This is a genomic window from Humibacter antri (assembly GCF_054777235.1).
Window position 1 is genome coordinate 1 of sequence record NZ_BAAHAW010000040.1, and the last position, 56,468, is coordinate 56,468.

Here is a 56,468-nt window from a genome sequence, read left to right on the forward strand (position 1 = left end):
CCTGATCAGATAGGCATTCTCCGTTTAACTCGCCGACCTCAACTCACCACCCATCGGTGGATCCGGGCTGAGGCACCCGCCGGTCCGGCAGGCATTCCGCATCGGTTATACGCCGCGACGTAGTGTCGAGAGTATGACCACACTGTTGCGGCCGGAGCCCATCATCGTTCCGAACGCGGCCGCGACAGGGTTCTCCGTCCAGTCCAGTACCCGCCCTGCCGTGACGAACGCCCGCCCGCCACGCGCGGGCGCGGTGTACGCATTCGGTCGATTCGTGATCGGACCGCTCGCCCGGCTGCTGTATCGCCCGCGCGTGATCGGCAGGCGCAACGTGCCCAAGACGGGCGCCGTCATCCTCGCCAGCAACCACCTTTCGTTCATCGACAGCGTCGTGATCCCGGTCGTGGCGCCCCGGCGCATTCAATTCCTGGCGAAGTCGCACTACTTCGAGGGCCATGGCCTGCGGGGCTGGGTCAATCGCACCTTCTTCACGGCGATCGGCGCCGTGGGAGTACGGCGCGGAGCCGGGCGAGACGCGCAGGACGCGCTGGAGATCAGCAAAGGCATCCTGGAATCGGGCAACGCGTTCGCCCTCTACCCCGAGGGCACTCGTTCTCGGGATGGACGCCTCTACCGCGGTCGCACCGGCGTCGCCTGGCTGGCGCTGACGACCGGCGCTCCCGTCGTTCCGGTCGGGCTCGTCGGCACCGAGCGCCTGCAGCCGGTCGGCTCGAAGATGCCGGCATTCGCGAGGGTCACCGTCGCGTTCGGCACACCGATCGACGTCTCGACATTCGGTCCGGCATCCAGCGGAAAGGCCAGGCGCCAGGCGACGGATGCCATCATGGCCGAGATCCAGCGCCTCAGCGGCCAGACCGAGGCCGGTGTCTACAACGAGGCACCGGCTGAGGAAGCGATCACTGCCGGTTGAGCTCGGGGAGGCTCTGATCTCGCTTCGGAGCTGGTCTACTTCGGCTGGTTAGCTTCGAAGCTGGTCCCCTTCGGAACTGGTTTGCTTCGGATGTACCGCTGGCCGCTGGATGATGGCGCTCCTCGTCATCGTTCGGCCGCGCGGTGGTCCACCCCGTTCGACTCGCTCGACCGGCGGCGAGAACTCATCCAGCCGTCGTGCTCGGTTCGTGATGGACCGGAAAGTTGACGGATGCCGCGATGAAGCACAACCTGGACGCCTCCGCATGGAGGCTCTGCGCCAGTTCGACCTGCTCGGCGTCGGTGACGGTCACCGACGGTCGAAGGGTCATAGAGGTGAAGTGTCCGGCGCCGTCCGGGGTCGTCGTCATAGCGCCGGTGGGCGAATCGGTGTATGCGGTCACCACCACACCGTTGCGCTGGGCGACGTGCAGGAAGCTGAGCATGTGGCACTGCGCCAGAGCTGCCACCAGCAGCTCCTCCGGGTTCCATCGCTCCGCATCGCCGAAGAAGGTGCGGTCGCTGGAGCCCTCGATCGGCGGATTGCCTTCGGCGAGCACAATGTGGTCGCGGCCATAGTCTCGGTAGCCGCTCGTGCCGCTGCCGCGATTGCCGGTCCATTCCAGGGTCAGCGCATAGTGGTGGTCGACGTTCATGTGCTGTCCTTACTCACGTCCGTGCTTTCGGGGGGGTGCGTGCTGCCGGGCCCTTTCGACACCACTCTGCCGCATTCGCGCCGGATGCGATCGCGATCGCGCACGCTTCGGTCGCACAGTCCGCCGTCGGGCGGGCGAGGATCGCACGGATCGACCGCCGCACCGCAAACATCCGTCGTCGGGGCCTCGTTAGACTCGAAACACCATGAGCGATTCGTTGCGTGCCCCGCGTGTACTCGGTGGCACCTTCGAAGCGTCGGCGGCCGTCGAACTCGCCGTGACCGACCGCAGCGGGTTCCTGGAGAACCGCCATGTCGGCTCGGCCGTAGTGCTCTCCCCCGACGGAGAGCGGATGATCGCACTCGGCTCCCCCGACTCCCTGATCCTTCCGCGCTCCACCATGAAGCCGTTCCAGGCGGTGGCCTCCATCGGTGCGGGCGCTCGCCTCGACGGCGTGCAGACCGCACTGGCCACGGCGAGCCACGCAGGAACGGCTGATCATCTCGAGGTGGTGCTGGGCATCCTCGCCGGGGCGGGGCTCGACGAGGCGGCTCTGCGCTGCCCGCCCGCGCTGCCCGCCGACCGGGTTTCGCGCGAAGAGGTGCTGCGCGGCGGCGGAGCTCCCGCTCCCCTGTACATGGAGTGCTCCGGCAAGCACGCCGCCATGCTCGCCGCGTGTGCCGCCAGCGGCTGGACCACCGCCGACTACACAGACCAACGGCATCCGTTGCAGCAGCACGTGAAAGACGTCGTCGAGCGGCTCACCGGCGAGAAGATCGCCCACACCGCTGTCGACGGATGCGGTGCACCGGTCTTCGCCGTGACACTCGCCGGACTCGCCCGCGGGGTTCAGCGTCTGGCGACCGCGTCGGAGCGGTCGCCGTTCGCGCTGTTCCGGAACGCCGCGTGGGTGCACAGGAGCGCTCGCGAGCATCCGTGGGCGATCTCCGGACACGGCAGGCCGGACACCGTGCTGATGGAGACGCTCGGTTGCTATGCCAAGGCCGGCGCCGACGGGGTGATGACGATCGCTGCATCTGACGGCACCACTGTCGCGGTGAAGGTGCTCGACGGCAGCGTTCCGGCGGCGCGCGCGGCCGCCGTGGGACTCCTCGTGAAAGCGGCGGCCGTCGATGCATCGGCGGCGAGCGCGGCTCTCGACGGGCCGGACACCACCATCTTCGGGGGCGGCGCCCCGGTCGGGCGGCTTTCTCCGGTGGTCTGAATCGTGCGGACGGCACGGTCGCGAACGGCTTCGGCCTGTGGCGGGCGAGCGCAAAGACTTCGCGGTCGAGGGAGACCGCGAGCGGACCGATGCGGTCTGTGAAGCAAGAGACAAGGAAGACGATGAGAATCTCCATTCCCCGCGAGATCAAGAACAACGAGTACCGGGTGGCCATCACTCCGGCCGGCGTGCACGACCTCGTCGCGAACGGACACGAGGTGCACGTGGAGTCGGGGGCGGGTGACGGTTCGTCGATTCCCGACTCGGCGTACTCCGACGCCGGCGCGATCATGGAGCCGGATGCCGCAAGCACATGGGCGAGCGCCGAATTGCTCCTGAAGGTGAAGGAGCCCATCGAGAGCGAGTTCGGCTACTTCCGCAAGGGGCTCGTGCTGTTCGCCTATCTCCACCTGGCCGCCGAGCCCGAGCTCACGCAGGCACTCACGGATTCGGGCGTGATCGCGATCGCCTACGAGACAGTGCAGCGCCCCGATCGTTCGCTTCCGCTGCTCGCCCCGATGAGTGAGGTCGCGGGCAGGCTGGCGCCCATCGTCGGCGCGAACGCACTGCTGAAGCCGCACGGCGGGTCGGGGCTCCTCGTTCCAGGAGTGCCCGGCACGTACCCGGCCAAGGTCGTCGTCATCGGCGGCGGTGTCGCGGGCACGAACGCGGCTTCCGTCGCCGTCGGCCTCGGCGCTGACGTGACCGTGCTGGACACCAACGTGGGCAGACTGCGCGAGCTCGACGCGCACTACGCAGGCCGCATCAAGACGATCGCCTCCACCGCTTTCGAGGTGGAGCGTGCGGTGCTGGAGGCGGACCTCGTCATCGGCTCCGTGCTGGTGCCCGGCGCGAAGGCGCCCAAGCTGGTGCGCAACGACGTGGTGGCGAGGATGCGGGCCGGCAGTGTGCTCGTGGACATCGCGGTGGATCAGGGCGGCTGCTTCGAAGACTCGCATCCCACCACGCACGACGCCCCGACGTTCCGCGTGCACGACACCGTGTTCTACTGCGTCGCCAACATGCCGGGAGCCGTGCCGCACACCTCGACGCACGCGCTCACCAATGCGACGCTGCCGTACCTGCGGGCGATCGCGAACAACGGCTGGCAGGCGGCGCTGAAGGCAGACCACTCGCTCGCACTCGGACTGAACGTGGCAGCCGGGGCGGTCACCAACGCCGGCGTCGCCCAGGCGAACGGTGTGCCTGCGGTCACGATGCAGGAGGTGCTCGGCTGAGGTCGCCGCGAGCGGACCTCACGACGGCATCCTCGCCCTGGTGAAGTCGGTCGCCGAGTCGCACACCAGCAAGCGGCCGGGCAGCGCGGCCGGAGGAAGAACGCGGGTGTGCAGGACCGCGCGCATCTGGGCGAGGGTGCAGCCCTCGAACACGACGGATGCCGTCGGTCGCAGGCGGCCCAGCAGCGACCAACCGGATTGCCAGGCATCCGGATCGCCGACGATCGCGGTCGGCCGAGCACCCACCGTCACCCTCAGATCACCCGTCGGCGTGCTCTGCACATCATGGCCGGGAAACGACACGCTTCCCACACGAGCCGCGCCGCCAGGATCGGTGAGGTCGATGACGTCGAGTCCGGGGACGGCATGCTGCAGCCTGCGTGCCGTCGAACCCGGTGCGCGTGTCACGACCACGGTGATGGACCCGGCCGGGAAGTCCAGCACGGGCGGAGCCGTCTGCGCAGCGGTGCCTTCCAGGTCGTCGAGGTCGTGCTCGTGCACAAGCGCCACCTGAACGGCCTTGTCCCGCCAGACACCACGCCCGGGCGGAGCCGAGGGGTCGAAGAGCTCGGCCGGCGCACCGGCGAGCACGTGCTCCTGCCTGTCAGCCTGGCGAAGCAGCAGTCGTTCTCCGAACCGGCTGTGCACGCTGCGCAGACCGCTCGGAAGCCCGGCAGCCGTGCAGACGACACCGATGCCGGCGCGCGGCCCGTCGATCAGAAGCGAGCGGATGCACTCGGTCGCCGCGTCGCGGTGCTCGTCGTCGAACCGCTCGAGCAGAGCATCCACGTCATCCAGCAGCACCAGCGAGACACCGGGCGCAGGTGGTTCGTTCCCTCTTCCGGCGTGCAGGAGGGCCTCGGCACGCCCGAGAGCATCCCATGCCCGCTCGACGTCCTGCGGGACGACGATGACCGAGCCCGTCCACTGCGCGCGAACGGCGTGCAGCGTCGTGGACTTTCCGCATCCGCGGACGCCGAGCACGAGCAGATGAGCGTTCTCGGGCCGATAGATGATGCCTTCCTGGAGCTGCCGGTCCGGGTCGTCTCCTGCCCCGATCACCACAGAGCCCAGCGGCGGTGCCCCGAACGCGCTCAGCGGGATGCGGGGTGGCAGCGCCGGCAGCCACGGTGCGATCGGCCTGGTGGCGCCGGAATGCGACCGCGCTATGGCCTCCACGTCACCGGGCTCGGTCGTGGCCGCTTGTGCCGTGAGGAGCTCGCCGTCGCGGGAGACCACGAGACGGCCGGGCTGCCCGTGCGGAAGCTGGGCGGCCGCATCCGTTCCGAGCAGTGCCGCACTGTCGGCGCCGGAGGCGAGTCGTAACGAGACGCGGAGTGCGCAGTTGGCGATGAGCGCATCGCTGAGCACGCCGGTCGCCCGCTGAGTGCCGAGGATGAGATGCACCCCGAGAGCTCTGCCACGCGCAGCCAGGTCGGAGAAGAGTCCGCCGAGCTCGGGGAATGCGGTGAGCATCGCGGCGGCCTCGTCCACGACGATGACGAGGCGGGACAGCCCCTCGCCGGCGTCGGCGATGTCGGACACGCCCAGTCGCGCCAGCTCGGACTCCCTTCTGCGCAGCTCGGCGCGCAGGCTCTTCAACGCTCTCTCCGCTTCCCCGTGCGCGAGATCCGTGACGACTCCGACGGTGTGGGGCAGCGCGGTGAGCCGCTGGAACGCCGTGCCACCCTTGAAGTCGACGAGTAAGAACCCCACCCGTTGCGGCGGCGTGAGACTCGCCATCGCCAGCACCCAGGTGATCAGCAGCTCACTCTTGCCGCTTCCCGTGGTTCCCGTGACGATGGCGTGCGGACCGGAGGCCACCAGGTCGAGCACGAGCGGGCCGGAGGGCGAGATCCCCACCACTGCAGCCAACTCGGTGAGCTCGGTACCCGTCGGCGCGGTACCCGTCGATGCGAGGCTCGTGGCCTCCTCGCGGGCGGGGCGGGCGTGAGCGAGGTCGGCGAAACGCACCGCGGCCGGCAACGGCGTGCCGAGATCGACGCCGCGGGTCAGCGCCGACAGCGCAAGGTCTCGTCCGAATCCCGCCGCTTCTTGAGCCGTTACGAACTCACCCCGCAGCCCTCCGACCGTGTCCGGCGGAGAGAGCACGGTGAGAGTGCCGTCCGCTTCGACGGCGAGGACCATTCGGCATCCTGCCGGGAGTTCGTCCACGCGCTCGGCGACCGAGAGCACAGTGGTCGGCGGGGTGCTCACCCCTGGCTGCACGAGCCCGCGTGCCGCACCCGCCGGCGTTCTCGTTCCTGGGGGTCGTCGTGGCTGCGAGCCGACCTGCACTGTGTGCTCACCCTCGTCTGCGGCATCGTCGACGATGCGCAGGCGCAACGGTTCGCCGTGCGGATGAGCGCCGTGCGGGTAGTCGTCCAGCCAGTCGTACGCCTCCCCCGGCGGGGCCGTCATCGCGAGTGCGCCGGGAGGATGCGCATGCGCCAGTTGTACGACGAGCCCCCGCAAGACCGCCCGCGCGACGGTTCGTACGCCGATCACTCCGATTCCGCCTGCCGGATCGGCGACGACCGGCGCCCCTTCGACGAACCGGGCTCCGGCGAGCAGCTCACGGTCGTCACGGGAGCTCGTCGCACCTGAGAGGGGAACCGTGCTCGGCACTGCGCCAGTACCGATTCGCACCGGCGCGAACCGCTCGCCAGACTCGGCCCAGCGACGCGGCCGCAGTGCGGCGTCCGTGAGCAGCGCGGCCGCGCTAGGGTGCCTGGCCTGCAGTGCTCTTCTCTCCCTATCGTGCGCGGCCGCGACCTCGGCGACGAACCGGTCGACATCGGCGGCGTAGGCACGGGCATCCGCTCGTCGTCGTCTGCGCGCGGAGAGACGGCCATCGATCGCGCTCGCCACCGCGATGACCGGGCTGAGCGCAGCGAATGCGAGCATGTACGGCGAACGCACGATCGCGAACAGCACGGCGGCGCCGGCGAGCGGGGCGAGCACCGCAAGGAGTGGGAACGATGCTTTCGGGGGAGCGGCAGGATGGCTGGGCAGCGTGAGTTGTTCGCCGATGGTCGGGTCGGGGACTGGCATGTGTCCAGTGCAGCCGATCGAGCGGACCCGGGAACGGCCCGACCGGGCATCCGTGCACGGATGCCTTCGGGCACCCCCTGGGGACGGACGGAGCGAACCGACGCTCAGCGCACGTCGAACCAATGGTCACCGAGCTCCACCCGTCCACCGCGCGGAACGCGATAGCGGCGCCCCGGCTCGCAGCGATGCGGACCACCGGCGGGCGGGATGATGACGGTGCCGTTGGCGGAGTACCGGTCGCAGACCCAGAGATCGCCGCTTTCCACGCCGAATTCCAGGTGCGTCTTCGACACCGAACGCTCATGGTCGGCTATCGACACGAGTTGGTCGAACCGCTCCCCTGGCTGCGCGAACGGGCGGCGACCGAGCAGACCGGCGCCCACGACCACGACCCGCTCGCCCGTCGAGAACGAGAGCACGTACGGTACGGGCGGGATCGGCCTTGTCGGGATGTCGGACTCGGGTGCCGCCGGAGGCTCGGGCGCTCGCGGAGACTCGGGAACCGGCGGAGACTCGGGAACCGGTGGAGACTCGGGAACCGGTGGAAGCCCGACACTCGGCGGGGACTCGGGAGCCGCAGCACGATCCGTGGTCTCGGCCGGCGTCGCCGAGCGCATCGACGCTCGGTATTCCGGCGGAAGAATCGTGGTGTCGCCGGGCCGGGGATCGACCATGCGGTTGCGCGGAACGATGGCGGTGGCCACTGCCCGCCCGCAGTTGCCACAGAACATCGCCCCTTCCGGCAGCGCAGCACCGCATGACCCACAGTTCACGGCCCCCTCCTCCCCGACGCGTCCTCACCGACATGCCCCCGGCAGGACACCCTCAGCGTTGCTTGCTTCTCTCGATCCCGCTCGAAGACTTGATGGGGCCGGCCGCGCAAGCAAGCTTGCGCGTCCAACCCTCAATCGCCTCAATCGCTGCCGCTCAAAGACTCAATCGGGCCAGCCACGCAAGCAAGCTTGCGCGTCCAACCCTCAATCGCCTCAATCGCTGCCGCTCAAAGACTCAATCGGGCCAGCCACGCAAGCAAGCTTGCGCGTCCAACCCTCAATCGCCTCTATCGCACCGCATTCTTTGCGCGGTTGTTTACACGGTAGCCGCCCAGTGAGCGAAGTGAGATCCGGGCGCGCAGCCTGCCCCATCTGGTGGTGCGCCCGTCCAGGTCGCGACGCAGCTCGTCGACCGCCCTCCAGACCTGATCGGCATCGTCGTCCGTCGGCTCGGCGCGACCGAACGCCGACCGGTCGGCGACCGCCGCGAGCAGCACGGGTCGCGGACCGCCGACGGCCCGCGCGACTTCCGTGCGGGTCGCCGCGCCGGGAGTCAGATAACCGTGGTCGACCGCATTGTCGGCGAACTCCCGCCACGCACCCGAGATGCGTCCGCGCGGAAGCACGCGTGCGGACCGCCGCATCCGGTTGCGACGCCACTTCGCGGCGATCACCGCGAGGAACGGGGACGCGACCAGTGCGGCGATCAGTGCGATCCACCCGAGCACACTGAGAACGGCGAGCAGGATGCTCAGCCAGGCGGGCATCCGATTGTCGTGCTCCTGGGCGACGTGCGATTGCGGTGGAGGGCTCTGCTCGTGGGCGACATTGTCCTTGGGCGGCTCCACGATCGACTGCGGGCGTGAGATCTGCTTCGGCTCGTCGGGCTTCTTCTGCGGAATCGGCCGCACCTGCGGGTTGGGGTCGACGTCGACCCAGCCGTCCTGTGCGGTCTGCACCTGGATCCAGGCCGTCACGTCCGCCCCCGTGATCGTCACGCTGTCGCCGTTCGCCTTCTGCGGCACCGAGAACCCGAGCGCGACCCGGGCGGGGAACCCGATCCGCCTCGCCATCAGCGCGGCCGTGACGGCGTACTGCTCCTGGTCGCCCACCATCGGCTGTGCCGTGAGCAGCGCGTCGATGCGATCGGCACCGTGGCCCGAGAGGCTCTTCACCTCGTTGCCGATGCCATGGCTGATGTATCCGGTATCGGCGAGCTGTTTCAACGCGGCCGCCAGCTTCGCGCCCGGGCTGGCCGCGTCGCCCTCGTACCGGTGCAGCGTGTCATCCAGCCGGCCGGGCACGACGTCGAGTGCCGGCAGCACTGCAGCGCCCGGACGGGCCTTGGTCAGTTGCGCGATCGTCTTCGTGGGCGTGACGTCGGCCGTGATGCGATACGAGTCACCACCGGTCAGCTTCGCGACCTCTGCCATGGTCGCGGTCGTGGCGTTGTAATAGAAGCCATCGCGAAGTGCGTCGGGGCTGTTCCCGCCGAACGAGATGTTCTGCAGATCGCCGAAGGTGGGCAGCCACGGGCCGGCGAGGCCGTCGATCGTGACGTCGACCTCCTGACGGTGCCGGTCCGTGCGAGCGGATGTCGCAGGCAGCGTCAGCGTGTCGGGAATCCTCGCGAACGCACCCGAGTCCCCCGGCTGCGTGCCCACCGCGTAGACGATGCCGTCATAGGTGTCCATGGTGGCGATGCGCAGCCTGTGCAGATCCCCGATGCCATCGACCGTGAACAGCGCTTTGCCGGATTCGTCAGGCTCCAGGTACGAACGAAAACCAGACAACGGACTCGGATAGTCTCGCGGATCGAACGGCGGGGTCGTCGCGGTGCGGGCAACCGTTCGGGCCGCCACGGGAGGAATGCCCGACGAGACGCCGGCAGCAGCCATCAGGGCGAGCACGACGGCGAGCAGTGCGATGCCGGCGGACCGTGCGCCGGCGAGCGAACGCTCGCTTCGGCGCACGCCGTCGGCGTGCTCGCTGGCCAAAGAGACCAGGCGGGAGATGCGGCGGCGGCGGCGCATCCAGATCAACCAGCCGACGCTCAACGCCGCCACCCCGATGGTCGGCGGAAGCGGGATCGCCGTCGTGTCGGAACCGAGCACGATCGCCAGGGTGAAGACGACGAGCGGCGGAACGAGCGCGAGCTCGGGCATCCGAGAGCGGAAGGCGACAGTGACCGACACGACCGCACCGGCGAATGCGAGAACGTAGGCGGGCACGAGCAGTGCGAGGTACGAACCGACCGGCACCGGGATCGTCACGAGCTGCTTCCAGCTGAACGCCAGCGCCGTGACCAGGTCGAGGAGACCCTGCGGGGTGGGGATCACACGCCAGAGCGTCTCCCCCGGCACTGCTAGCGGCACGCCCAGCACGAGGAACGCCCCCAACGCCACGAGCGTGGTCACCACGGTGGACCAGCGCAGGATCGCTCCGCACGTCGCCACGGCCGTTGCCGCGACGATCGCACAGAGCGCCATCACCACGAAGTCCGTGTTCTGGTACACCGGCCAGAACGCGGCGACGCATGCGCCCATCAGCACCAGCAGGTACGCCGTGCCGATCGCACGCTGGATCAGGTCTCTGCGCCTCATGCGGCCCTCGAACGCGCCAGGCTGGAGCGCAGGTCGTCGAGGTAGCCGATGGTGAGGATGCTGAGTTCGCCCACCCGGCGCAGCCCAGGCGCCTCCTCGGGAAGGCACCGAACGGCGACGACCTCGGTGCCGGCCCGGAACATCGTGCCTGCGTGCCGCAACTGGGCAGTCGTGACGGCGGATCCGCAGACCAGGAATGCGATCGAGACGTCGGGTGTGGTGTCCGCCGCGACGCGCGCGACGTCGGTGATGCGCAGCGCCGAGGTGAACCGCTCGACGCGGCACAGGGCATCGAGAAGACGGGTCGGCGTGACGCTGTCGAGCTTGCGCACGTCATAGACCGGCGTCTTGGCGAAGTCCGGTGTTCGCTCGCTCACCACGAACGACACCGACCGGTCGTCGCGCACGGCACGAACGCCGAGCGATGCAGCGGCGCTCACGGCGAGCTCGAACTCCTCGGCGTTCGCGAAGTCGCCCTCCGCCAACGACAGCGCCAGGAGCAGGTTGCTGCGCCGGGTCTGCTCGTACTGTCGCACCATGAAGTCGCCGGTCTTCGCCGTGCTTCGCCAGTGGATGTGGCGTCGCTCATCGCCCTGCGTGTACTCGCGCAGCGCGTGAAACGACATGTCGCTGGTCGTGAGGTCGCGCGTGGAGTTCCCCTCGAGGTCGCGCACGAGTCCCGTGCTCATGCTCGGGACGGCGACGGTAAGCGGATGCACGAACAGCTCGGCGGTCTGCTGCCAGTCCGTCTCGCGTCTCAGCAGCCCGACCGGGTCGGCGCGCACGGAGCGCACGGGACCGATCGTCACCACACCACGACGCGGTGTCGGAACCAGGAAGAGGTCGCGGAATTCCGCGCCGGGACGAAGGCCGGGCACGGCGAACTCGGCGACGCCCTCCCCGACAGGAACCTCGATGCGGGCGGCCAGAAGACCACGTCTTGTCGTGTTCGAGACCACCACGTCGACGGGCGCAGGCGTGCCGACGACCACCCGGGGCGCCGGCAGCTGCAGTTCGGCACGATAGGCGACCGAGCCGAGCAGGTACAGCACTGCGACGAGGAACAGCGCGACGCCGATCCAGGCGAAGAGTACGGCCTCCGACCATCCGGCGACGTAGCCGGCGATGAACGCGGCGATCGTCACGATGCCCACGCACACTCCACTGAAGGTCGTCACCTCGCTCATCCGAACCCACGCGCGTGCGCAACCGCTCGCAAACGTGCGCCAGAGCCGAACGGCCGTGACGATGGCATCCGCGAGCCTGCCTTCGCGCGCGCCGACGAGCCGGGTTCGCGCATTGTCGAGCCCGGTGTCGCCGCCGGAGTGGTCGAAGCTCACACGGCCGTCCCGTCAAGAGGGGGCGGAGTCTCGAGAACGACGCCCGCCACGATGCTCTGCGGCGTGACCCCGTCGAACTCGGCCTCCGGGTCGAGCACGATCCGATGCGAGAGCACGGGCTCGGCCAGAGTCTTCACGTCGTCGGGCACGACGTAGGAGCGACCCATCGCTGCGGCGTACGTCTTCGCGGTGCGGATGAGCGCGAGCCCGCCGCGCACGCTGACGCCGAGACGCACCTGGGCGGCGTTGCGCGTGGCATCCACGAGCTTCGACACGTAGTCGTTGATGGCCGGATCGACGTGAACGGCTCGCGCGAGCTTCGACATGGTCGTCACCATCTCGCCCATCACCACGGTGGGAAGAACCGTGTCGTGGGCCGGGTGGTCCGCCCCCTCCAGAATGCGCACCATCGACGCGTGATCGGGATAGCCGATGGATGCCTTCATGATGAAACGATCGAGCTGTGCCTCAGGCAGACGGTACGTCCCGGCCTGCTCGACGGGGTTCTGGGTGGCGATGACCATGAACGGAGGGGCGAGGCGGTGCGTGACGCCGTCGACGCTGACCTGCCGCTCCTCCATCACCTCCAGAAGAGCGGACTGGGTCTTCGGGCTCGCCCGGTTGATCTCATCGGCGAGCACGACGCTCGCGAACACCGGTCCGGGGTGGAACTCGAAATCGCCGGCCCGCTGGTCGTATACCCCGACACCGGTGATGTCGCCGGGCAGCAGGTCGGGCGTGAACTGGATGCGACTGCTCGTTCCCGAGATCGTCTCGGCGAGCGCCCGCGCCAGCGACGTCTTGCCGGTGCCCGGCACGTCTTCCAGCAGCAGGTGCCCCCTCGCTGAGCAGCGCAGTCACGGCCAGCCGGATGACGTGGGTCTTTCCCAGCAGCACCCGTTCGATATTGGAGACGATGGCGTCGACGGTGCTCTGGAACCAGGCCGCCTGGTCGTCGGTGAGCGGATTGAGCGGCTTGGTCGCGGTCGTCGGCGCGTCCGTCATGATGCGGGTGCTCTCCTCGTTGTCGTGGATGGTCATTGTGCTGGGTAATCCTGCTCGTACGGAACAAGCTTTCCGTTGGCGTAGACGCGCACGGACAGTGTCGGGTTGGCGGCGACGGACGTGCAGGAGTTCGCCGACGGCGGTACAGGGATGCCGTCGCAAAGGATGGCGACGGAGCCGTACGGCGGTGCCGTCGGCGCACCGGTCCAGCTGAACGTGCGCGTGGCGGACGCGTACGCGTAGCCGGCCAGAGTGGCGTCGACCGCCATGCCTGCACCGACGGCGGACGACCATCCGCTGGTCAGCACCGCCCCGTTCGGGTACGACACCACGACCTGAACTGTCACGTTCATGGCCACCCCGTACTGGGCGGGCTGGATGAGGCTGCCGGGGCTCAGCACCTGATAGCTGCTGCCGCCGTCGAGGCGCACCCGGTACGACACGGTTGCACCGCCGGATGCCTGGGGCGTCGGCGAGGCGCCATTGAAGGTGGGCCAGAAGTGGCCGGACTGGCCCTTTGCGGGGTCGGCGGCCGACACCGAGACACTCGTCGGGGTCTGCGGCGGTGCCGGCGGTGTGGCGGAGACGGCCGGCGACGTCGTGGACCCGACACCGTTCGTCGCGGTCACCGTCACAGTGCTGGTCTGGCCGGTGGGCAGCCTGCAGTCGACCGAGGTCGGGCCGACCGGCGTGACGGTCGGGCACGATACCGAGTACCCCGTGATCGACGAGCCGTTGGCATCGACGATCCCCTGCCAGCTGACCGTGACCGTGCCGTTGGCGTCGTTCTGGGCGGTGACACCCGGAGATCCGGTCCAGATCGGCGCTCCGGCCGGCACCACGGTGACCGGACCGGCCGTGTTCCAGATCGGCTGCGCCCCGTAGAAGTCGTTCATCGACGACACCGTGACCTGCACCTGCTGACCGTTCGTCAGCCCGCTGACCCGCAATGAGGTCGTTCCCGCCGGGACGGTTCGCACGATGGTCCCGACGCTCACGCGGTACGCAGTGACCGCACTCGCTCCCCCGCCGGGCGGCGGCGCGTTCCACGAGACGAGCGCAGAGCCGTCACCGGGCGTCGCCGTCAGCCCGGTCGGCGCAGCGGGCACCACGTTCGACCAGACGAGGTCGGGGTAGGCGACGGCATCCGACGTGCCCATCGCGTTCGTCGCGGTCACCTGCACCTGTACGGCGTTCTGCGGCCCGTTCCCGGGAGTCTGCACCGTGCAGGTGGTGGCATTGCAGTTGGTCGACCCGACGACGCCACCGCCTTCGACGAGCGCGACCGTGTAGCCGGTGATGGGCGCGTTGTTGGCGGCGCCGGCGTCCCACGCGACGGTGATCTGCTGGTCGCCGACTCCGATGATGCGCATGTTCGACACCGGATCCGGGCGGTCCTGAACCGAGATCGTGACCGTGCCCCAGGTGTATCTGGCGGGGTCTCGCGTGGCATCAGCGACCTCGTACTGCAGTGTGGTGTCCACCGGCTGGGCGTTGGAGGCGACCGACACCGTGAGCCGAGCCCTGTCCGCGCTCGGAGTCACCTGAACACCCTGTGGCAGGGTGCCGTCGGATGCCCCGCGCACGGCGACGACGGTCAGCGGCGTGGAGGGGAACGGGTTGGTCGCCTGGTCGTTGGCGAGCACGTCGACGCTCGTCGTCGTGCCACGTCTGACGGTCACCTGGTCGGGCTGCGGAACGGCGAGCGGCCTCGTCGACGGCACCACGGTGATGTCGATCCGCCCGGCCCGGCCGTCGTTCACCGCGTCGCGCACGCCGACGATGATGCTCAGCTGCGTGCCCTTCGGCGTCGTATCGGAGACCCGCACGGTCAGCTGCTGACCCTGCAACGAGACGGATGCCCCGTCTGGCTTGGGATCCACGACGCGATACTGCAGCTCCGCCTGGTCCTTCGCGTACGGGTACCTGGTGAGCTTGGTCAGATCGAGCGTCTTCTGCTGGCCGGGCTCGAACTCCACCTGCGCCCCGGTGAACGTCGGCGGCTGGTTGTTGCGTGCCGTGACCGTGATCGGCAGCGTGAGCGTGGCGATGTGACCCTTCGGATCGCTCGCCGACGACCCGTCGGTCACCTCGAACGAGATGGAGGCAGGCCCGAAGTACCTGGCGGCACTGGTGAAGACCAGTGTGTGGTTGTCGCGCACCAGGTTGTCTGAATCAGCGTGCGTCGCGTGCACGTGCGAGGCATCCGTGATCCTGATGTGCTTGCCGCCTGCGGCGACCACATAGTCGTTCAGATCGATGACGAGCGCCTTCTCGCTCGGCACCGTCAGTTTGGGCGCTCCCGACTTCAGCTGCGGAAGCGCGTCCTCGTACCCGGGTACCCGGATGAAACCGTACGACGCCACTCTCGCATCGTCGGGATGCGCGACCTTGAACGGAATGATCTGCGACTTCGCCTGGATGCGCACCCGCACGTGACCACCCGGGGTCACCTGCGCGGAGTCGCCGAAGCCGGGCACGATGGACAGCTTCAGGCTGGAGACCGGCCCGTCGGCGAAGAACACGTTCGCGAGCGGGTTCACGGTGATCTGCGAGCGTCCGAGGATGTCGCTGAGCCCGACCACGGTGTCCTGTACGACGGGACGCGCCAGAGGAGCGTCTTTGCTCACGACGACCGTGAGGAAGTTGGAACTGGATCCGCCGGTGTCGTTCTGCACCATGTAGATGAATCCGTATCGCCCTTCCTTCTGCGGGGCGCGAACCTTCACGATCTTGCCGGAGATCTCGGCCTTGGCGATCCCGCTCGACGTGCGCTGCACGGAGACGATGTGCAGCGGGCTGCCGTCAGGATCGGAGTCGTTCGCGAGCACCTGCACCGAGACGGTGCGCCCCGGCCGAACGGTCACCTGATCCTCTACGGCGACCGGATTCCTGGCCGCGCCGTCCTGCGGGGCGATGCCCACCCGCACCGTGCCGTCGGCGTGCGCGCCCAGGGCATCCACGAGCGTGTAGTCGAACGTGTCGGTGCCGGCCGCATAGTCGCCTGCCTGGTAGTCGATCCAGTCAGGGCCGACCGCCGTCACCGATCCCTTCTGAGGATTCGTCGAGGCTCCGACGAGCTTGACCGAGTCGCCGTCGGGGTCCACGCCGTTCAACGGGATCGGGATGCGCACCGTGTTGCCCGCCAACACGCGGGCCGTCACGGTCTGCGGGATCGGCGGACGATTCGACTGCAGGTCGATCTCGCGCACGGCGATGCTGACCTGGGCCGTCGCCCATTGGCCGTCCGCGTCGTCGACACGGTACACGGCGGTGTAATTGCCCGGCTTGTCCGGAGCCAGGTACCGCAACTCGTTGCCCGAGGCGAAGAGCAGCCCGGCTCCCTTCGGCAGCGGTGTGGGCAGCACGGGGTCGAGCGTGAGGTCGTCGCCGTCGGCCTGCGAGTCGTTGTCGAGCACCGGGATGTCGATGGCGTCGCCCACTCGCACCGCCACGGTGTCGGGGTTGGCCACCGGTGGCTGCCGCACGGCGGGCCGCGGTATCTCGATGACGCGCACCGTGCCCTGAGCCTGCGCCGTTCCGTTGCTCACCGTGTAGTCGAACGCGACAGGGCCCTCCAGCGGGCGGGTCAGCGTGACCCGGAGGATGCGCTGCTCGAGCACTTCGACGCGAACTCCCTGCGCGGTGGCCGGCGACTGGGCACCCGTGATCAGGAGAACGCCGCCTGCCGGGTCGAAGTCGGTTGCGAGCACATCCACCTCCTGCGAGCTCTGCTGCTCGATGAAGGCGGTGTGCGGAACGGTGACCGGGGTGTCGCCCGCGTCTTGCGGCATGGTGACCACCACACGCACCTCGCCCGTGGCGGTCGTGGAGCCATCGGTCACCGTGTACTCGACGTAGTGGCTGCCTGCTGAGTCGGAGGTGAACCCGAACGTGCCCGCATCGAAGTTCGGGCTCAGCGTCACATCGGGCTTGTCGGGTACGGATGCCAGCCGCACCGGCCCCACACCGCCGCGAACGTGGGCGAGCGGCGAGATCGTGATCTCGTCTCCGGCCACGGCGGTCGCGATGAACGGCTCCGCGATGATCGGAACATCGGTCGGCGGTCGCACCGTCACCGTGAGAGAGCCGTGCGCTTCGGCTCGGCCGTCCGACATGGTGAGCGCGACGGATTGCACGCTGCCGCCCTTTCCCGCATCAGTGAACGTGACGGTGCCCTGTGGCGTGAATGTCACGGTGTTCGGCGAGGCGGTGGAGGCGGATGTGAGGTAGAACGGGTCGCCGTCCGGGTCGTACCAGTCGCCGAGCACCTGGGTCGAGACCCTTCCCCCGGCGGCGACTGTCGCTTTCGTGGCGCGCACCTGCACGGGCGGCGAGTTCTCGTTCGGCAGCCGCACCGTCACGGTCACATGGGCGTTCGCCTGGCCACCGCGGCCGTCGCTGATGGTGTAGTCGAAGTCGACCTGCCCGTGAGCGTCGGCGGGGAGTGTGATCTGCAGTTCCTGGTCGTTGCTCGTACGCTGCACCACCGCTGTCGTCCTGGGAAGCGGACTGACGGAGTCGATGGCGAGCACGGCGCAATTCGGGTCGTAGTCGTTGAGGAGCACCGGCAGGATGGTCGTCGTACCGGGCCGTGCGCCGAAATGGTCGTCCACCGCGACCGGCGGAGCCTGCACCTTGTCGCAGGTCGGCGGCTTGTCTTCCGTGTTCTCTTCGGTCTGGTGCGTCTGATCGTTCTGCTTGGCGAAGTCCGCCCAATTGTCGATGACGCTGTTGCCGTGCTGAACCGACCACGAGGTTCCGTGCACCGTGTCGTTGAGCACGACGGTGTCGCCGTTCACCCTGAAGGCGAGTTCGGCGCCAGGGCGCACCTGGGCGAGGCTGCCGGAGCGTCCGGCTTCGCCGCCGGTGCAGGAGCGCCACGTCTGGCCGGTGTCCCAGGCAGCGTAGAGGCATCCGTTCACCCACACGGGCGCGGCGGCCGTGCCGAATCCGCCCTGTGCAGCACGACGCACTTCGCCGCTGCCGGGCACCAGATAGACGCCGGAGTCCGAGGCGATCGTGACGTCGACATCCGCATCCGATGCCTGCGCAAGCACCCCCTGGTCGCCCACCACTGCCGGCAGTGTTCTCGAGCCGTCCGCCGTGCGCAGAACACGCGCCGAATCGTCGTACAGCGCCCAGCCCCCTCCCACCGACGTGAGCTGTACGTCGGCTGCGGACTGGTGCTTCGTGAGCGGGCCGATACGCCACGTCTGGACGACGCTGTCGCCGGTCGCCGCGTCGATCCGGTAGACGGTTCCGGCCTGTTGCGAGTAGGCGAAAAGCGTGCCATCGGGTGTGAGCGACGTGATGACCCGGCTGCCGAGGTCGAGCGTCGGAGTGGATGCCGACGTGTAGGACTGCAGATCGGTCAAAGGCACCAGCCAGATGCGCCCCGTCGCCAGCGACTGGATGACGGCGCGCGAGCCAGCGATGCCGACCTGGGCATCCTTGGGGGGAAGCGCGACGGCCTTGCCCGCCGTGACGGTCGCCGGGTCCACCTTCGAGACCGTGTTCGTGCTGCGGTCGACGAGCAGCACCGACGTGCCGCGCTGCGCGACGTCGACCGACTCGTCGCTCGCCGTGACCGCCGAGTTCAACGCGTTCACCTGCGTGTTCGCGCGCCCGAGCAGCTGCTTGGAGGTGTTCGTGACCCATACGGCAGCGTCGCCGAGCACCATCCGCTGCTGCACGAACCCGCCGGAGACGATGGCGATGGTCGCCACGAGGGAGATCACGACGACGCCGACGGCGACCGTCAGCGCGGTCGCCCGGCGACGCGCGGCGAAAGCGAGAAGTCGGCGGCCCAAGAGGTGCGCCGTGGTGCGGTGCTCGCCTGCGAGCCTGCCGGTCATGGGGAGCCCAACGGGTCGACGCACTTGGCCGCACTGGTGTCACCCGTTCGGCCCGAGCGGTTCACGGTCACGGTGAGGCACACCCGCCGGCCGGTGGAGTCGACGGTGAAGGTGGTGCTGCGCTGCAGGCTCGAAGACGCCCCATCAACGCTCACCTGATATTCGTCTCCGGGCGCGAGACCCGGATCCTGCCAGCTGAACTCGACGGACCCGCCCACCACTTTGCCGTCGATGTTGCGCACGACGGGGATGTCACTGGGCGTCGCGGTGCGCACGAGAACGAACGAGAGCGTGCCGATGAAGGCGCCGCCGAGCACGATGCACGCGACGATCAACCACCTCGCTCCCGCGCCCATGCGCGTCGGGCGCGCGGTCGAAGCGCTGGTCTCACGCGCCCCGCTGCGCTCGCCGGTGTGCGGATCGCCCTCACGACGTCGCCTGCGACGTTGCTCCGGCGACACCGATGCAACGCCCTTCACCCTGGTTCGGTCGTCATCGTCCATGACCGCGGCTGCGACCCATTCGTCTGTGGCGACGTCGGCGGGCGTCGGCGAATACCCGAGCTCCGCCTCGACGGACTGCAGATCGCGGATGAACTCGAGAACGCTGTGCTGACGCGACGCGGGCCGTTTCGACATCGAACGGCGCAGCACCGCCTCCAGCCGTTCCGGAACGTCTCTGCGCCCGATCGGCTCCGGCTTGGCTCGCTGGATGCGCGAGACCAGCTGAGCCGATGAGTTGTCGGTTCCAGGCACCTCGAACGGCGACCGTCCGGCGATGAGCGAGTAGACCGTGGCGCCCAGCGCCCAGACCTCGCTGGCGACCGTGCCCGTGGTCTCGTCGGTCAGCACCTCGGGAGCGGACCAGGGCACGGAGAGTCCGACGGCATCCGTCAGCTCGGCGTCCCCGATCGTCGCCGCGATGCCGAAGTCGGACAGCACCGGATGCCCGTACGCCGTCGTGAGGATGTTCGACGGCTTCACGTCACGGTGCAGCACACCGGCACGATGCGCGGTCTCGACCGCACCGGCGATCTTGATGCCGATGGCGAGCGCCTCCGGCACGCCGAGGGGGTCGGCTCGGTAGCGCCGGCCCAGCACGGGAGAGCACAGCTCCATGACGAGGTAAGGACGACCGTCGGATGCCACGCTCGCCTGATACACGGTCAGCACCGCCGGGTGCGCGCTCAGCTGGGCCATGAGGTTGGCCTCCGCCTGGAACATGGCACGCACGCTGGGCGTGACCACCTCGGCAAGCAGCACCTTCACTGCCACCTGCCTGCGCGGCATGTTCTGCTCGTAGAGGAAGACGTCGGCGAAGCCGCCGGATCCGAGCGCACGAACGTACGAGAAACCCGGCAGGTTGGGCGGGGCGGAGGGCAGCCTGGTGGCCATGCGCGCCTCCCGTCGTCTCGGTCGTCATCGTCCCCGGCCGGGGAAACGTGCACCATTGTAGGCGGCCCACGACGGCCTCGGCCGAGCACTCGACGGACGTCTCGTTCTTACTTCGTATCGCCCCGCTCAGCGTCGTCTTGCGCTGCGTCTGGGGGACGGGAGTGGCGCGTCGGGTGTGCCGAGCACGTCGACCACGACGACGGTGACGTTGTCGCGACCGCCGTTGCCGAGGGCGGCGTCCATCAGCTGCCCTGCCGCGTCGAGGGGGCTGGTGCCCACCGTGAGGAAGTGCCGGATGCCGTGCTCGGTCAGTTCTTTGGTAAGGCCGTCGGAGCAGGCGAGCAGCCTCGTTCCGGCCGCCACCGGAACAAGGCTGAAGTCGGGAACCGGGTCCTCGTTGAACCCGACCGCCCGGGTGATCACGTTCGAGTGCGGGTGCACCTCCGCTTCCGACGGCGTGATCGCGCCTGCGTCGAGCAATTCCTGCACGATCGAGTGGTCGACGGTGAGCTGCCGGAGCTCGCCGTCCTCCAGCTCGTACACCCGGGAGTCGCCGATGTTGAAGACGAGCCAGCTGGGTTCGCCCTCGGCCAGGGTGAGTGCGAAGCCGGTGACCGTCGTTCCCGTGCCGAGTTCGGTCTGGCCCGCGCCCTTCTCCATGTCGGCGACCGCGGCCCGCAACGAGGAGTCGATGGCGCGCTCGTCTACATACGGCGCGGAGACCCGCTCAGACAGCCTGTTCACAACCGCCGCACTGGCCACGTCGCCCGCGCTGTGGCCGCCCATCCCGTCGGCCACGGCGAAGATCGGTGATTTGGCGATGAGGCTGTCCTCGTTCACCGCCCGTCGGTAGCCCTTGTCTGTCAGGGCCGCCCAGGTCAGCGTGATCCGCGCATCCTTGCCGGGAACGGAGATGTGGTGTCGCCTACTGCTGCGCCCGATCTGGGTCACGCGAGCATCCTCTCGGGTGGGTGTGCATGGCGATCGGGTCCGGGTCGCCGTTTCGGGCCATGCCCCACCTCGAACGCATCCCAGCGTTCGCGCGTCGACGAATCACGAGATCAAGCCTACGGGGGTGATGTCGATGATAGCCCCGTCGCCGATCTCGACCGCGGCGTGGCCGGGCACCGCGAACGATTCACCCGGACGCAGCCTACGGGCTCGTCGGCCGTCGACGCTCACGCGGGTGCCGTTCCTGGATTTCAGATCCGTCACGACCACGACGCTTCCGGCTCGTTCGATCCGCACATGCGAAGCAGAGATCTCCTGCCCTGGTGACAGCACGGTCACCAGCAGCGGATCGATGCCGGAACGACGGGTCGAAGCCGGCCGGCGGCCGAACACGATGGGGCGCTCGAGTGGAATCCCCTCCTGCCCGCGGATTCCCACCAGCACCTGCCCGCCCTCGCGGCCGCTCTCCGTCGGCGGCAGTCCCGTCGGCGGCGACACCGTCGACGGCAACCCTGTCAGCGGCAACCCTGTCGGCGGCAACCCCGTCGACGGGAGTGGTGTCGGAGGGGACCGGAAGAGGGAGGCGCGCTCCACGGTGCGCTCGTCCGGTTCGTTCCGCGCGTCGGGTGCGCCCAGCGAATCCGACCGGGTCCACCCCTCGGGCGCCTGCTCTCCCAGCGGCGAGGCACGATGAATCACGTCGCGCCGAGCAACGGTCTCCTCATCGAACCCGGGTGGCGCGGAGACCGGCGGTCGACGCACGGTGTCCTCGTCGAGCGCAGCAGGCGGCCTCGTGTAGCGCGCACAGTCACCCCCGCCATCCTCGTGCCCTTCGTCGACCGGCTGCTCCGGCGGAGCGGCCGACCACAGCACGGATCCCGCGTTGGCGGTTCCGAGCCCGATCGGCAACGCGCCTCGCGCCAGTCGCGCCACGCTGTCGAATCGTCGGGCCGGGCCGCCGAGCTCCACGGCGACGACGTCGCGAAACGTCGCGATGAGCCACGGCTGCATGCCCGACGACGAGAATCGCCGCGCACCGCCGATGGAATACACGTCGACCACCGCCCGGCCTCGGCCGACGGCGGTGACCTGCCAGCCGTCGACGCCGTCGCCGTCGAAATGCACGAGCGCGAACGAGTCGACACCGTTCTCGCCGACCGGGATGGCCGAGACCACTTGTTCCAACTCCGTCTCGACGGATCCAGCCAGTGCCGCGAGCGACGGGATGCCACGCTCGCCGGGCGCGGCCTCGATGAGAGCCACGAACGACTCGCCGACGACCACGATCCAGTCATCCTCTGGCGCACGAGGAGCCGTCGCGTGCACGAATCCACGATGCCGTCCGAACGACTGCCCCTGCGCCACGTGTGCCCTCCCCTGCCCGGTACGCTGCTTCGTCTCATTCTGGCGTCTCCGTGTCGGCGAATGCCCACTCCGGAAGCGCGCCGGAGTCGAGCATCTTCTCCACGAGGCGGGCGAACGGGTACCCCGGATCCGCTTCGAGGGCCGCGTGCACGTACTCGCCGGCGACCGACCCCCTGCCGAGCGCCCAGTTCAGCCAGGCGAGCGATGCGAGGCAAGCACCGCGCTCGGTCACCGGCAACCGAGCGGCGACCTGGCGGAGGAGTTCGATGCCGCCACGTGCTCCCGGCACACTCGGCCGCGGCATGTCGCCGAGTCCGACGAGCGCCCCCGCGATCTCCTCGTCCGCCGTGACGGCGCCGCTGCGGAAGCGCTCTTGGAAACGCAACGCGCGTCGACCGGTCGCCCGCCCCCACAACCAGGTGAAGAGCACGACATCCCTGCTCCAGGGTTCGCCGAGCACCCTGGCAGCGAGCGCGGCCGAGGCAGGGCCGATGGCGGACGCCGTCCACCCTGCGCTGAACTCGGCGAACCAGACCGGGTCGGGCATCCGCTTCTCGACCCGAAGCGCAGCGAGAGCGGACTCGGTGCGCTGCATCTCCCCGGGATCCACCACCGGCAGCGTCGCCTCGCGCGCAGGCGGATCGTGCACGGGCAGACAGTCCGGGTCGAGACGCCGCAGACGCCATACGGCGTCGAGTTCCTCCCTGTGACGTGCGGTCTCTCCGTCGTGACCCCAGCCGTCGGCCGCGACGAACAGAGCGTCGCGCACCGTCAGCCCGGCACAGAGGGCTGCGGAGCGTAGCTGCGCGAACAGTTCAGGGTGCGGTGTTCCCGCGGAGCACGAGTCGTCGGTGAAGACGATCGGCACGACGGCGTCCGCCCCGCGCACGCGGCTCGCCATTGCGACCACCGTGGTCGCGTACTCGACGAGCGCCCTCCGCTCCGGCGCATGCCCGCGTGCGGCAGACGCCGCCCCGGCAGGCAGATCCACCCGCAACGTTCCGCTGGTCGTCGAGCCGCGCATCGTGATCAGCACGAGGCTGCGTTCGGGTTCGAAGCCGACGAGCTCGGGAACATGGGAGAGAAGGCCAAGAGAATCGGCGACGACGATGCGTTCGGGCATGTCGACCAGCGTCGCGTGCGCTGGATGCCCGTGGCGGCGACCACGGGCATCCGTTCACTCGGGCGCTTTCCGGCTCCTTGTGGAGGGAAAGTGCGAACTCAGACCTCGTCGGTGACGGCTCCGGCGAACTGCGCGTTGTACAGCGAGTAGTAGGCGCCGCCGGATGCCAGCAATTGCGCATGCGTGCCCTGCTCGACGATCCGGCCGGCCTCCATCACGAGGATGAGGTCGGCATCGCGGATCGTGGAGAGCCGGTGCGCGATGACGAAACTCGTGCGGCCCTGCCGAAGTGCGCTCATGGCCTTCTGCACGAGAAGCTCGGTGCGCGTATCGACGGAGCTCGTCGCCTCGTCGAGTATGAGCACGCTCGGCCGTGCCAGGAACGCCCGCGCGATGGTCAGCAGCTGTTTCTCGCCGGCTGAGATGTTGTCGGCATCGTCGTTGAGGACGGTGTCGTAGCCGTCAGGCAGGGAGCGCACGAAACGGTCGACGTAACTGGCTCGCGCAGCCTCCACGATCTCTTCCTCGGTCGCATCCGGCCGACCATAGGCGATATTGTCGCGGATCGTCCCGGCGAACAGCCACGTGTCCTGCAAGACCATTCCGATGCGGCTGCGCAGCTGACGACGGGTGAGCGACGTGACATCCGTGCCGTCCAGCGTGATCCGTCCCGAGTCCACTTCGTAGAACCGCATGATGAGGTTCACCAGAGTGGTCTTGCCTGCACCGGTGGGGCCGACGATGGCAACGGTCTGCCCAGGCTCCGCCTCGAGGGACAGGTCGTCGATGAGGGGCTTGTCGTGGACGTACCGGAACGACACACCCTCGAATTCGAGGCGCCCCTTCGTCTCGTCCACGGCGGCGGGGGCATCCGGGTCCGGCGACTGTTCGTCGGCGTCGAGCAGCTCGAACACCCGCTCGGAGGAGGCAACGCCCGACTGCAGCAGATTGGCCATCGACCCGAGCTGCGCCAGCGGCTGCGTGAACTGGCGCGAGTACTGGATGAACGCCTGCACGTCGCCGATCTGAATGACGCCAGCCGCCACCTGCAGACCGCCGACCACGGCGATCCCCACGTACACGAGGTTTCCCACGAACTGCATCGACGGCATGATGATGCCCGACACGAACTGAGCCCCGAAGCTCGCCAGGTACAGCTCCTCGTTCTTCGCCTCGAACCGCTTGTTCACCTCGCGCTGGCGACCGAACACCTTCACGATGGCGTGACCGGTGTACGTCTCCTCGACCTGTGCGTTCAGCTCACCGGTGTGGCGCCACTGCGCGACGAACATCTTCTGCGAGCGCTTCGCGATCACCATCGTGATGAGCAGTGTGAGCGGGATCGAGACCAGTGCGATCGCGGCCAGCAGCGGCGAGATCACGAACATGATCACGAGCACGCCGACGACCGTGAGCACCGAGGTGACGACCTGGCTCATCGTCTGCTGCAGGCCCTGCTGCACGTTGTCGATGTCGTTGGTGACGCGGCTGAGCAGCTCACCGCGAGGCATCGAGTCGAAGTACTTCAGCGGCAACCGGTGGATCTTCTCCTCCACGTCCCTGCGCAGCCGATACACCGTGCGCATCGTGACGCCGTTCAGGATGTACGCCTGCAGCCAGCTGAACACTGACGCGAACACGTAGAGCGCGAGCACGATCATCAACACGTGCGACAGCGCGGTGAAGTCGATCCCCTGCCCCGGAGTCAGGTGCATGCCGCTAAGCATGTCCGCCAGCTGCCCCTGCCCGTTCCTGCGCATGCCCTCCAGCACCTGTGCCTGGCTCACGCCGGCCGGCAGGCTCTTGGAGACGAATCCGGCGACGATGATGTTCGTGCCCTCGCCGAGCAGCTTCGGGCCGAGCACGCTGAACGTCACGCTGGCCACCGCCAAGAGCACGACGACCACGATCCAGATCATCTCCGGCCGCAACCGTCCGAGCAGTCGCTTCGCGCTCGGGCCGAAGTTCAGCGCCTTCTCGGCGGGCATGCTCGCTCCGCCGAACGGCCCGCCGCCGCCCGGCCCCCTGCGCCTGGTGGGCCGGGGTGCGCGTTCGGAAGTCTTCGTCTCGCTCATGCCGCTTCCTCCGCCGTCAGCTGCGACGACACGATCTCCGAATACGTCTCGGATGTCTGCAGCAGTTGTTCGTGCGTTCCGGCTCCCACGATCCTTCCGTTCTCGAGCACCAGGATCTGGTCCGCATCGGTGATCGTCGAGACACGCTGGGCGACGATCACGAACGTGGCGCCTCTCTCCTTGTCGCGCAGGGCTCGCCTCAGACGGGCATCCGTTGCCAGGTCGAGTGCCGAGAACGAGTCGTCGAACACGTAGACCTCGGCTCGCTTGACGAGCGCCCTGGCGATAGCGAGCCGCTGCCGCTGCCCGCCGGAGACGTTCGTGCCGCCCTGCGCGATCTCGGCCTCGAGGCCGCCTTCCATCTCCTGCACGAAATCCTTCGCCTGGGCTATTTCCAGCGCGCGCCAGAGCTCGTCGTCGCCGGCATCAGGCTTTCCGTAGCGGAGGTTGGACGCGACGGTGCCCGAGAACAGGTACGGCTTCTGCGGCACGAGGCCGATGCGCGCCCACAGCACGTCGGGGTCGAGTTCGGCGACGTCGGCGCCGTCGATCAGCACGGAGCCGCTCGTGGCGTCGAAGAGCCGCGGCAGCAGGTTGATCAGCGTCGTCTTGCCGGAACCGGTCGAGCCGATGATGGCCACGGTCTGCCCGCGCTCGATGCGCACGTTGATGTCACTGAGCACCGGGTCCTCCGCGCCCGGGTAGGCGAAGCCCACCTCGAACAACTCGACAGTGCCCTGCTCGCGCAGCTGCGTGATCGGATGCTCCGATGCCTTCACGCTCGACTCGGTGTCCAGCACCTCGCCGATGCGCTCGGCGCACACGGCGGCACGGGGCACCATCACGAACATGAACGTCGCCATCATGACGCCCATCAGAATCTGCATCAGGTAGCTCAGGAACGCGGTCAGCGTGCCCACCTGAAGCGAACCGTCGTCGATGCGGAACGCGCCGAACCAGATCACGGCGACGCTGGAGAGGTTCAGCACGAGCATCACGGTCGGAAACATCAATGCCATCAGGCGGCCGGCCCTCAGCGCCGTCTCGGTGACCTCGTCGTTCGCGGTCTTGAAACGGTCGCGCTCGATGTCTTCGCGCACGAACGCCCGCACGACACGGATGCCCGACAGCTGTTCGCGCAGCACCCGGTTCACCTGATCGATGCGCTTCTGCATCCTGCGGAACTGCGGCACCATGCGCGAGATGATCAGCACAACGCAGACCAGCAGGATGGGCACGCTGACCGCGATGAGCCAGGACATCCCGAAGTCCTGCTGGATCGCCAGGACGATGCCTCCGATACAGAGGATCGGCGCCGAGACGAGCAGTGTGCACGTCATGAGCACGAGCATCTGCACCTGCTGCACGTCGTTCGTGTTGCGAGTGATCAGCGATGGTGCACCGAACTTCGTGACCTCGCGCTCCGAGAAGTCGCCGACGTGGGAGAAGAGTGCCCCGCGCAGATCCCGTCCGAGTCGCATGGACGCCTTGGCGGCGAAGTACACCGCCACGATGTTGCAGATCACCTGTCCCAGGGTGACGAGCAGCATGAACGCGCCGTTGGCCATGATGTAGCCGGTGTCACCCTTGAGGACACCTTTGTCGATGAGGTCGGCGTTGAGCGTCGGCAGGTAGAGCGACGCGAACGACGCCAGCAGCTGGAACACCACGACGGCAGCGAGGAGGGACCAATGCGGCCGCAGGTACCGCACGAGCAATCGCATCAACATGACGGGGTCCTTTCCAGTGTTTGTGCGGCTTCGATGCTCGCGGCGCGGTCGCCCCGAGCATCTTCGTGCGCCAGCGCACCTGCCTCCGCCAGTACGTGTGTCGCGCGCTTGCGAGCGGCATCCTCATCGCCGGCCGCCATGTCGCCGGCGATGCCGTAGACGACGAGCCGGGTCAGCGTGTCGTCGTCGAACGACGTCTCGACCGTGAATCCGGGGATCGACATCGCGAACGCGACGAGACGCAGGAACGGAGCGACATGCTCGGCGGGAACGTTCAGGCGATCGAGTTCGGGCTCGACGAGCCGTGCGACGATCGGCGCGTATTCCCACCTCTGACCGGGCTTCGGATGTTTGACGTGCGGCGGCTCCGATCCCGTGTAGCCGATCGCCGACATGATGCTGATCACTCCGTGGAATCGCTGCCGCAGCACGCCGAGGATGCGGGAGATCTTGACCTCCAGCGGCAGGTTCGGATCGATCTCGGCGAGACTCTCCCGCACCGGTGCGGGGTCGAGGTAGGCATCGGCCGCTTCACGAAGAAGCGTCTCCTTGTCGCCGAACACACGGAAGATGGTGCCCTCGGCGACACCCGCGGCCTCGGCGATCTGGCGCGAGGTCAGCGCCGCGCCGTGCTCGATCATGGCGGGGATCACCGCTGCGATGATCGCCGCCTTGCGCTCCTCCGGCGGCAGCGGACTGGCTCGGTTCGGGATCTTCGGCACTCGGCGATGCTAACTGAGTGCGCGCTCACTCCGCAACAGTTCGCAGGTCGCGGATCACTCCGGTGTCACTACCGAATACGCGCCATTCCGTCGGCGCCGGGCGACACCCGCCATTCCGTCGGCGCTGCACCCATCGGCACGGGCCACTGTCTGGCGGCGAATGCCGATCCCGTGCAGCACGAGCGGGCCGGCTCAGGATGCCGTCAGCACCGTGAACTCGCGGGAGTACGCGGGCGATCCCGCGCTCTCGCGCCAGGTGACGCGGATACGCGGCGGCGGCCCTCCGCGGGCCGCCAAGACGCGGAACTGCAGCACGTCGTCACGGTCGACCTCTCGCGGGATCACCTCGTCGGGCCGCACGAACTTCGGCGGAACCGTCACGTCGGACAACAGTGCGTCGCGTGCCTTCGCCAGGCCCGTGTTGCGCAGGGCCCAAGTCGAATTGCGTACGCGCTCCAGGCGCCACGACACCTGCACCACCCGCTCCGTCGATCCCCCGCCACCCGCAAGGTCGTGGTCTTCCGCACGCTGCACGGTCGCGCGGCCCGGTGCCTGTTCGTGAGAAGACGCGGCGGCGGGCTGAGCACCATCGACCCCGGTACCCGAATGGATGGTCGATTGGATGCGCGCCGCCTCCGCCTCGGCATGCTCCGCCTTGTCCGACGCCGCTTCCGCCTCCCGGCGGCTGGCCGCTGCGGCCGCCTGTGCCGAGGCCGCGGCCTGCGCGGCGCGACCCGCCTGTTGCGCCGCATTCGCCGCATCCTGCCGGCCCTGAGCCACTCTCGTCTCGAGCTGCTCGAGCCCGGCAACGGCGGCCTGGGCATTCGTCTCTGCGCGAGCGGCACCGGATGCGGCGGCCGCCGCTCGCTCCTCCGCCGTTCGCGCCCGCACCAGGGCGACCACCGCGAATGCGATCGCTACGAGCGCGACGACGAGAGAGATGACATCCAGGAGTACCACGGAGGAATTCTAGGTCTCCCCCTCCCCAGGCATCCGAATCGGCGATGCACCCACCTCGAGCCGTCACACTCACCGCTTGTCGGATGCCGTGCGTACCGTCGAGTCATGGACGCATACCTGCTTCGCATACCAAGCCCGATCGGCAGGCTCGAGCTCCTCTCGGACGGTTCCGCCATCACGTCGCTGACGATCGAATGCGACGGCATCCTGCCGCGTGACCATCTTCCCGACCGGGCGAACGACGTGCTCGAAACGGCGCGCGACCAGCTCGAGGAATACTTCGCCGACCGGCGCCGAGTCTTCGACATCCCACTGGCGCCGGAGGGCACGTCGTTCCAACGAGCCGTGTGGGCTCGGCTGCGCGATATCGGCTGGGGCGAGCACTCCACCTATGGCGAACTCGGCATGGCGGTGGGCAAGCCGACGGCCGGCCGCGCCGTCGGCGGGGCAATAGGCTCGAACCCCATACCTCTCTTCATCGGATGCCACCGCGTGCTCGGTGCAGACGGACGTGTCACCGGATACAGCGGTGGCCAGGGCATCCCGACGAAGCTCTGGCTCCTCGAACACGAAGGGATCATCCTCGCCGCATGAGCGACATGGAAGAAGCCGCGATCGGCGGTGCAGCGTCGGAACCGACCGAGACGACGAGGGGAACGGCACGGGTGCGGCGCGGAGACCTGCTCGTGGGCGACGACGACGTCACGCGGTGCGCGTGGGTGGGCGACGACCTCGAATATCAGCGCTACCACGACGAGGAGTGGGGCACGCCGTTACGCGACGACCGCGCCCTGTTCGAGAAGATCTGCCTGGAGGGATTCCAAGCCGGGCTCTCCTGGCGCACCATCCTGTTGCGCAGGCCCGCCTTCCGGGAGGCATTCCACGGGTTCGACGTGCAGCGGGTCGCCGCCATGACAGCGGGCGACGTCGAACGGCTGCTGCAGAACGCAGCGATAATCCGCCACCGCGGCAAGATCGAGGCGACCATCGAGAACGCCCGTGCGACAGCTGCTCTTCAGCAGCCGTTGAGCGAACTCATCTGGTCTTTCGCGCCGACGGGGTCTCGAGATCGGGTCCCCGAATCGATGAGCGCCGTCCCTGCGGTCACGCCGGAGTCCACTGAGCTGAGCCGGCGGCTGCGCGAGCTCGGGTTCCGGTTCGTCGGACCGACCACGATGTACGCGCTCATGCAGTCGGCCGGTCTCGTCGACGACCACTTGGCCGGATGCTGGCGAGCAGCCACCGCGGGGGCGGTGACGACGTAGCCGCACAGGGGTACAGGGCGCAGGAGTTGGCGTGCACAGGCGACGCCGTCGCGGCAGAGAGGCGAAGAGGTTGGCGACACGAGTCGCAGACAGCCGGCACGAGATGACCTGCATAGGCCGGGCCGGCGGAGATCCGATGGTCCTTACGGTGTGCCTCGTGGTGACCGGTATCGCACTTGCCCGACCGCAGGCGATCAGAAACCCGGTCATCGCACCGTGAACGACCACTCTGGCGCACGGAGGGGACGCGCGCCGACCTCATTCGCCGACCCGACGGTATTGCGTTCGCCCGCGTAATCAAGAGGCGGTGAGGCCGCTGCGAGCGCCCTGATTGTCACCTTGTCGTCCCAATGGGCGTCGCCGCAAGTGAACGTGCCGACCCCCGCTGGCACCTAGTCGATCCTAACTCAGTCGGCGACCAGCAGGACCTCACGATTGGCTGCGGATTCCATGCGGAACCCGGCCGAACGGGCCCACCCGACAAATCCGTGCACGGAGCGCACGCGCGGCCGATCGAGCGCGAAGGCGCGCACGAGCATCCCTTTCGCATGCTTGTTGAAGTGGTTCAACGCTCGACGCGCACCATCGGGTCCTTCTGTGACGATCCGCACGAAGGCCGTGTCGTCGCGGTCCCCCACCGGGCCGAGCGCTACGTATCCCTCCGAGCGCAGGTCGATGATCGGACCTCCGACTCGGGCGAGCGTTGCCGTGACCGAGGGCGCCCACAGGGCGCGAAGACGCATGCCCGGCAGTCGCGACGTAGCGGACATCCGATAGTCGGGGATGCGGTCGAGCGCTCCGATGGGGCCGAACACGGCAGAGTGAATGGCCACGGTGCGGCCGAGGTGACGGCGCGCCTCCTGCGGCATCTCAGCAGCATTCAGCGCGTCGTAGAGCACGCCGGTGTAGCGGTCGATCGCCGACAGTACGGGCGTCTCGAAAAGAGCCGCGTTCGTGTCGAGCTCGTCGACCAGCGTGCGAGGTATGCCGAGCGCCTTGGCAGCGTGCCCCCGATCGCCGCTCGAGGCGAGGTGCACGAGCGCCCTCGCGGTCTGCTCCCGTTCGCGGAGCAGCTCAGGGAACCGCAAGCCCGCCAGCTCGAGCCGAGACCTGCCTCGACCGCCGGCTCGCTTGGATTCGGACGGCGGCAGCAGGATCAGCACGAGGTGCGCGGCTGTATTGCAGGCACACGGAGTCCGTTCTCGGCACGAGAGCCATCGCCGCTTGCTGCGCGGAGGAGTCCCTCGCTCACGGCGCGAGGAAGCGGATGGCGGCCTCGACGTTCTGCCCGAGGGAGTTCACCGTGTCAAGCGTGATGCGCGGCAATTCGGCGCACTCGCCCTTCCACGGCTGATAGTCCTCGAGGCTCTGCTCGACGGCCCGCCACGACGGTTCCTCGAAGTGCGGCAGATTGCGCACCCGCTTCTCCAACCGTGTCCGGTGCAGGTCGGGATCGGAGCACTCCACCTCGATCACTCGCAGCCGCACATCGGCCCGCAGGGCGAGATCGCGCCACTGCAGTCGCGCCGGTTCAACGGCGTTCACGGCATCGACGATAACGCTGTGCCCCGACATCAGCACCTGCTCGGCAAGGGTCTCGGCAACGAGGTACGCGGCGAGCCCGGTCGGCTGGTCCGCGTCGATGCCGGCATGCAAGATGGCGGACTCGATCGGATCGACGGAGACGATGGTCGCGCTCAAGCGCGCACTGACCACCTCGGCGATCGTCGACTTGCCCGCGCCGGGCAGGCCGGCCATCACCACCAGCGCCGGAACCCGGATGTCCCCGAACTGTCGGTCGACCGTATCCGATGCCACTTCGGCCCCTCCCCGCCTTGCGTGTTACCCGATCCGGGTCACCGCATCCGTACTACCGGTCTGCGCCGTCCATCCGTGTCGCCTGATCCCCGACGCTCACCCCGGAACAGAACGCGCTGCCGCGATCTCCAGCTCAGACCAGTTCTGCCTTGCCTGCGAGCACCGTCAGCTCATTGTTCTCGAACGACACGAAGCCATCCGCCGCACTGGCGACGAGGCGCTCCCCACCGGGAAGTGTAATGCGAACCTCGCCCTCGGCGAGCGTTCCGAGCAGCGGCGTGTGGCCGGGGAGGATTCCCACCTCCCCGACCGTGGTTCGCGCGACGACCATCGATGCATCGCCCGACCAGATCTCCCGATCAGCCGAGACGACGCTGACCTTGATGATCGCCATGGTCAGCCGTTCTCCTTCTGGATCTTCGCCCACTTCTCCTCGACGTCGGAAATCGGTCCGACGTTGAAGAACGCCTGCTCGGCGACGTGGTCGAAGTCGCCGCGGCAGATCGCGTCGAACGACTCGATGGTCTCCTTCAGCGGTACCGTGGAACCCTCGACGCCGGTGAACTTCTTCGCCATGTAGGTATTCTGCGACAGGAACTGCTGGATGCGACGGGCACGCGAGACCGTGACCTTGTCTTCCTCGCTGAGCTCGTCGACACCGAGGATCGCGATGATCTCCTGCAGTTCCTTGTTCTTCTGCAGGATCTGCTTCACCGTCGTGGCGACACGGTAGTGGTCCTCGCCCAGGTAGCGCGGGTCGAGGATGCGACTCGTCGAGGTGAGCGGGTCGACCGCGGGGTACAGGCCCTGTGACGCGATCTCGCGGGAGAGCTCCGTGGTGGCATCCAAGTGCGCGAACGTGGTGGCCGGGGCCGGGTCGGTGTAGTCGTCGGCCGGCACGTAGATCGCCTGCAACGAGGTGATGGAGTGGCCGCGCGTGGAGGTGATGCGCTCCTGCAGAACGCCCATCTCGTCGGCCAGGTTCGGCTGGTAGCCCACCGCGGACGGCATGCGCCCGAGCAGCGTCGACACCTCTGAGCCGGCCTGCGTGAAGCGGAAGATGTTGTCGATGAAGAGAAGCACGTCCTGCCTCTGCACATCACGGAAGTACTCCGCCATCGTCAGCGCGGAGAGCGCGACACGAAGACGCGTCCCCGGCGGCTCGTCCATCTGCCCGAAGACCAGCGCGGTCTTGTCGAAGACGCCGGCCTCCTCCATCTCGTGAATGAGGTCGTTGCCCTCACGAGTGCGCTCGCCGACACCGGCGAACACGGAGACACCACCGTGGTCCTGTGCCACGCGCTGGATCATCTCCTGGATGAGCACCGTCTTGCCGACACCGGCGCCGCCGAACAGGCCGATCTTGCCGCCCTGCACGTAGGGCGTGAGCAGGTCGATGACCTTGATGCCGGTCTCGAACATGCTGGTCTTCGACTCGAGCTGATCGAACGCCGGCGCCTTGCGGTGGATCCCCCAGCGCTCGGTGATCTCGATCTTCTCGCCCGGCTCCAGGTCAAGCACTTCGCCGGTCACGTTGAAGACATGTCCGAGGGTGACCTCGCCGACCGGCACCGAGATGGCGGCGCCCGTGTCGCGAACCTCCTGGCCGCGTACCAGCCCGTCCGTCGGCTTGAGCGCGATGGCCCGGATGAGGTCGTCACCGAGGTGCTGGGCGACCTCGAGTGTGATCTCGTGCGCCTCTTCCTCGTCGCCGGTGAAGTTGATCGTCGTCTTGAGCGCGTTGTAGATCTCGGGAATCGAGTCGTGCGGGAACTCGATGTCGACGACGGGGCCCGTGACCCGCGCGATGCGGCCGACGCCCGGCGTCGTCTCCGCTACCGCGGCCTCGTTCTCGGCGGTGGCTGTCGGTGTCATTTCTTTCTCTCTCTGTTTCGTCGTCAGACGTCTACTGGAGGCCAGTGCTACTGGGAAGCCAGTGCGTCGGCGCCACCGACGATCTCGGAGATCTGCTGAGTGATCTCCGACTGTCGTGCGTTGTTCGCCAGGCGCGTGTAGTTGGTGATGAGTTTGTCGGCGTTGTCGCTCGCCGCCTTCATGGCCTTCTGGGTGGCGGCGTGCTTCGCCGCCGCCGACTCCAGCAGCGCGTTGTAGAGCCGGCTGTGGATGTATGCGGGGAGCAGTGCGTCGAGCACGGTGTCGGCATCCGGCTCGAAGTCGTAGAGCGGGAGCATCGACTTGTCTTCGACCTCTTCGATGCCCTCGACGAGCTCGAGCGGGAGCAGGCGAACGACGCGGGGCGTCTGCACCAGCATGCTCACGAAGCGGTTGTAGACGATGTGGATCTCATCGACACCGCCCTCGTCGGTGTCGTTCGTGAACGCCTCGACCAGTTCATTGCCGATCTCAAGGGCGTTGTCGAAGGTCGGTGCGTCGGTGATGCCGACCCAGTCGCGCACGCTCGTGCGCTTGCGGAACGCGAAGAATCCGACCGCCTTGCGCCCGACGAGGTAGAACACGACCTCCTTGCCCTGCTCGGTGAGCAGAGATTCGAGTTCGAGCGCCTCTCGGATGACCTGTGAGTTGAACGCGCCGGCGAGGCCGCGGTCGGAGGAGAAGATCACGATCGCCGCGCGGCGCACGTTCTCGGCCTCGGTCGTGAGCAGGTGCTTCACGTTGGAGTGAGCGGCGACCGCCGCAACGGCGCGGGTGACCGCTCGCGTGTACGGCGTGGACTCGTGCACGCGAGCCTGCGCCTTGTAGATGCGGCTCGCCGAGATCAGCTCCATCGCGCGGGTGATCTTCTTCGTCGTCTGAGCAGAGCGGATGCGCTGCCGGTAGACCCGGAGTTGCGCTGCCATGGGACTCCTGTCTGGGTGTCAGCTCGTCGAAAGCGTCGCTCAGCGACGGCCCGTGACGATCTTCTCCTGGTCGATTTCCTCTTCTTCGATCGCCTCATAGCGCTCGCTGCCCGGCTCGATCAGCGAATGCCCGGCGCTCGTCTGGAACTCGAGCTTGAAGATGTCGATCTCGCGCTCTAGCGTGGCGACGGTCTCGTCGTCGAGCACGTTCGTGTCGCGAAGCGTGCCGAGAACGGTAGTGGTTCTGCGAAGGAAGTCGAGGAACTCGGACTCGAAGCGGAGGATGTCTTCCACCGGCACCTCGTCGAGCTTGCCGTTGGTGCCCGCCCAGATGGAGACCACCTGCTCTTCGACCGGGAACGGCGAGTACTGCGGCTGCTTGAGCAGCTCGGTCAAGCGGGCGCCGCGGTCGAGCTGCCGCCTGGATGCGGCGTCGAGGTCGGAGGCGAACATCGAGAACGCTTCGAGTGCGCGATATTGCGCGAGCTCGAGCTTCAGCGTTCCTGAGACCTTCTTGATCGACTTCACCTGGGCGTCACCGCCGACGCGGGACACGGAGATGCCGACGTCGACCGCGGGACGCTGGTTCGCGTTGAAGAGGTCGGACTGCAGGAAGATCTGCCCGTCGGTGATGGAGATCACGTTGGTCGGGATGTAGGCCGAGACGTCGTTCGCCTTCGTCTCGATGATCGGGAGTCCGGTCATCGAGCCGGCGCCGAGTTCGTCGGAGAGCTTCGCACAACGCTCGAGCAGACGCGAGTGCAGGTAGAAGACGTCGCCCGGGTAGGCCTCACGCCCCGGCGGGCGACGCAGCAGCAGCGACACGGCGCGGTACGCCTCTGCCTGCTTCGACAGGTCGTCGAAGATGATCAGCACGTGCTTGCCGTCGTACATCCAGTGCTGGCCGATGGCCGAGCCCGTGTACGGCGCGAGGTACTTGAAGCCGGCCGGGTCCGACGCGGGCGCCGCGACGATGGTCGTGTACTCCATGGCGCCGGCGTCTTCGAGCGCACCCTTCACACCGGCGATCGTCGAGCCCTTCTGGCCGATGGCGACGTAGATGCAGCGAACCTGCTTGGTGGGGTCGCCGGTCTCCCAGTTGGCCTTCTGGTTGATGATCGTGTCGATCGCGATCGCGGTCTTGCCGGTCTGGCGGTCGCCGATGATCAGCTGGCGCTGCCCGCGCCCGATCGGGATCATGGCGTCGATGGCCTTGATGCCGGTCTGCAGCGGCTCGTGCACGCTCTTGCGCTGCATGACACCCGGTGCCTGCAGCTCGAGCGCGCGGCGGCCCTCGGTCTGCACGGTTCCGAGCCCGTCGATCGGATTTCCCAGCGGATCGACGACGCGGCCGAGATAGCCGTCGCCGACCGCAACCGAGAGAACCTCTCCGGTGCGGGTGACCTCCTGGCCCTCCTCGATGCCGGCGAACTCGCCGAGCACGACCACGCCGATCTCGTTCTCGTCCAGGTTCAGTGCGAGGCCCAGCGTGCCGTCGCCGAAACGGAGCAACTCGTTCGCCATGGCGCCCGGAAGGCCCTCGACGTGCGCGATGCCGTCTGCGGCGTCGACCACGACGCCGACCTCGGTGATGGCCGTGGTGTCGGGCTGGTACCCGGTCACGAAGTCTTTGAGAGCGGCTCGGATCTCATCCGGGCTGATGCTGATTTCTGCCATTTCGTTTTCCTTGATGTGTGCGTCGTGCCGGGTCAGCCGGCCAATTTCAGTCGCAGGTCGGCGAGACGGTTCGCTACGCTGCCGTCGATCACCTCGTCGCCGATCTGCACCCGGAGGCCGCCGATGAGCCGGGGGTCGATCGTGATCGCGAAACGCGGAGTGCGTCCGTACCGCTCGGTCAGGGAGGAGCGCAGCCGGTCGAGCTGGGATTCGGTGGGCGGGGCTGCAGCGGTGATGGAGACGACCATGGCGCCCGCATCTTGCGCGACGATCCCCGCGATGTGCCCGATGACCTCGACGAGACGACGGCCGCGCTGAGTCTGAACCGCGTAGCTCACCAGCACCAGAGTGGCATCACTCGCCTTGCCGGACAGGAGTCGGTGAACGATCTCGACTCGCTGCGCGGCATCGCCGAGCTTGCTTCCCAGCGCGAGCTCCAGTTCGTCGTCGCTGTCGACAGCACGCGCGAACGCGAAGAGCTCGTCCTCGATGGTCCCGTCATCGCCGGATGCACGTGCAACGGCGCGGATGCCGACCTCTTCGATGCCGTCGACCAGTTGCACAGGGCTCGACCAGCGCGACTGTGCCATGCCGCTCAGAATGCGCAGTGCCGTGGCGTCGAAGGAACCGAAGATGCGGGTGACGAGCGCACCCTTATCGGCTGACTCGACAGACGGGTCCGCGAGCATCGCCTTCAGCTGCGCCGTGCCGTCGATCGTGCGGCCTCCGGCAAGCAATTGCTCACCCGTGCGCAGCGTCACCTCGGGCGCCTCGGCCAGTTCGGCCTTGGCGCGATCGAGGGCCTCGCGGGTCGCTGATCCCACTTACTCGCCTGCCTTCGACAGCTGATCCTGCTCCAGATCGGCGAGGAACCGATCGACGAGATCTTCGGAGCGCTTGTCGTCGGAGAGCACCTCGCCGACGATGCGGGATGCGAGGTCTACGGCGAGTGTGCCGACATCGGCGCGCAGCGACGCAAGTGCGCCAGCGCGCTCCGACTCGATCTGGGCCTGGGCGTTCGCCGTGATGCGCGCCGCCTCGGCAGAGGCGTTCTCCTTGAGCTCGGCCAGGATCGCGGCGCCCTCGACACGAGCCTGCTCGCGGATGCGCCCGGCCTCGGCACGGGCCTCGGCGAGTTGGGCGGTGTAGCGCTCGAGCACGGCGTTGGCCTCAGCCTGCATCTTCTCGGCTCGCTGGATGCCGCCGTCGATCGCGTCGCGTCGCTCATCGAGCAGCTTGTTGATCGCCGGCAGGCCCTTCACGATGAAGAAGACCAGGATGATGACGAAGACGATCGAGCCCCACAGGAGGTCGGGGATCGTCGGGATGAGCAGGCTCTGCTGACCCTCGGCGACGACGGCTGCGGAGAGCATGAGGACTCCTTACGAAAGTAGCGGTGTTCGAGTGCGCGTTACGGCTTGCTAGTGCGTCGGCGCCGGGAACGGGATGAACGCGACAGCGATCGCGATGAAGCAGAGCGCCTCCGTCAGGGCGACGCCGAGGAACATGAGGGCCTGCAGACGACCCTGCAGCTCGGGCTGCCGGGCGACGGACTCGATGGTCTTGCCGATGACGTAACCCACGCCGATACCGGAGCCGATGACGGCCAGACCGAAGGCGAGCGGAGCGAGTTGTCCGACGATATTCACGTGATTGTTCCTTTCAAGGGGTGGATGATGCGGTGCCGCGAGCGGATCAGTGCTCTTCTGCCACCGCGAGCTGGATGTAGATGGCGGACAGGATCGTGAAGACGTAGGCCTGCAGGATCGCGACGAACAGGTCGAGCAACGTGAACGCGATTCCGAAGGCGAACGAGCCGATCCCGAGCAGGCCGACGAGGTTGCCGTCGGCCAGCACGGTGAAGAAGAAGAACTGAGTGGCCGCGAAACACAGCACGACCAGCATGTGCCCGGCCATCATGTTCATCGTGAGTCGGAGCGTGAGCGTGACCGGACGCACGATGAAGGTGGAGAGGAACTCGAGCGGTGTGAGCAGGAAGTAGAGCGGCCACGGCACACCGGGCAGGAAGAGCGAGTCCTTCCAGAACCGCCAGCCCTTCTCCTGCATGCCGGCGACCACGAACATGAACCAGGCGATGACGGCCATCACCAGCGGAAGGCCGATGATCGATGTCGGCGCGATCTGGAACCCCGGTATCGAACTCATCAGATTCATACCGAGGATCAGGAAGAAGAACGTCATCAGAAGCGGTTCGTAACGCTTGCCGACACGCTCGCCGAGGTTCTGATAGATGACCCCGTTGCGCACGAAGCCGACCATGTACTCGAACGCGACCTGTGTGCGCGAGGGCCGCAGCTTCATGTTCCTGGTACCCAGCCAGAAGACGAGGAGCACCAGCAGCGTCACCAGGATGCGGATCAGCATCACCCGGTTCAGCGCGAACGGCGTTCCGGCGAAGAGCACGTCCGGTGGGAAGAAGTCGTTGATCGAGGGGCCCTCGAAGCCACCGGAATTATCGCCTTTGACAGACAGCACTGTGGAAAGAAGCATGGGCGTTATCAGGGCATTCTCCGGCATCGGTGTTCAACGAGGAACGGGGTCGGGGTCAGGATCACTCTACCAAACGTAGAAGGCGTTTCTGCACGCCCGTCTCGGATGGCCCTCGGGCAGCCACGGCCAGTCGGCGACTGGTTACGGACGAGCATCGCGATCGTCGTCTACATTCGTGGACGAGCCGCTCGGAGCATCGGCCGAGGGCAGCTCCACGTCGACGTACGGCACCCTTGCACGCATGTAGGCGACGCAGTCCAGAATGAGCGAACCGAGCACGGCGACGATGATCGTGAAGAACATCACACGTCCATCGACCCACTTCTGCGAGCCGACGAGAAGCACGACGACGACGAACACGATCACTTTGAGCAGCCACGCACCCATCACGGTGCCGAAGTAGATGGGCGAGGTCAGATCGCCGTTCGCGAGCCGATAGGCCACGAGCATCGTTATTGCAGTCAGACCCAGGTATACGGCGGCGACGAGCGCGCCGAGCAGGCCACCGAGCAGGCCCGGCACGCCGGAGACGGCCAGGCCGATCAGTCCGGCGACCACCGCAACGGCGAGGGCGAAGATCGCGCCGTACTTCAGTGCGAGCATCAGCATCGGCCGAGCTCCCATCGGCCGCGGGCTCTGCCGTGCAGCGCTCGCAGGTCGGTGCGGTTCGGTCATGATGCGGATTCCTTCCTTGGTTGGTGATGCGACGGTTCGTGGCGTGAGGTCTCGGATGCGGCGTCGAGCGGATCGAGACGGGCGGCGGCATCCGCGCCGCTGGCATCCGGTGGTGTCAGCTCGGCCACGACCTCGGAGCTCTTGCGGCGGCTGAGCGGTGCGAGCGTGAGCGCCGTGCAGACCACGAGTCCCACGCAGAGGAACACGACAGCGGGCCACAGCGGCTGGAAGTAGAACAACAGGCAGCCGATCGAGACCACGGCCGTCCAGGCGTAGAAGATGAGTACCGCGTGCAGGTGGGTGTGACCCATGTCGAGCAGACGGTGGTGCAGGTGCTTGCGATCGGCGCTGAACGGTGATTTGCCGACGCGCACGCGCCGGAACACGGCCAGGCCGAAATCGAGCAATGGCACCACCAGCACCGCGAACGGCAGGATGATCGGAATGAACGCGGGGAACAGCGCCCGCGGCCCGCCCTGCTGGATGGATGCCGGATCGAGCTGTCCGGTGACGGCGATGGCCGAGGACGCCATCAGCAGACCGACCAGCAGCGCACCCGTATCACCCATGAACATGCGGGCCGGATGCCAGTTCAGCGGCAGGAATCCAGCGCAGGCTCCGACCAGGATGATCGCGATCACCGAGGCCAGGCTGAAGTAGTTGGACGGGCTCGTCTTCACGGTGATCAGGTAGCTGTACAGGAAGAAGGCGCCGTTGGCGATGAGGGCGACGCCTGCGACGAGACCGTCGAGCCCGTCGATGAAGTTGATCGCGTTCATCACCAGGACGATCGCGATGACCGTCATCGCCACGCTCATCCATGGCGATCCGACAGTCACTCCCCCGCCCAGCGGGAGCGAGTAGATCTGCACACCGAGCCAGGCCACGAGGCCGGCGGCCACGAACTGCCCGGCGAGCTTGGTCATCCAGTCCAGATCCCAGAGGTCGTCGGCGACGCCGATCACGACGATGAGAAGCGCGGCACCGAGAATCGCGAACACCGGGGTCGGGTCTGAGAAGACCACGCCGAGCAAGGGGCCGCCGAAGCCGGGGAATGTCAGCGAGAACAGGTACGCGAGCCCGAAGGCGATCACGATCCCGAGGAACATCGCGACACCGCCGAGACGCGGGGTGGGCCTCGTGTGCACATCGCGGTCGCGGATGCGCGGGTACAGCTTGAATCTCAGCGCCACCCGCCACACGACGATCGACAGCACGAACGTGACGATCGCAGTGATCAGCCCGATGACGACGAGAAGGGTCATGTGGGCTGCTGGTCTCCTGCTGCGTCGGTCTCCAGCGCATCGCCGACGACCTCGCGGATCTGCTCGTCGGAGATCACGCCGTGGCGCAGGATACGGATCTTGCCGGTTCCGGAGGCGAGGGCCGTGGCATCCACGATGGTCGAAGACGTCTCGGTGACATCGGTCTCTGCATAGTCGCCGCCCACCTGTCCACCGTCGAGGTAGACGTGAACGCTGTCTCCGAGCATGCCCTCGGCCTCCTGAGCGGTGGTGGCTGCAGGCATGCCGGTCTTGTTCGCCGAGGAGACGGCGAGGGGCCCGGTGCTGCGCAGGAGCGCCAGCGCGACCGGGTTGTTCGGCATGCGAAGCGCGACGGTGCCCTGGGTCTCGCCGAGATCCCAGGAGAGCGAGGGCTGCGACGGCAGCACGATGGTGAGGCCCCCCGGCCAGAACGCGCCGGCGAGGTCGCGTGCCTCCTGGGGAACCGTCTCGGCCAGCGCATCGAGCGTTGCGAGCGCGGGAATGAGCACGGGCGGCGGCGACTGGCGGCCCCGGCCCTTCGCCGCCAGAAGGCTCGCTACGGCGGAGGCGCTGAACGCGTCGGCTCCGATGCCGTAGACGGTGTCGGTGGGAAGGACGATGAGGTCGCCGTTCTCGATGGCAGTGCGCGCTTGGCTGGTGCCCTCGGCGAGACCGTCGTCGTCGGAGCAGTCGAAGAAGGTGGTCATGACCGCTCGATTCTATGGTCTGTCTCTGCAGGGCGGCTGCGTCATCCGGCCCTCGATTGATTCTTGCCAATCTTCTGCTTATGTTGCACACTGTTTATGCTCTACACTCCGAGTATGCACTACACAGAAGCAGTGCAAGGAGAAGGGACAGGTACATGACGACAACACTTCAACAGCCGGCCATCGAGGTGGCCGGCCTGCGCAAGACATACGGAAAGCACACCGTGCTCGACGGCGTGGACTTCAGCGTCGCGCGCGGCGAGATCTACTCACTGCTCGGCCCGAATGGGGCGGGCAAGACGACGACTGTGAACATCCTCTCCACGCTCATCAAGCCCGACGCGGGCGCCGTGCACGTCGCCGGCGTCGATGTGCTGCGCCGCCCAGCCACTGCACGCGGCAAGTTCGCTCTGACCGGGCAGTTTGCGTCGGTGGACGCGTTCCAGACCGGCAGGGAGAACCTGGCGATGATGGCATCGCTGAACCACCTCGACCGCGCCACGACGCGCTCACGAGTCGACGAGCTGCTGGACGCGTTCGACTTGGAAGAGGCGGCGAATCGCAAGGTCGCAGCGTACTCCGGCGGCATGCGGCGCCGACTCGACCTGGCCATCAGCCTGGTTGCGGCGCCCGACGTGCTGTTCCTCGACGAACCGACGACCGGACTCGACCCGCGCAGCAGGTCGCAGCTCTGGTCGCTCGTCGCAGGCCTCGCGGCCAACGGGACGACCATTCTGCTGACCACGCAGTACCTGGACGAGGCGGAGCGCCTGGCCGATCGCGTCGGCGTGATCGACGACGGAGGCATCGTGGCAACCGGCACACCGGATCAGCTCAAGTCCGAAGTGAGCGGAGATCACATCGTGTTCTCGTTCGGCACGTCGGGTGATGTCAACCGGGCGGCCGCATTGGGCCGCGACCGGAACGGCCTGGAGGTGGATGAGGATGCGCTGACGGTGCGGATGCCGACGACCGACGCGGTCGCGGACATCCGTTCGTTCCTCGCCGAGACGGCGGCGCACGACATCCAGGTGACCGACATCGCGATCGTCGGGCCGACGCTCGACGACGTGTTCCTCACATTGACCGGCACGAGTCCGGCACAGCGCGGAGCAGCCGAGAAGAGCAGCACCGACAACAAGGAGAAGGCGGCATGACCACGATCGACTGGGCTCCCGGGATCACCCGGACGAAGCAGAAGGGACTGGGCACCGGCCTGGCCGACATCGTCACGATGTCGGGCCGGGAACTTCGGCGCACCGTGCGCAGCGTCGACTCGCTGGTCACCGCGTTCGCCATTCCGGTGAGCATCATGCTCGTGTTCGTCGTGATCTTCGGCGGCGCGATCGAATCCGACGGCGACTACGTGAACTACGTCGTGCCGGGAACCCTCGTGCTCTGCCTCGGTTTCGGCTCCGCCTCGACTGCGGTGGGAGTCGCACAAGACGTCACGAGCGGCACCGTCAACCGATTGAAGACCCTCCCCATACTCGGCTCATCGGTGCTGCACGGGCACGTTGTGGCCAGCGTGCTGCGAAACCTTGCGGCGTGCGTGCCCGTGGTCGGCATCGCCCTGCTGCTCGGCTACCGGCCGGAAGCGCAGTTCGGAGGCTGGGTGGCGACGCTGCTGTTCGTCGTGCTGATGATCCTCGCGTTCACCTGGCTGAGCACGCTCGCCGGCCTGTTCCTCAGCGTGGATGCCGCGGCATCCATCAACTTCGTGTTCCTCTTCTTGCCCTACATCTCCAGCGGTTTCGTGCCGGTGGCGACCATGCCGGCATGGCTGCGTGGATTCGCCGAGCACCAGCCGTACACGCCGATCATCGAGACGCTTCGCGACCTGCTGTCGGGCAAGGCACCCGGCAGCACGCTGTGGGTGGCGCTGGCGTGGCTCGCCGGCATCCTCGTCGTCGGAGTCGTGGGATCGGCGCTCGCGTTCGGGCGGCGCGTGAAGGAGTAGCGTGAAGCACCATGTCCGAGGAGCCCGTCAACCCCGACCTCGCCCTGCCGCACGCGGTGGCGTTGTCGTGGGGAGTCGCTGAGCGACCCCAGCGCGGGCCGAAGCGGGAGCTCAGCATCGAGCGCATTGTGGACGCCGCCATCGAGATCGCGGATGCCGAGGGCCTCGGCGCGGTCTCGATGGCGCGCGTCGCCTCGGCGCTGGGCTTCACGACCATGTCGCTGTACCGGTACGTGACGAGCAAGGACGACCTGCTCCTGCTCATGCAGGACGCCGTCGCCGACATCGAACTGCCCGAGCCGCCCGAAGACGACTGGCGCGCCGGGCTGAGGCAATGGACCCTGGCGAACCTCGACGCGTTCACGCGACATCCCTGGTACAGCCGCATCCCGATCAGCGGCACCCCGATGACGCCGAACGTGATGCGGCTCATCGACACCGCCCTTCGGGCGCTCCGCTCTGCTCCCCTGCGCGATGCGGAGAAGATGGCGTGCGTACTGCTCCTCGCCTCATACGTGCGCGGCGTCGGCGACGTGCAGTCCGATATCGCCACGTCGGGCGCCACAGCCGAAGAGGTCAGCGGCGCACCCTTCGCGGCGGCGCTTGCACAGCTCGTAACACCCGACCGCTTCCCCGACCTGGCACCGCTGATCGCGGGCGGCGCCTATACCGACACCGAGTTCGACGACTTCGCGTTCGGAATCGAGCGGATGCTCGACGGCATACAGCGCCACATCGAGCAGGGCGGATCGGGTGCCGACGATGCCGCAGCGCACTCCACGGATGACGCCCACGATGTCGCCCTGTACGGCTCGGACAAGCGAGTCAAGGAGGCCGCGAAGGCACGCCGCGAGGCGGAGAAGGCCCTCCGGGATGCCCGCAAGCGCGAGCGCGAGGCGCTGAAGGCGGCACGCGAACGCGCGAGCAAGGAACGCGCGGCGCGATAGCTCAGCGGCTCGCCGAGCTATTGCGCGGAAGCCTCAGCAATCGCGCGGGCGATCAGGTCGTGAAGCGGCGTCAGCCGTGGCTCCAGGTCCGCAGCACGCGCGGCGAGGGTCCGCATGCGGGAAAGCTCGTCAGCATCGGAATCATCCTCGATGTCGATGCGACGACAGCCGCGGCTCAACAGTCCGTCGGCCACCGAAGGGCGCCCGCGCAGGTGCGCCTTGAGCGCCCCGACGACGTTCATCAATGCACTCTCCGGCGCGGACCACGGACCAGGAGGCGCGAACGGAAAGTCGCCGGTGATTTCGAGGTCGACGCGGGAGAAAAGCGGCCAATCCTCGAAGCGCAGGAAGACGATCCGCACACCGACTCCCGGCTCGTTGTCGTGCCGCAGGGCCGCAACCGGACCGACCTGCTCGAGAATGCCGGCAAGCAATGGCTCCAGCTCGTCCCACCGCACCGGCACATCCCACCGAAGGTCGATATCGCTGTACTGATCGGCAGTTCCACGCCCGATCGACCCTGTTACTGTGACGGTCGAGCCGGCCACGGCGTCGCTCAATACAGAGCGCAGCCGGTCGATCCGCTCGTCGCGGCGATCGTCGATCAGCACCATTCACGACAGTATGGACGTGTTCCATCGTCGGCGTTCACCGCACCGCCGTCGTCACCCGGTCGCGCAGGGTCAGGTCGACGTGGGTCGCGGAGGCGTGCCAGCCGTCGGCATCCAGGATGCCGCGCACCGCTTCCCCTTGGAACTCGCCGTGCTCGATCGCGAGAAGACCGCCGGGTCGCAGCAGCACGAGCGCGCGGCGGGAGATCACCCGCACCACATCGAGTCCGTCCTCACCGCCGTACAGCGCTGCGGGCGGATCGAAGAGACGCACCTCGGGGTCGCGTGGGATCGCGGCGTCGGGCACGTACGGCGGGTTCGAGGCGACGACGGCGGCGCGACCTTCCAGCTCAGGGAAGACATCCACCAGGTCGCCCCGCACGAGTTCGAGGTTCGCCACGCCCGTCTCCTCCACGTTGCGGCACGCCCACGCGTACGCCTCTGGCGAGCGTTCCACGGCCGCGATGCGGGCGTGCGGAACCTCGGTGGCCATGGCAAGGGCGACGGCGCCGCTTCCCGTTCCGAGATCGATGCCGATCGGCTCCGGCTCGGCAGAGGATCGCAGTGAATCGACCGCGAGCTGTGCGAGCAACTCGGTCTCCGGTCGCGGCACGAAGACGCCAGGCCCCACCAGCAGCTCGAGCGAGCGGAACGGTGCGCGCCCCGTGATGTGCTGCAGCGGCTCGCGGGCGGCACGACGCCGCACCGACTCGCGAAGCCGGTCGGCGTCGGCAGCGGACAGCGTGGCATCCATCACAGCCTTCGCCTGCACTGACCCCCTGCTCGCGCCCAGCACATGCGCTGCCAGCAGCTCGCCGTCGACGGTCGGGTCCTGGATGCCGGCAGCAGCGAGCACCTCCGCCGCCTCGTTCAACAGCGCACGAAGCGGAACGGCTCCGCACTCGGGCGTCTGGTCGTGCTGCATTCGGGTCCTTCCACAGGTTCCGCCGACGTAACACACACGACGCGGCACAGACGTCAAGAATAGGCTGCGACAGGATGCGAGGTGGCTCGTTATCGGCGGCCGCGCGCTACGAGGCTTCCGAACGTTACTCGAAAGGCGTAACCCATGACCGGCAAGATCTACACCGACATCACCCAAGTGGTCGGCGGCACCCCCCTCGTGCGGTTGAACCGCGTCACTGACGGTGCGGATGCCACGGTGCTGGCGAAGCTCGAATTCTACAGCCCGGCGGCCAGTGTCAAGGACCGCATCGGGGTGGCCATCATCGACGCGGCGGAGCGGGCGGGTGCGCTGAAACCGGGTGGAACGATCGTGGAATCGACAAGCGGCAACACCGGCATCGCGCTGGCGTTCGTGGCCGCCGCCCGCGGATACAAACTGATCATCACGATGCCGGAGACCGCCAGCAAGGAGCGCCGCGTCGTGCTGCGCGCGTTCGGCGCAGAGGTGCTGCTGACGCCCGGCTCCGAGGGAATGCGCGGCGCGGTCGAGAAGGCGCAGGAGATCGTCGCGAACACCGACAACGCCATCTGGGCGCAGCAGTTCGCGAACGCGGCGAACCCCGAGATCCACCACGCGACCACGGGTCCCGAGATCTGGGCGGACACCGACGGCGTTGTCGACGTGCTGGTTTCCGGGATCGGAACGGGCGGAACCATCACCGGGGCGGGACGCTTCCTTCGCGAGCAGAAGCCGGACATCCGCATCGTCGCCGTCGAGCCTGAGGAGTCGGCCATCTTGAACGGCGGAGCGCCCGGCCCGCACAAGATCCAGGGCCTCGGCGCGAACTTCGTGCCCGAGGTGCTCGACATGTCGATCTACGACGAGGTGGTCGACGTGAATTCGGATGCCGCGATCGTGATGGCGCGCAGGCTCGCAGCGGAAGAGGGCATCCTGGGCGGCATCTCGTCGGGCGCCGCCGTGCACGCGGCCGTGCAGGTGGCGAAGCGGGAGGAGAACGCGGGCAAGACGATCGTGGTCGTTGTACCCGACTTCGGCGAGCGCTACGTGTCGACCGTGCTGTACCAGGATCTGCAGGACTGAGCTCGCCCCGATGAGCGTGCTGTCGCGGATGCGCGAAGACATCGCGGCCGCGAGGCGCCACGACCCGGCAGCGCGAGGGGCTGTCGAGATCGTGCTGTCGTACTCCGGCCTGCACGCGATCTGGCTTCACCGCATCGCGCACCGCTGGTGGTGCTCCCCCGGCCTGAAGCTGCCCGCTCGCCTGTTGTCGCAGCTCGCGCGATTTCTGACCGGAATCGAGATCCACCCGGGTGCCCGCATCGGCCGGCGGTTCTTCATCGATCACGGCATGGGTGTGGTGATCGGAGAGACCGCCGTCGTGGGCGACGACGTGATGCTGTACCACGGCGTGACGCTGGGTGGAAAGTCCCGCGGTCGCGGCAAGCGGCATCCGACGCTGGGCGCCGGTGTCGTGGTCGGGGCGGGTGCGCAGGTGCTGGGAGACATCGTCATCGGTGCCAGGTCGGTGGTGGGTGCGAACGCGGTCGTCGTGAGGTCGGCGCCGGCCGATTCCGTGCTGGTGGGCATCCCGGCGCATGCGCGACCGCAGGATGCCCCGCATCGCCTCTCGCAGACGGTTGCCGATGAGGCCTGGCTCGACCCGGGCATCTACATCTGACACACGGTGCGCGTCGCTGCGGTTCAGGGGGCGAGGTCCGCGACACCTCTGCCGGTCGTGACATCGAACGGCACTGAGACGTGGTCGTGCACGAGGGACCACTCGCCTCCGATCCTGCGGAATCCGTAGGAGACGCGCACCCACATGCCTGGCGTGCGTGTTCCGTTGCGCAACACGCCGCTGAGGCGTCCGAAGCCGTGCCCGAAGGCGACGTCGTCGCCCACCTCGAACTGCAGATCGCGCACCTCGTAGGCGAGCCGGTCGAAGACGGCGAACGCCTTGACCCAGTTGCGCAGCTTGGCGTCGATTCCGACGTGCTGCAGCGGCGGCTCGACGTCGAACGAGACGACGTCGCCGGCGTACAGCCGCCGAAGTGCGTCCACGTCTTTCGCGCCGATGGCTTCGATGATGTGTGTGATGTGCTGCCGAAGCTCGGCCTCGTGCTGCTCATGGTGCGTCATACCCGATCGTCCTCTCGTTGCGTCGTGCCTCTCACTGAAGCACGTCGGGTGCGCGCCCCGTCGACGATGCGAGCGACGAGCCGCCGGATGCCTCGCCTGAAGTACCAGACGATGGCCAGCGCGAGCAGCACGATCGGCAGTGCTTCGGGCACGGCGATCAGTCCGCCGAGCAGGAGCTCCAGCACCTCGAAGCCGACGAGGGATCCAGCCGCGACCCACACCCATCCGCTGAACAGGGCGAGGTGCATCCTCATGCGACGCACCTGGCGACGGCCGAGGAGGACGGTGAGCCGCACGCGCCGCGGCAGACGATGTCGCGGCATTGCGGTTGCGCGGGCACTAGCAGAAGAAGACGGAATGGGTATGACAGCTCCAGGCGTCGGGTTACGGGTTCGGCTGACCCCGCTGGAGCCGAGCAATCGCGGAAGCACCCTGCCCGGAAAGGGGCTGATCGGATGCCGATCGCTAGACGCCGAGGCTCGCAGCGGGTCTGGTCCGCGCCCCGGGAGCTCTTGCCCCGCGCCCGCCGACACGAAGGGTCGCGGGCTGCCTGGTTCGCGCCGAGCCGGCACGAGCGCGCGGCCGCAGACAGGCGGCACCGTGCCGAACGCTCGGGATCGCGCTGAGCACGACACGCACCGCGACCGCGACGCCGATCGCGAGAACGCCGACGGCCACGACCAGTGCGACGACGGTAAGGGCGGTGGGCTCCGCGTGCACCGTCGTGCGCATCCAGGTGTCGGCGACGACGAGCCAGGTCAGCAGCACACCGCCGATCCCTCCCATGTCGCCTCCAGTCATCCTCCGCAGCCTATCGTCGGCGCCCGTCGGCGACGAGAACGTCACCCACGTCGCCGCCAACGCCATCGCGACGCTCTGTTCGCCGCTTCAACTGTCTCCCGCGCCGTGCGATCAGCGTTCCGTCTGTTCTCTCGGCGTTCTCGCCACGCGGCCACGTCGCGGCCGATGTCCCGAGTCGGAGTGACCACCGGCGGACCGCCCTGGAGTTGCCGGCGCGCCTCGATCACACGGCGGTTGAAATCCTCCAGAGCTTCGCGCACCTCGGGCTCACGGGCGAGTCCGTCGAGGCGGTCATCGAGCTCGGCGTTCTCAACGCGGAGCGTCAGCGCGGCCGGGCCGAGCCCACGCAGCTGCTCCGTCTCGATCTTGCGGCGGATCCACCAATCTTCATCATGAGGACTGCCGAGGCCAGGCAGCGGCTTGCCTGCACCAGGCAGGTTGTCGAACTCGCCACGGCGAATGGCCTGCTGCAGCTGAGTCTCGACCATGGCCGTCTGCAGATCCTCGCCGACGCTCGCGCTCGCCTGCACGTCGTTGTCGGGATCGCGGCTCTCAGAGCGATCGGACCCACTGCTGGTCTGGCGACGCCGGTATTCGTACCGGGCTGCGGCGATCCTCGGATCCTCGGTCATCGTGGAACCTCCCCCACGAACGAACAGCAAACGGCCGCCGTCCGCAGCGTGGCAATCGGATCTTCCCTGACTCGCTCAGTGCGTTGGGCCACCTCAACCGTATCGAACGGTGAGCCGCTGCACGGCCGAGCGATAGTCGGATGCGCTACACCAACCGGCATCCGCTACACGAGTGTTCTGGCGCGGATGCCGATTCGTAGCGCGGATGCCGATTTGTGCAGCGCATCCGCCCGCGCGATCGTGTAGCGAATGCCGATTCGTGTAGCCAAACGGTTCCGGCGGCGGCTCTGATCTCTCGTGCTGACATCCCCAGGAAGCGGTAGCGCGATCACGCGGCGCATCCGCTTAAGGCCCGAGCCCGGGGGCTGGACGCGTCAGACTGACCACGCGTCACCAGACACGCCGCGCCCCCGACACACCCCAAGCGAACGACGAAGCGCCCGCCAGGCCGGCCAGCCCGACGGGCGCTTCACCCTGCCCACTTGACACTCACATATCAGTCCAGCGCCCGCACCTCGTCGACGGTGGTGCGGATGAGTCGCTCGAGTTCCGCGGCGGATGTCCCGTCCCAGTCGGCGAGGGCCTGCCGGAACGCGGCCATTCCGATTTGGGCAGCCACTGCCGCAGAACTCGCAGACATGCCGCGCACCGGCAGGGCCGACGCGATCGATCCCACGAGCGCAGCCGTCTTAGCGTGTGCACGCTCTTGCAAGGCGGGCGTGACGTCGATGATCGACTGACGCGACACTGCGACCTGTCGGCCTGCGACGAACAGCGGGACGCTTGCGATGAATGCCTGGCTCAGCACCGTCAGCGGAGACTCTCCAGAGTGGGCCGCCTCGATCGCGCTCACGATGGTGTCGCGGAGTTCGGCCTCTCCGTCGAACAGCACTTCCCGTTTGTCGGCGAAGTGGCGGAAGTAGGTGCGTTCGGTCACTCCCGCCCGAGCCGCGATCTGCGCCGTGGTCGTCGCGTCGAAGCCGCGTTCTCGATAGAGCTCGAGCGCGGCCTCGCGCAGTCGTCTCCGCGCATCCGCACCGCTCCGAGGCATACGTCGATCATAACGCTGATGCGTCAGCGACTGTCACAACGTGGTAGCGTCAGTGACTGTCGCTAGGTCGAGCGCATCATGAATCGAGTCAGGAGTCAGCCATGTCCAGCACCACCTCCCGCGTTCTCCGCTTCTACCAGCACGGCGAGCCGCTCGACGTGCTCCGTCACGAAGTCGCCGAGGTTGCGGACCCGCCCGCCGACCGGGTTCGAGTGCAGGTGGCGGCGACGGGCCTCAACCCCGCTGATTGGCAGATCTGTCGAGGATTCATGGCCGGCTCCCTGCCGCGCGGCGTCGGCTGCGACGTCGCGGGACGAGTGGATGCCGTCGGCGAGAACGTGACCGATGTCGCGATCGGCGACCTGGTCGTCGGCTCCGCCGACTTCGCGGGTCAACCGAGCGCCGGAGCCGCTGACGTGGCGATCCTGCGCTCCTGGACACAGGTTCCCGACGGCCTCGACCTCATCCACGCCGCAACGTTGCCCATGGTCGTGCAGACCGCCGTATGGACCATCGATGCGATGGGCGTCGAATCGAACACCACCCTGCTCATCCACGGCGCGGGCTCCATGGTCGGTTATGCCGCGGTGCAGGTCGCTCGCGATCGCGGTGCGAACGTCATCGCGACCGCCGGGCCCACCTTCGAAGCCGACCTCGCCGGTTTCGGCGCACGCGTCACGCGATATGGCGACGGCATGGTCGACCGGGTACGCGAGTTCGCCGCAGGTCCCGTTGACCTGGTTCTGGATGCGGCTCCACCCGTCGCCGGAATCATCCCGACCTTGATCGAAACTGTGCGCGACCCCGAGAACGTCGTGACGGTCAGCAACCACGATGACGCGAGGGGGCTCGGCGCACGAGTGAACCTCGACATGCTGCAGGCTCGGGGCTGGCCGTCGTACGACCCGACCGCCGCATACGCAGCGAAGGCGGCCAAGGGCGAGTTCCGCCTTCCCATCGGGCGCACTTTCCCGCTCGAGGACTGGCGCTCCGCAGTGGAGCTCAGCCTTTCTCGCGCCCCGCACGGAAAGATCGTGCTCATTCCCTGAGCCGCTTATCCACAGATTCGCCGATTCGCGCATGTGGTGCACATGTAGCCAGAGAAGATGCCAGTCATGTTGCAGGTGCGGAATCTCCCGGACGACGTGCACGCCAAGCTGAAGAAGCGGGCACGCGAGGCCGGCATGTCTCTCTCGGACTATGTGGCGGGACAGCTCGCCGAGCTCGTGAAGTATCGCAGCAACGCCGAGATCTTCGACGATGCCCGGAACAGGGCCATTGCTGCGGGCATCCCGGAACGGCTACACGGATCGCGGCTCGATTCCACCGAGATCACGCGACGAGGGAGAGCGGAACGCGATGAGGAACTCTTCGGAGAAGACGGGGTCTACGGGCCACATGGCATCTTCAGCACCGACTGGCCCGAACGCCGACGCAAGTTCCTCGAAGAGTTCCCGGATTGTTCTGGATAACTCCATCCTGTTCGACTGGCTCGCCTTCGGAGCGCCGATCGGGAGATGGGCTACATCTGCCCTACATGCGCCCACGTTGCTCGACTACGAGTTCTTGCACGCACTCCGCGGAAACGTGCGCGGGGGCAGGATCACGCCCTCCGAGGCGCGCGAGGTACTGGACAGCTTCCTGGAAGCGGACATCCAGCGGCACGACGCCCACCGGCTGCTTCATGCCATGTGGCGCTTCCGTCAGGACATGACCGCCTATGACGCCAGCTATGTGGCACTCGCCGAGGCCCTCGGCGCTCCGCTCGTCACGACAGACCTGCGGCTCGCGCGAATGGCGCGGCGCTGGTGCCGCGTGATCGTCCCTGAATAGCGCGGCGAGGGTCTCACTCCTCGCCGAGCGCCGACAACTGCGCCTCTTCGTCGGCCTGGATCGCCGAGTCGATCACCGGGTCGAGTGCCCCGTTCATGACCGCATCGAGGTTGTACGCCTTGTACCCGGTGCGGTGGTCTGCGATGCGATTCTCGGGAAAGTTGTACGTTCGGATGCGCTCGGAGCGGTCCATCCCGCGAATCTGCGACTTGCGCGCGTCGGAAGCCGCGGCATCCAGCTCCTCCTGCTGCTTCGCGAGCAGGCGTGCCCGCAGCACGCGCATTCCCGCTTCGCGATTCTGGATCTGCGACTTCTCGTTCTGCATCGACACCACGATGCCCGTCGGCACGTGCGTGATGCGCACCGCGGAGTCCGTCGTGTTCACCGACTGCCCGCCAGGTCCCGACGAGCGGAACACGTCGATACGGAGGTCGTTCGGGTTGATGTCGATCTCTTCCGGCTCGTCCACTTCGGGGAAGACCAGTACGCCGGCGGTCGAGGTCTGGATGCGGCCCTGCGACTCCGTAACGGGAACACGCTGCACACGGTGCACGCCGCCCTCGTACTTCAGGTGCGCCCACGGGCCCTCGGCGGGGTCGGACGAGTTGCCCTTGATCGCCACCTGCACGTTCGTGTACCCGCCGAGGTCGGTGTCGTCGTGCTCCAGGATCTCGGTCTTGTAGCCCTTCGACTCGGCGTAGTGCAGGTACATGCGCAGCAGGTCGGCCGCGAAGAGCGCCGACTCCGCTCCCCCTGCGCCGCCCTTGATCTCCATGATCACGTCGCGGCCGTCGTCCGGATCCCGCGGGATGAGCAGGCGACGCAGCTTCTCCTGTGCGGCGCCCAGCGACTCCTCGAGGGCCGGCACCTCCTCTGCGAAGGCGTCGTCCTCTTTGGCGAGCTCGCGTGCGGCGCCCAGGTCGTCGCCCAGACGCTGCCACGACTCGTATGCGGCCCTGATCTGGCTCAACTGCGCGTAGCGCCGATTGACCTTCTTGGCGCGCGCCGGGTCCGCATGCAACGCCGGATCGGCCAGCTGCTCCTGTAGCTGCTCGTGCTCATCGAGCAGGGTCTGAACGGAATCGAACACTTCGTGCTTCCCGGTGATCGTGGCGGATGACGACGTCTACGAAGAACGCCCACCGCAGGCATGCGCGCCGAGCGGGCGAGCGTGCCGCGATGGGCGATTCGTGGAGCTAGCGGTGGTCGTTCTCGTGCGCGTGCGAGTGTGCGACCGCGTGCCCGCCGGAGGGCGCAGGCATCGACTTCTGCATCTGCACGAGGAACTCGACGTTGGAGCTGGTCTCCTTGAGCTTGCCGAGCACCACTTCGAGCGCCTGCTGCTGATCGAGGCCGGCGAGGGCGCGACGCAGCTTCCAGGTGATCTTGACCTCGTCTGCGCTCATCAGCATCTCTTCGCGACGGGTGCCGGATGCGTTCACATCGACTGCCGGGAAGATGCGCTTGTCCGCCAGCTGGCGCGAGAGACGCAGCTCGGAGTTGCCGGTTCCCTTGAACTCCTCGAAGATCACCTCGTCCATCTTGGATCCGGTCTCGATCAGCGCGGTGGCCAGTATGGTCAACGACCCACCGTGCTCGATGTTGCGCGCGGCGCCGAAGAAGCGCTTCGGCGGGTACAGGGCCGAGGCATCCACTCCGCCGGAGAGGATGCGGCCGGATGCCGGTGCCGCCAGGTTGTACGCGCGGCTCAGGCGCGTGATCGAGTCGAGCAGCACGACCACGTCGTGACCCAGCTCGACAAGACGCTTCGCACGCTCGATTGCCAGCTCGGCGACCGTGGTGTGGTCCTCGGCGGGACGGTCGAACGTCGACGCGATGACCTCGCCCTTGACCGTGCGCTGCATGTCGGTGACCTCTTCGGGCCGCTCGTCCACGAGAACGACCATGAGGTGCACCTCGGGGTTGTTCGTGGTGATCGCGTTGGCGATCTGCTGCATCACGATCGTCTTGCCGGCCTTCGGCGGCGCCACGATCAGTCCGCGCTGGCCCTTGCCGATCGGGGCGACGAGGTCGATGATGCGCTGGGTGAGCTTGGTCGGCTCGGTCTCGAGCCGCAGCCGCTCCTGCGGGTACAGCGGCGTGAGCTTCGTGAACTCCACGCGGTTCACGGCCTCGTCGATGCTCTGGCCGTTGATCGAGTCCACCTTCACCAGCGCGTTGTACTTCTGACGGCCGGCGTTCTCGCCATCACGGGGCTGACGAATGGCTCCCACCACCGCGTCGCCCTTGCGCAGGTTGTACTTCTTGACCTGGCCGAGCGAGACGTAGACGTCGCTCGGGCCCGGCAGGTAGCCGCTGGTGCGCACGAACGCGTAGTTGTCGAGCACGTCGAGGATGCCCGCCACAGGAATGAGCACGTCGTCTTCGAGGATCTCGGGCTCGATGTCATCGGATGCTCCGCCGCGCCGCTTGCGATCGCGGTACCGACTGCGTCCGCCGCGCTCGTCGTCCTGAGCCTGGCCGCTCTGCTTCTGCTGGTTCTGCTGGCCGCTCTGCTTCTGCTGCTGCTGCTTCTGCTGCTGGCCCTGGCTCGGCTGGCCCTGGCTCGGCTGGCCCTGGTCGCCGTCGCTCTGCTGCTCACGCTGGCCGTTCTGGTCGCCATCTCCGCGCCGGCTCTTGTTGCGGCCGCGGTTACGGCGCCCCTGACGCGACTGCTCGCGCTGGCCGTCGTCGGATGACTGACCGTCACCCACGCCCTGCTCACCGGCGCCGGAGTCGGCACCTTCCGCCGGCCGCTCGGCCCGCTCGGATGCGCCGCCCGCACCGGCCGTCACGTCGCGCTCGTCGCGCTGCTCGCCGTCCTGCGCCCTGCCGCGTGACTGTGTCCCGCCGCCTGACTGGGCCCCGCCGCCTGACCGGGCCCCGCCGCCTGACCGGGCCTCGCCCGACTGCGACTCGCTCGGCTGAGTGTCGACCCGTTCGGCGTCGGCTTCGCCGCCCAGGCCGGGCACACCCGCTTCGCCCGCGCTCACATGAGTGGCGGCGGATACCGTGCGACCACCGTCCACACTCGTCACCCGGCGCGAACCGCGGCGCGTGCGAGCGGGTGGAGTCTGAAGATCGAGTGCGGCCTGGAGCGCCGCCTCGGCCTCGGCCGCGCTGAACTCGCCCTGCGGCTCGTTCGGCTGCTGCTCGTTAGGCTGCTGCTCGTTAGGCTGCTGCTCGTCGGCCCGAGTCTCACCCTGCCGAGCCGCAACCTGCTGCTGGTCGGCAGGGGCGTCGCCGGCCGGTCGAGAAGAGACATCCGCGTCTCCGCTCGCTGCGGGTCGCTCGGGCTGGACGGCGACGCCGTCGAGTGTCGGGGCGTCGGTCTCGCCGCCCGCCGAGCGTGCCGCCTCGATGGCGGCGACGAGCTCGCCCTTGCGCAGTCTGGCCGCGCCGGCGATGCCGAGGCTCGTGGCGAGCGACTGCAGCTGCGGAACGCGCAGAGCCGACAAGTCCGTTGTGGAGTCCACGCCATCGGCGTGGAGGTTGACATCAGTCACTGAAGAGGATTCCTTTCCTCCGGCGGGCATAGAAACGCCTCGCCCGGGGTGCGTGTCGTGTGATGGCCGTTACGAAACGTGTTTCGATCGCGTGCGTCGGGGACCACTACGCGGTTTCGGGCAGGCAACGACAGCAATGAGTTACAAGATTTTCACCCGAACACCAGATTCGCTTTGAACTCGCGTCGTCTGGCTGGTGCGGCCAGTCTACCATCACCGGCATGCTCCCTCGGCCATCCGTCGAGACTCATCTAAGCCCGGATCCACCGATGGGTGGTGAGTTGAGGTCGGCGAGTTAAACGGAGAATGCCTATCTGATCA

General features: G+C 67.7%; 49 protein-coding genes and 1 pseudogene. 13 read left to right on the forward strand and 37 right to left on the reverse strand.

Annotation, left to right across the window (positions count from 1 at the left end; translation table 11 throughout):
• Positions 1-133: 133 nt before the first annotated feature.
• A complete protein-coding gene (locus ACYVDK_RS15185) occupies positions 134-931 on the forward strand; it encodes a lysophospholipid acyltransferase family protein (RefSeq protein ID WP_460523236.1) in 798 nt (265 codons plus the stop codon).
• 184 nt (positions 932-1,115) lie between these two features.
• On the opposite strand, the gene ACYVDK_RS15190 is transcribed toward ACYVDK_RS15185, so the two are convergent.
• Positions 1,116-1,586, reverse strand: coding sequence for an OsmC family protein (locus ACYVDK_RS15190; RefSeq protein ID WP_460523238.1), 471 nt, complete (start codon positions 1,584-1,586; stop codon positions 1,116-1,118).
• A 205-nt stretch (positions 1,587-1,791) separates the two neighbouring features.
• Between ACYVDK_RS15190 and ACYVDK_RS15195 the strand changes: the two genes are divergently transcribed.
• Both ACYVDK_RS15195 and ald read left to right on the forward strand, forming a co-directional pair.
• On the forward strand, positions 1,792-2,811 hold the full coding sequence (locus tag ACYVDK_RS15195) for an asparaginase (RefSeq protein ID WP_460523240.1): 1,020 nt from the start codon (positions 1,792-1,794) through the stop codon (positions 2,809-2,811).
• A 122-nt stretch (positions 2,812-2,933) separates the two neighbouring features.
• On the forward strand, positions 2,934-4,049 hold the full coding sequence (gene ald, locus ACYVDK_RS15200; protein WP_460523242.1) for an alanine dehydrogenase: 1,116 nt from the start codon (positions 2,934-2,936) through the stop codon (positions 4,047-4,049).
• 18 nt (positions 4,050-4,067) lie between these two features.
• On the opposite strand, the gene ACYVDK_RS15205 is transcribed toward ald, so the two are convergent.
• The 14 genes and pseudogenes from ACYVDK_RS15205 to ACYVDK_RS15270 form a co-directional block, all read right to left on the reverse strand.
• Entirely contained in the window at positions 4,068-7,103 is a 3,036-nt protein-coding gene (locus ACYVDK_RS15205; RefSeq protein ID WP_460523244.1) for an FtsK/SpoIIIE domain-containing protein, read from the reverse strand.
• A 104-nt stretch (positions 7,104-7,207) separates the two neighbouring features.
• The gene (locus tag ACYVDK_RS15210) at positions 7,208-7,876 is read right to left on the reverse strand and encodes a zinc-ribbon domain-containing protein (RefSeq protein ID WP_460523246.1); all 669 of its coding nucleotides are present in this window, start codon (positions 7,874-7,876) and stop codon (positions 7,208-7,210) included.
• Between the two features lie 287 nt (positions 7,877-8,163).
• A complete protein-coding gene (locus tag ACYVDK_RS15215; protein ID WP_460523248.1) occupies positions 8,164-10,479 on the reverse strand; it encodes a transglutaminaseTgpA domain-containing protein in 2,316 nt (771 codons plus the stop codon).
• Complete coding sequence (locus tag ACYVDK_RS15220) at positions 10,476-11,819, reverse strand: DUF58 domain-containing protein (RefSeq protein WP_460523250.1); 1,344 nt, start codon at positions 11,817-11,819, stop codon at positions 10,476-10,478. The genes ACYVDK_RS15215 and ACYVDK_RS15220 overlap by 4 nt, the downstream gene beginning before the upstream one ends.
• Positions 11,816-12,824, reverse strand: a pseudogene (locus tag ACYVDK_RS15225) (AAA family ATPase). The gene ACYVDK_RS15220 and the pseudogene ACYVDK_RS15225 overlap by 4 nt, the downstream one beginning before the upstream one ends.
• 32 nt (positions 12,825-12,856) lie before the next feature.
• Positions 12,857-18,682, reverse strand: coding sequence for an Ig-like domain-containing protein (locus ACYVDK_RS15230; protein ID WP_460523252.1), 5,826 nt, complete (start codon positions 18,680-18,682; stop codon positions 12,857-12,859).
• Positions 18,679-20,076 carry a serine/threonine-protein kinase gene (locus tag ACYVDK_RS15235; RefSeq protein ID WP_460523254.1) on the reverse strand — a complete coding sequence of 466 codons (1,398 nt, stop codon included), beginning with the start codon at positions 20,074-20,076 and terminating at the stop codon, positions 18,679-18,681. Before ACYVDK_RS15235 ends, ACYVDK_RS15230 begins: the two co-directional genes overlap by 4 nt.
• A gap of 126 nt (positions 20,077-20,202) precedes the next feature.
• Positions 20,203-21,027 carry a PP2C family protein-serine/threonine phosphatase gene (locus ACYVDK_RS15240; protein ID WP_460523256.1) on the reverse strand — a complete coding sequence of 275 codons (825 nt, stop codon included), beginning with the start codon at positions 21,025-21,027 and terminating at the stop codon, positions 20,203-20,205.
• A 102-nt stretch (positions 21,028-21,129) separates the two neighbouring features.
• Entirely contained in the window at positions 21,130-22,392 is a 1,263-nt protein-coding gene (locus ACYVDK_RS15245) for an FHA domain-containing protein (protein ID WP_460523258.1), read from the reverse strand.
• 34 nt (positions 22,393-22,426) lie between these two features.
• The gene (locus tag ACYVDK_RS15250) at positions 22,427-23,515 is read right to left on the reverse strand and encodes a DUF4192 domain-containing protein (protein ID WP_460523260.1); all 1,089 of its coding nucleotides are present in this window, start codon (positions 23,513-23,515) and stop codon (positions 22,427-22,429) included.
• A 98-nt stretch (positions 23,516-23,613) separates the two neighbouring features.
• Positions 23,614-25,590 carry an ABC transporter ATP-binding protein gene (locus tag ACYVDK_RS15255; RefSeq protein ID WP_460523262.1) on the reverse strand — a complete coding sequence of 659 codons (1,977 nt, stop codon included), beginning with the start codon at positions 25,588-25,590 and terminating at the stop codon, positions 23,614-23,616.
• Entirely contained in the window at positions 25,587-27,320 is a 1,734-nt protein-coding gene (locus ACYVDK_RS15260) for an ABC transporter ATP-binding protein (RefSeq protein ID WP_460523264.1), read from the reverse strand. Before ACYVDK_RS15260 ends, ACYVDK_RS15255 begins: the two co-directional genes overlap by 4 nt.
• Positions 27,314-28,042: a TetR/AcrR family transcriptional regulator gene (locus ACYVDK_RS15265; RefSeq protein WP_460523266.1), complete on the reverse strand. Its 729-nt coding sequence runs from the start codon at positions 28,040-28,042 to the stop codon at positions 27,314-27,316. Before ACYVDK_RS15265 ends, ACYVDK_RS15260 begins: the two co-directional genes overlap by 7 nt.
• A 192-nt stretch (positions 28,043-28,234) precedes the next feature.
• Positions 28,235-29,002 (reverse strand): hypothetical protein, encoded by a 768-nt coding sequence (locus ACYVDK_RS15270; RefSeq protein WP_460523268.1) that lies wholly within the window; start codon positions 29,000-29,002, stop codon positions 28,235-28,237.
• A 105-nt stretch (positions 29,003-29,107) separates the two neighbouring features.
• Between ACYVDK_RS15270 and ACYVDK_RS15275 the strand changes: the two genes are divergently transcribed.
• Complete coding sequence (locus ACYVDK_RS15275) at positions 29,108-29,596, forward strand: methylated-DNA--[protein]-cysteine S-methyltransferase (protein WP_460523270.1); 489 nt, start codon at positions 29,108-29,110, stop codon at positions 29,594-29,596.
• Between the two features lie 5 nt (positions 29,597-29,601).
• Positions 29,602-30,267: a DNA-3-methyladenine glycosylase I gene (locus ACYVDK_RS15280; protein WP_460523332.1), complete on the forward strand. Its 666-nt coding sequence runs from the start codon at positions 29,602-29,604 to the stop codon at positions 30,265-30,267.
• Between the two features lie 407 nt (positions 30,268-30,674).
• Here ACYVDK_RS15280 and ACYVDK_RS15285 read toward each other — a convergent pair whose 3' ends face one another.
• From ACYVDK_RS15285 to ACYVDK_RS15345, 13 genes are all read right to left on the reverse strand, one after another.
• Positions 30,675-31,430 carry a YaaA family protein gene (locus ACYVDK_RS15285; RefSeq protein WP_460523272.1) on the reverse strand — a complete coding sequence of 252 codons (756 nt, stop codon included), beginning with the start codon at positions 31,428-31,430 and terminating at the stop codon, positions 30,675-30,677.
• Positions 31,431-31,515: 85 nt separating this feature from the next.
• The gene (locus ACYVDK_RS15290) at positions 31,516-32,085 is read right to left on the reverse strand and encodes a P-loop nucleotide/nucleoside kinase family protein (RefSeq protein ID WP_460523274.1); all 570 of its coding nucleotides are present in this window, start codon (positions 32,083-32,085) and stop codon (positions 31,516-31,518) included.
• Positions 32,086-32,218: 133 nt separating this feature from the next.
• Positions 32,219-32,479 (reverse strand): F0F1 ATP synthase subunit epsilon, encoded by a 261-nt coding sequence (locus ACYVDK_RS15295; protein WP_460523276.1) that lies wholly within the window; start codon positions 32,477-32,479, stop codon positions 32,219-32,221.
• A 2-nt stretch (positions 32,480-32,481) separates the two neighbouring features.
• Positions 32,482-33,960, reverse strand: coding sequence for a F0F1 ATP synthase subunit beta (gene atpD / locus ACYVDK_RS15300; protein WP_460523278.1), 1,479 nt, complete (start codon positions 33,958-33,960; stop codon positions 32,482-32,484).
• 47 nt (positions 33,961-34,007) lie between these two features.
• Complete coding sequence (locus ACYVDK_RS15305) at positions 34,008-34,904, reverse strand: F0F1 ATP synthase subunit gamma (RefSeq protein WP_460523280.1); 897 nt, start codon at positions 34,902-34,904, stop codon at positions 34,008-34,010.
• A gap of 39 nt (positions 34,905-34,943) precedes the next feature.
• On the reverse strand, positions 34,944-36,581 hold the full coding sequence (gene atpA, locus ACYVDK_RS15310; RefSeq protein ID WP_460523282.1) for a F0F1 ATP synthase subunit alpha: 1,638 nt from the start codon (positions 36,579-36,581) through the stop codon (positions 34,944-34,946).
• 32 nt (positions 36,582-36,613) lie between these two features.
• Positions 36,614-37,405 (reverse strand): F0F1 ATP synthase subunit delta, encoded by a 792-nt coding sequence (locus tag ACYVDK_RS15315; RefSeq protein ID WP_460523284.1) that lies wholly within the window; start codon positions 37,403-37,405, stop codon positions 36,614-36,616.
• Positions 37,406-37,954, reverse strand: coding sequence for a F0F1 ATP synthase subunit B (locus ACYVDK_RS15320; RefSeq protein WP_460523286.1), 549 nt, complete (start codon positions 37,952-37,954; stop codon positions 37,406-37,408).
• Between the two features lie 48 nt (positions 37,955-38,002).
• On the reverse strand, positions 38,003-38,230 hold the full coding sequence (gene atpE, locus ACYVDK_RS15325) for a F0F1 ATP synthase subunit C (protein ID WP_460523288.1): 228 nt from the start codon (positions 38,228-38,230) through the stop codon (positions 38,003-38,005).
• A gap of 46 nt (positions 38,231-38,276) precedes the next feature.
• Entirely contained in the window at positions 38,277-39,092 is an 816-nt protein-coding gene (atpB, locus tag ACYVDK_RS15330; protein WP_460523290.1) for a F0F1 ATP synthase subunit A, read from the reverse strand.
• Between the two features lie 141 nt (positions 39,093-39,233).
• On the reverse strand, positions 39,234-39,767 hold the full coding sequence (locus tag ACYVDK_RS15335; protein ID WP_460523292.1) for a hypothetical protein: 534 nt from the start codon (positions 39,765-39,767) through the stop codon (positions 39,234-39,236).
• Entirely contained in the window at positions 39,764-41,032 is a 1,269-nt protein-coding gene (locus ACYVDK_RS15340) for an MraY family glycosyltransferase (RefSeq protein ID WP_460523294.1), read from the reverse strand. The genes ACYVDK_RS15335 and ACYVDK_RS15340 overlap by 4 nt, the downstream gene beginning before the upstream one ends.
• A complete protein-coding gene (locus ACYVDK_RS15345; protein ID WP_460523296.1) occupies positions 41,029-41,739 on the reverse strand; it encodes an L-threonylcarbamoyladenylate synthase in 711 nt (236 codons plus the stop codon). The genes ACYVDK_RS15340 and ACYVDK_RS15345 overlap by 4 nt, the downstream gene beginning before the upstream one ends.
• 155 nt (positions 41,740-41,894) lie before the next feature.
• Here ACYVDK_RS15345 and ACYVDK_RS15350 point away from each other — a divergent pair, with 155 nt between their 5' ends.
• From ACYVDK_RS15350 to ACYVDK_RS15360, 3 genes are read left to right on the forward strand one after another with little or no spacing between them, the layout of a single operon-like run.
• Entirely contained in the window at positions 41,895-42,896 is a 1,002-nt protein-coding gene (locus ACYVDK_RS15350; RefSeq protein ID WP_460523298.1) for a DrrA family ABC transporter ATP-binding protein, read from the forward strand.
• Entirely contained in the window at positions 42,893-43,699 is an 807-nt protein-coding gene (locus ACYVDK_RS15355) for an ABC transporter permease (protein WP_460523300.1), read from the forward strand. The genes ACYVDK_RS15350 and ACYVDK_RS15355 overlap by 4 nt, the downstream gene beginning before the upstream one ends.
• Before the next feature lie 11 nt (positions 43,700-43,710).
• A complete protein-coding gene (locus ACYVDK_RS15360; protein WP_460523302.1) occupies positions 43,711-44,646 on the forward strand; it encodes a TetR/AcrR family transcriptional regulator in 936 nt (311 codons plus the stop codon).
• Positions 44,647-44,663: 17 nt separating this feature from the next.
• On the opposite strand, the gene ACYVDK_RS15365 is transcribed toward ACYVDK_RS15360, so the two are convergent.
• Both ACYVDK_RS15365 and prmC read right to left on the reverse strand, forming a co-directional pair.
• The gene (locus tag ACYVDK_RS15365; RefSeq protein ID WP_460523304.1) at positions 44,664-45,260 is read right to left on the reverse strand and encodes a nucleotidyltransferase family protein; all 597 of its coding nucleotides are present in this window, start codon (positions 45,258-45,260) and stop codon (positions 44,664-44,666) included.
• 34 nt (positions 45,261-45,294) lie between these two features.
• Positions 45,295-46,182, reverse strand: coding sequence for a N5-glutamine methyltransferase family protein (prmC, locus tag ACYVDK_RS15370; protein ID WP_460523306.1), 888 nt, complete (start codon positions 46,180-46,182; stop codon positions 45,295-45,297).
• Positions 46,183-46,326: 144 nt separating this feature from the next.
• Here prmC and cysK point away from each other — a divergent pair, with 144 nt between their 5' ends.
• Together cysK and epsC are read left to right on the forward strand one after the other, a co-directional pair.
• Positions 46,327-47,265, forward strand: a complete 939-nt coding sequence (gene cysK, locus ACYVDK_RS15375) for a PLP-dependent cysteine synthase family protein (RefSeq protein WP_460523308.1) — start codon at positions 46,327-46,329, stop codon at positions 47,263-47,265.
• Positions 47,266-47,275: 10 nt separating this feature from the next.
• Complete coding sequence (epsC, locus tag ACYVDK_RS15380; protein ID WP_460523310.1) at positions 47,276-47,863, forward strand: serine O-acetyltransferase; 588 nt, start codon at positions 47,276-47,278, stop codon at positions 47,861-47,863.
• 23 nt (positions 47,864-47,886) lie between these two features.
• Here the strand turns inward: epsC and ACYVDK_RS15385 are convergent, their stop codons facing one another.
• The 5 genes from ACYVDK_RS15385 to ACYVDK_RS15405 all read right to left on the reverse strand — a co-directional run bounded on the left by ACYVDK_RS15385 (position 47,887) and on the right by ACYVDK_RS15405 (position 50,808).
• Positions 47,887-48,324, reverse strand: a complete 438-nt coding sequence (locus ACYVDK_RS15385; RefSeq protein ID WP_460523312.1) for a YybH family protein — start codon at positions 48,322-48,324, stop codon at positions 47,887-47,889.
• On the reverse strand, positions 48,321-48,578 hold the full coding sequence (locus ACYVDK_RS15390) for a hypothetical protein (protein WP_460523314.1): 258 nt from the start codon (positions 48,576-48,578) through the stop codon (positions 48,321-48,323). The genes ACYVDK_RS15385 and ACYVDK_RS15390 overlap by 4 nt, the downstream gene beginning before the upstream one ends.
• Positions 48,579-48,789: 211 nt before the next feature.
• The gene (locus tag ACYVDK_RS15395; protein ID WP_460523316.1) at positions 48,790-49,125 is read right to left on the reverse strand and encodes a hypothetical protein; all 336 of its coding nucleotides are present in this window, start codon (positions 49,123-49,125) and stop codon (positions 48,790-48,792) included.
• Positions 49,126-49,166: 41 nt separating this feature from the next.
• Positions 49,167-49,757, reverse strand: a complete 591-nt coding sequence (locus ACYVDK_RS15400) for a DnaJ family domain-containing protein (protein ID WP_460523318.1) — start codon at positions 49,755-49,757, stop codon at positions 49,167-49,169.
• A 496-nt stretch (positions 49,758-50,253) separates the two neighbouring features.
• Positions 50,254-50,808, reverse strand: a complete 555-nt coding sequence (locus ACYVDK_RS15405) for a TetR/AcrR family transcriptional regulator (RefSeq protein WP_460523320.1) — start codon at positions 50,806-50,808, stop codon at positions 50,254-50,256.
• 101 nt (positions 50,809-50,909) lie between these two features.
• On the opposite strand from ACYVDK_RS15405, the gene ACYVDK_RS15410 reads away from it, so the two are divergent.
• From ACYVDK_RS15410 to ACYVDK_RS15420, 3 genes are read left to right on the forward strand one after another with little or no spacing between them, the layout of a single operon-like run.
• Positions 50,910-51,857, forward strand: coding sequence for an NADP-dependent oxidoreductase (locus ACYVDK_RS15410; RefSeq protein ID WP_460523322.1), 948 nt, complete (start codon positions 50,910-50,912; stop codon positions 51,855-51,857).
• Between the two features lie 57 nt (positions 51,858-51,914).
• Positions 51,915-52,280: a FitA-like ribbon-helix-helix domain-containing protein gene (locus tag ACYVDK_RS15415; RefSeq protein ID WP_460523324.1), complete on the forward strand. Its 366-nt coding sequence runs from the start codon at positions 51,915-51,917 to the stop codon at positions 52,278-52,280.
• Positions 52,207-52,641, forward strand: a complete 435-nt coding sequence (locus tag ACYVDK_RS15420) for a type II toxin-antitoxin system VapC family toxin (protein ID WP_460523326.1) — start codon at positions 52,207-52,209, stop codon at positions 52,639-52,641. Before ACYVDK_RS15415 ends, ACYVDK_RS15420 begins: the two co-directional genes overlap by 74 nt.
• A gap of 13 nt (positions 52,642-52,654) precedes the next feature.
• Here ACYVDK_RS15420 and prfA read toward each other — a convergent pair whose 3' ends face one another.
• Both prfA and rho read right to left on the reverse strand, forming a co-directional pair.
• Entirely contained in the window at positions 52,655-53,731 is a 1,077-nt protein-coding gene (prfA, locus tag ACYVDK_RS15425; RefSeq protein ID WP_460523328.1) for a peptide chain release factor 1, read from the reverse strand.
• 106 nt (positions 53,732-53,837) lie between these two features.
• Positions 53,838-56,147, reverse strand: a complete 2,310-nt coding sequence (gene rho, locus ACYVDK_RS15430; RefSeq protein ID WP_460523330.1) for a transcription termination factor Rho — start codon at positions 56,145-56,147, stop codon at positions 53,838-53,840.
• Positions 56,148-56,468 lie beyond the last annotated feature (321 nt).

What these genes read in the sequence shown, in the direction of transcription:
- ACYVDK_RS15185 (WP_460523236.1), top strand. Translation starts at nt 134, where the DNA reads ATGACCACACTGTTGCGGCCGGAGCCCATCATCGTTCCGAACGCGGCC.
- ACYVDK_RS15190 (WP_460523238.1), bottom strand. Translation starts at nt 1,586, where the DNA reads ATGAACGTCGACCACCACTATGCGCTGACCCTGGAATGGACCGGCAAT.
- ACYVDK_RS15195 (WP_460523240.1), top strand. Translation starts at nt 1,792, where the DNA reads ATGAGCGATTCGTTGCGTGCCCCGCGTGTACTCGGTGGCACCTTCGAA.
- ald (WP_460523242.1), top strand. Translation starts at nt 2,934, where the DNA reads ATGAGAATCTCCATTCCCCGCGAGATCAAGAACAACGAGTACCGGGTG.
- ACYVDK_RS15205 (WP_460523244.1), bottom strand. Translation starts at nt 7,103, where the DNA reads ATGCCAGTCCCCGACCCGACCATCGGCGAACAACTCACGCTGCCCAGC.
- ACYVDK_RS15215 (WP_460523248.1), bottom strand. Translation starts at nt 10,479, where the DNA reads ATGAGGCGCAGAGACCTGATCCAGCGTGCGATCGGCACGGCGTACCTG.
- ACYVDK_RS15230 (WP_460523252.1), bottom strand. Translation starts at nt 18,682, where the DNA reads ATGACCGGCAGGCTCGCAGGCGAGCACCGCACCACGGCGCACCTCTTG.
- ACYVDK_RS15235 (WP_460523254.1), bottom strand. Translation starts at nt 20,076, where the DNA reads ATGGCCACCAGGCTGCCCTCCGCCCCGCCCAACCTGCCGGGTTTCTCG.
- ACYVDK_RS15250 (WP_460523260.1), bottom strand. Translation starts at nt 23,515, where the DNA reads ATGCCCGAACGCATCGTCGTCGCCGATTCTCTTGGCCTTCTCTCCCAT.
- ACYVDK_RS15255 (WP_460523262.1), bottom strand. Translation starts at nt 25,590, where the DNA reads ATGAGCGAGACGAAGACTTCCGAACGCGCACCCCGGCCCACCAGGCGC.
- ACYVDK_RS15260 (WP_460523264.1), bottom strand. Translation starts at nt 27,320, where the DNA reads ATGTTGATGCGATTGCTCGTGCGGTACCTGCGGCCGCATTGGTCCCTC.
- ACYVDK_RS15275 (WP_460523270.1), top strand. Translation starts at nt 29,108, where the DNA reads ATGGACGCATACCTGCTTCGCATACCAAGCCCGATCGGCAGGCTCGAG.
- ACYVDK_RS15280 (WP_460523332.1), top strand. Translation starts at nt 29,602, where the DNA reads ATGGAAGAAGCCGCGATCGGCGGTGCAGCGTCGGAACCGACCGAGACG.
- ACYVDK_RS15295 (WP_460523276.1), bottom strand. Translation starts at nt 32,479, where the DNA reads ATGGCGATCATCAAGGTCAGCGTCGTCTCGGCTGATCGGGAGATCTGG.
- atpD (WP_460523278.1), bottom strand. Translation starts at nt 33,960, where the DNA reads ATGACACCGACAGCCACCGCCGAGAACGAGGCCGCGGTAGCGGAGACG.
- ACYVDK_RS15305 (WP_460523280.1), bottom strand. Translation starts at nt 34,904, where the DNA reads ATGGCAGCGCAACTCCGGGTCTACCGGCAGCGCATCCGCTCTGCTCAG.
- atpA (WP_460523282.1), bottom strand. Translation starts at nt 36,581, where the DNA reads ATGGCAGAAATCAGCATCAGCCCGGATGAGATCCGAGCCGCTCTCAAA.
- ACYVDK_RS15320 (WP_460523286.1), bottom strand. Translation starts at nt 37,954, where the DNA reads ATGCTCTCCGCAGCCGTCGTCGCCGAGGGTCAGCAGAGCCTGCTCATC.
- atpB (WP_460523290.1), bottom strand. Translation starts at nt 39,092, where the DNA reads ATGCTTCTTTCCACAGTGCTGTCTGTCAAAGGCGATAATTCCGGTGGC.
- ACYVDK_RS15335 (WP_460523292.1), bottom strand. Translation starts at nt 39,767, where the DNA reads ATGACCGAACCGCACCGACCTGCGAGCGCTGCACGGCAGAGCCCGCGG.
- ACYVDK_RS15340 (WP_460523294.1), bottom strand. Translation starts at nt 41,032, where the DNA reads ATGACCCTTCTCGTCGTCATCGGGCTGATCACTGCGATCGTCACGTTC.
- ACYVDK_RS15345 (WP_460523296.1), bottom strand. Translation starts at nt 41,739, where the DNA reads ATGACCACCTTCTTCGACTGCTCCGACGACGACGGTCTCGCCGAGGGC.
- ACYVDK_RS15350 (WP_460523298.1), top strand. Translation starts at nt 41,895, where the DNA reads ATGACGACAACACTTCAACAGCCGGCCATCGAGGTGGCCGGCCTGCGC.
- ACYVDK_RS15355 (WP_460523300.1), top strand. Translation starts at nt 42,893, where the DNA reads ATGACCACGATCGACTGGGCTCCCGGGATCACCCGGACGAAGCAGAAG.
- ACYVDK_RS15360 (WP_460523302.1), top strand. Translation starts at nt 43,711, where the DNA reads ATGTCCGAGGAGCCCGTCAACCCCGACCTCGCCCTGCCGCACGCGGTG.
- ACYVDK_RS15365 (WP_460523304.1), bottom strand. Translation starts at nt 45,260, where the DNA reads ATGGTGCTGATCGACGATCGCCGCGACGAGCGGATCGACCGGCTGCGC.
- prmC (WP_460523306.1), bottom strand. Translation starts at nt 46,182, where the DNA reads ATGCAGCACGACCAGACGCCCGAGTGCGGAGCCGTTCCGCTTCGTGCG.
- cysK (WP_460523308.1), top strand. Translation starts at nt 46,327, where the DNA reads ATGACCGGCAAGATCTACACCGACATCACCCAAGTGGTCGGCGGCACC.
- epsC (WP_460523310.1), top strand. Translation starts at nt 47,276, where the DNA reads ATGAGCGTGCTGTCGCGGATGCGCGAAGACATCGCGGCCGCGAGGCGC.
- ACYVDK_RS15385 (WP_460523312.1), bottom strand. Translation starts at nt 48,324, where the DNA reads ATGACGCACCATGAGCAGCACGAGGCCGAGCTTCGGCAGCACATCACA.
- ACYVDK_RS15390 (WP_460523314.1), bottom strand. Translation starts at nt 48,578, where the DNA reads ATGAGGATGCACCTCGCCCTGTTCAGCGGATGGGTGTGGGTCGCGGCT.
- ACYVDK_RS15395 (WP_460523316.1), bottom strand. Translation starts at nt 49,125, where the DNA reads ATGACTGGAGGCGACATGGGAGGGATCGGCGGTGTGCTGCTGACCTGG.
- ACYVDK_RS15400 (WP_460523318.1), bottom strand. Translation starts at nt 49,757, where the DNA reads ATGACCGAGGATCCGAGGATCGCCGCAGCCCGGTACGAATACCGGCGT.
- ACYVDK_RS15405 (WP_460523320.1), bottom strand. Translation starts at nt 50,808, where the DNA reads ATGCCTCGGAGCGGTGCGGATGCGCGGAGACGACTGCGCGAGGCCGCG.
- ACYVDK_RS15410 (WP_460523322.1), top strand. Translation starts at nt 50,910, where the DNA reads ATGTCCAGCACCACCTCCCGCGTTCTCCGCTTCTACCAGCACGGCGAG.
- ACYVDK_RS15415 (WP_460523324.1), top strand. Translation starts at nt 51,915, where the DNA reads ATGCCAGTCATGTTGCAGGTGCGGAATCTCCCGGACGACGTGCACGCC.
- ACYVDK_RS15420 (WP_460523326.1), top strand. Translation starts at nt 52,207, where the DNA reads ATGGCATCTTCAGCACCGACTGGCCCGAACGCCGACGCAAGTTCCTCG.